The sequence below is a fragment of the Synechococcus sp. MU1648 genome, from assembly GCF_023630615.1.
In the GTDB taxonomy this organism is placed as follows: Bacteria; Cyanobacteriota; Cyanobacteriia; order PCC-6307; family Cyanobiaceae; genus Parasynechococcus.
Genome location: NZ_JAKUHI010000012.1, coordinates 1 through 57,671 on the forward strand (window position 1 = coordinate 1; position 57,671 = coordinate 57,671).

The window sequence follows — 57,671 nt, forward strand, 5'->3', positions numbered from 1 at the left end:
CGTGGATGACGCCGTTGGTGGTGCTGTCTGCAGTGGGTGTGAAGGTGGCGGTGTAAACGGTGCTGGAAACAGCAGTCCAGTTGGAGAGTTCGCCGCCAGTAACAGTGGCGTCGGCTTCAACGAAATCAGTTGATGCTTCTGAGAGGGTGAAGGTGAGAGTGGATGACTCACCAGCGCTTAAGGAGTTATCGGCATCGTCGTCGGTGATGGCGATGGTGGGCCGAGTTGTGTCATCAATGAAGCTCAGGCCAAAATTGGTGATTCGTGCATCTGTGATTGAGCTTGCGCCCACCGAGCCGACAACAAATGCGCTGTTTTCAAATTCCAGCTCGATGTTGCTTAAGTCATCGGATGTCGTGTGATTAGTGGCATTCCCGGTAACCGTGATCGTTGCTGTTGTGTCGGATGCACGTGTAACAACAGTGGTCAGTCCAGCGGGAACATTTGTCGCACTGTGAGTGATGGTGTCGCCACCCGAACCAGCAAAAACAGTTGTTCCTGGATTGTTAAGGGTAATGGTGGCTGTTTCAGTGAACGAGCCAACATTGGCTGATGCTTCAGTTAAATTGCGGGTGCTCCAGGTGAAGTTTGCTGCTGGTGTATCTGTTGTAGTTGTATCTCCAGTCCAGGCTGGACCTTGCTGAAAGTCGAGGTAAAAGTAGACATAAGCCGACCTCGTTGTACCCATTTTGATTTCGAATGTATCAATCGAGTCGTAATAAATTCTTGCTCTACCGGCATCCTGTGTTCCGCTTGTAGTTTGATTCGCTAAGTCCGAGAATCTGACCGCTCCGTCTGATTGAGTCGATACGGTTAACCCGGTTGTGTCTGCGAGTTCATAGCTTTGGAAGTTTTTAAATTCTTGGTATTGAGAGGCGTCTATGTCGTATGTATTTACGACTACATTTTCGAGTGTTACTTTGTTTCCCGTGCCGGTACCAGTGTACGTTCCATTCTCGTAGAAGCTGATTTCAGCATGTACATATTCGTCTCCTGGTGTGGTATTCCAGAAGCGTGGAGATAGGTGCCAATCTTCGGCGTCGACCAGATTGTCTTTGTCCAGCTCGTCTATCGTTAGGTTCGCTGTTTTTGTGATTACTTTTACTCGTGCGTCTACTATTTGGCCGTCAATTGTTATGACGCCTGAGTAAAAAATTTCCCCTCCGCTAGTCAGCCCGCTCCCTTTTGCTGGGCCAATTGTTATATTGTCTGCGTCAAAATCAAGTTGTTGGTAGTTGGCGTCCAGAATTTTCGTGCTTGCCAGAATCCCGCTCCAGTGATCGAGCTTTGCTTCGCCAATCAGTGCCTCAAGGGAAGCTTCTTTTCCTGTAATCGATGAAAGGTTGGGATATTCTCTACTGATTTTGCTTCTGCTTGCGTAAACATCAGCCCCTGTGAGTGCACCCAGTGTTTCGACAAGTTCTGTATTGCGTCCTGCTTCGCAGCTCCATAAATAAATGGCTTCAAGTTTCCAGCTTTGAAGGAGCTGGGCTGACTTCTCTAAATATTGTTTCGTGAGGAATGTATTGCCGAGCTTGACGTCGCTATTATTGCCGTGGGCAATGATGTGCAGCTCGTTTGTTTTGAGCCCCCTTGCTCTTCTGCTTTCGAGTTCTTCGCTGATTCCTTCAAGTGGATTCGTTGGCAGCCATGTAATGGCTTTAAAGCTGTTGTGATTCAGCCATTCGATGTCTCGGGCATTCGGGCATGCCGCGATGATGCTATTTGTTGTCTTTTGCAGGCTGTCTGAATCTATTTTTCTGCGGTAATTATGGTTTTTAGTTTGCCATTTGCTTTCGGATAATAGTTGAACGCATCGTGTGCTTTTGCAGTTGCTGTTGGATTTCACGGCTGTCAAAGCATTGATGCGAGCAGCCATTTACGTCCTTTCTATTGAATGAAGGTATTCTGAGTCTTTGCTGAGTGCTTTTGCCTCCCTCGAAGGGGGGAGGCGCAGTATTTTGCTCGATTTGTACCAACGTTCAGGCTGCTGGTATGGAGGGTGAGGCCCTAGCCCTGCAGCCTCCAGATGATTGGAACCTTGTGGAATACTTGTGGGATATGTGGATAGATCACCTAGATGACATATGGAGTTATTGGCATTGTTTTGTATGTCTTCCTACTGCCTTGGTCTTGCTTGTTTTTTAACGGTACGGCTTGTCTTTGGTTATATGGCTGAGGTCTGAGTTGGTGATGCCTTCTCGTTCGAGGCTGTTGGGTCAAGCAATCGGTTATCCGGTTCTGCAGAAGCGTCGGATTGGCTCAGAGGAGGTCTTGGAGGGATTGGATGATTTGGTGGGCGTAGCTCCAGCTGCTGGAGGAGTTGTCGAAGCTTTGGTTGGAGAAGAGGTCTTGATAGGTGGCGTTGAGGGAGGTGCTGCCGGTGCTGTTCAGGCCGTAGGTGTTGACCTGAATCTTGTTGGGATCTGTGGAGAGATCAGCGAGCTGATCGAGGGCTGCATTGAGGTCTTTTTGCATTTGTTTCCACTGCCATTGGCCTTGGTTGTTTTGGAAGAAATATGGATTGCCCTTGGTGTCGTAGAGGAGGCCAGAGGTGGTGATGTCTTCTTTGCCGAGGGTTTCGGGAAGCGGAATGGCCTGGCCGGTGATGGAATCCGAGGCTGCGTTGGTTCTGGTGTCCCACCAGCTGCGGCGTTCTGGCCTGCCATCGAGAACGAGGGAGATGGATGTGGATTGATCGCGCCGGTTGGGGTCGTTGGCTTTGTTGTTGAGGAGATAGTCGAGCCCTTCCAAGGCGCCGAGCAATTCAGTGCCGGCATAAAGGTTGGATTGGGTGCGTTTGTTGGGCCGATAGAGGTCGTATCGATTGGGCTTGGGGAGTCCAAGCGCTTTCCATTGGGAGTTCTTTTTAACTGAGTTGCCAAACCCTTCTCCTGCCATTTTGAGAGACAGGATGGCTTGCATGGTGTCGATGCCGCTGGTGGGGTTGGTGCGCGAGAGGGTGAAGGTGTTGTGTTGAACGTGGTAGTTGTAAGTGATCAGGTGAATATCGAGATTCTCAGCATTTTTCCCGTCGTTGGGGTTGTCAATGATGGTGTAGTTGTCGAGCTCTTTGATGGCGCGTTTGCTGGATTTTTTGGCCAGTTTTTGGAGTAATTGTGTTGATGTGATGGTGGTATTTGTGTCGCGGCGTTGAAACTGATAGCCAGCGCGTTCGGCGTCTTTGCTGAAGGCGTCAAGGGCGAGTAGGGATTGAAATGTGCGGTGGTCTTTGCCTCCGCTTTGGCGCATGGATGTGGAGGTATCGAGGAGGAGATAGATATCGCTTTTCTCTGACGTCGTCTCTGGAGTTGGAGTTGGAATGGGTTTAGTTGTATTGACCGAGAAGGTGACGGTGTTATTGGCGTCGGATTCGTCTTGGTTGTTGTTGCCAGCAGCATCAGAGAATTTGTCATTGGCTACGTGGATGACGCCGTTGCTGGTGCTGTTGGTGGTGGGAGTGAAGGTTGCGGTGTAGGAAGTCGAGGAGCCTGCGGTCCAGTTGGAGAGAGATCCACCGGATACGGAGACGTCTGATTCGATGAAATCGGAGGAGGCCTCGGAGAGGGTGAAGGTGAGGGTGGATGACTCACCAGTACTCAAGGAGTTATCGACATCGTCATTGGTGATCGCGACCTTGGGCCGAACGGTGTCTGGAGTTGGTGAAGGAGAGGGAGAAGGAGAAGGAGTGGGTGTAGTGGTATCGATCGTGAAGGTGACGGAGTTGTTGGCATCGGAGCCATCGGTGTTGGCGTTATTGGCTGCATCGGTGAAGGCGCTATTTGCAACGGAGATGACACCGTCGGTGGTGCTGTCAGCTGTTGGAGTGAAGGTGGCCGTATAAACGGTGCTGGAGACAGCGGTCCAGTTGGAGAGTGCTCCACCGGAGACGGAGACGTCTGATTCGATGAAGTTAGAGGAGGCTTCTGAGAGGGTGAAGGTGAGTGTGGAAGTATCACCAGCACTTAAGGAATCATCGGCATCATCTTCAGTGATGGTGATTGTTGGTCTGACGGTATCGACCGTAAAGGTGATGGAATTGTTGGCATCGGAACCGTCGTTGTTGGTGTTGCCCGAGGAGCCGGAAAATTTGGATGAGGCAACCGAGATCACACCGTCGGTGGTGCTGTCGGCTGTTGGAGTGAAGGTGGCCGTATAAACGGTGCTGGAGACAGCAGTCCAGTTGGAAAGGGACCCACCGGTAACGGTGGCGTCGGCCTCAACGAAATCGGTGGCAGCTTCGGAGAGGGTGAAGGTGATTGTGGATGTATCGCCTGCGCTTAAGGAGTCATCGGCATCGTCTTCTGTGATGGCGATGGTGGGCCTGACAGTATCAACGGTGAAGGTGATGGAATTGTTTGCATCAGAGCCGTCGGCATTGTTGTTACCGGCGGAATCAGAAAACTTTGAACTTGCAACAGAGATTACGCCGTCGGCGGTGCTGTTTGCTGTGGGTGTGAAGGTGGCGGTGTAGACGGTGCTGGAGACAGCAGTCCAGTTGGAAAAGGATCCACCGGTAACGGTGGCATCTGATTCGATGAAATCGGTGGAGGCTTCTGAGAGGGTGAAGGTGAGGGTCGATGTGTCTCCAGCACCTAAAGTGTCATCGGCATCGTCTTCTGTGATGGCGATGGTAGGAGCCGTAGCATCAGTGATTGTGATTGAAACGGACTGCCACGTATTAACGCCGTACAAATCAATCGAACGCTCACTCGCAGTAGAGCCGGCTTGGCCGAGTGTCGCTTTGATGTCAACCTCGTAAGTCCCGTCAGAGTTGGCATCGGTGTTGTTTCCATATGTGGGAGCTGTATTAAATGAAAGTGCGCCAGTCGATTCATTGATTGAAAAGAGTGATTCATCAGCGCCTCCTGCTAGTGACCAAAAAATCGATCTTGAGCTGTTGCCGGTACTCGAGAATGTATGAACAGCTGAAATGTTTTCAGCCAAGGAGAAAGAAGCACTGCCATCTCCTGCGTTCCCACTTGGCCCGTTGATCAGTATTTTTTGCGCATTCAGAGGATTGGTGCTGCCAATATTCGCAACCATGTCAGTTGGATGGACTTCGCTCTTATCAAATTCAAGAACAAGAAAGTTGGTGTTGCTTGCGCTGAAGAAGTCTGTTGCTTGAGCGTTGTAAAGGACTAAAAAGCTATAGTCTTGATTCGAGCTTGTGCTTTCTCCGGTTTCAAATGAACCAGAGTAATTATTAGAGTTATAGTTTGATTTGTGAGCATTGTAGGTAGCGTGAGACCAGCTACCTTGGATAAAATAGTTTTGCCCGATGGTGAGGCCGGTTAAGGCGTCTCCGCTACTTAAGAGGTTGAACGAATTGTTGGGTAAATAGAGTTTGTAATATGTATGATCGAAGTCATAGATAACGTCTACGCCATTCCCAAATGTTACTGTTTCATCATTAATTAGTGTTGCACTGCTTCCGAGGTTCCCTGCATCTGTCCAAATGATTGAGTCGCCATCATGTTGATATACATCCTCTCTGTCCGGTCCTCCTCCCCAGATAATGTCTGCCCCTGGGCCGCCGTCGAACCTGTCTTTGCCGTCTCCGCCATGAAGGCGATCTTGGCCTTTGCCACCTGTTAGTAAGTCATTTCCTTCGCGCCCACTGAGACTTTCATTGCCTTCGTTGTCTGAGGATTCTTGCCCACTTTGGTTTCCATCGCCGCGCAGGATATCTTTTTCATTGCTGCCAATGATTGTGTCGTTTCCTTCGCCCCCAAATAAGTAATTTGACTCGTTATCAAGGCTGTCGCCTGTCCAACGGCCATAGAGTTTGTCTGCTCCTCCGCCGCCGTAGATGTAATCTGATCCGCCTCCGCCTTTTAGAGTGTCGGCGCCACCTAATCCACGGATTGTTTCATTCGAGCCATCACCGTTGTAATTGTCATCTCCTTCTGTTGGCCCGACGCCTCCGTTTGTGACCCATGTTCCAAATTCTGCTTCTAGGAGCTGTCCATCAACGCTGATCCAGCCATGGTCATTTTCATTAATTAAGTCTGTTTGGGTGCTCGATATTGCACCTTTGGAATAAGAGTTGAGTAAGCGTTCGGCGAAGATAGCGCCTTCATCGCCGGGGCTGTCTTCCTCCTTAAGTTGATTGTCTAAGTGATGCCCAAATTCTTCTGTTAGGAGTCTTATTGCATCAGCTTCACTTGCTGTTTTGATCCATTCCTGGTTGATATAGATCTTTTTTGTCGCTTTCGCATACGCTCCAGCGGCGCCTGGCATGGCGCTGCCCGGCAACAGCTCAATGGGTGGAAGATCCCGCGTGTCGCCCTTCGCCAGTCGTTCAACGACGCGTTTCAGCTGGTCCGTCGCTTGGCCAGGCTTCAGCTGCAGTGCATCAAGGCCTGCAGCGAGGAGGCGACCCTCTGCTGCCCAGGTCTGCAGCTGGAGCAGCCAATTCTGATAAAGCTGCTCGTTCAGCGTCACCCTCTCAGCGAACTCTCATTCCTTGTGCTGAATTATGGGATTCCTCGCAGCACCTGAGGGGCCGAAAAGTACGTGGTTGCGGCTCTTAGAGCTTCAGGGTGCTTTGGTGTGGCTTCGGTTGAGTGTCTCGTGTGGCAGTTCATGAAAGTGTTGCTCGTAGCGATGGGCGAAATGGCTGCGGCTGCTGAAGCCCATTGCCTCCAGAATGTCGCTCACGCCCGTGAGGCCTTGGTTGTGGCGCTGTTTGCGGTTAAGCAGCAACTGCCGCACACGATCCAATCGGACAGAGCGTTGAAGTTCGAGCGGTGTGCGCTTGAAGTGTTCTTTGGATCCTTGGAACAGCGATGTTCGTGATTGAAAAATCTCGCGGCTGATTTCCTCAATCTTCAGTGGTGTTTTGGGATGCTGGGCACACCAGTGCAGCAGGTCGATTGCCGCCTGGTGCCGCGCTTCCCGTTTGGCAATGGGCAGCGTCTGTGCCGCTGGATCTTCAAAGCACTGGATCAGGGCATGAATTAGCTGATCAGAATCCTCTGTCTGTTCTTGATCTTCTTGGCTATGGATCAGTGCCATCAGTTGGCGTTGAAGCTCATCACACAGGGGTGTTCGAACTTCCAGCTGATTGCTCTCTTCCCAGCGTTTCAACATCAGTGGCCCAGCCTGCTGAGCATGGCGATCGAGCCAGGCCGCCTTGCTGATCACCACCGTTGCCAACTGGGCTCCGGCGGGAAGTTTGAGATCGAAATCGATCAAGCCGCGGTTGTATCCCATCAGGCCCGGCCACGGCATGGTGATGCCCTGGGCCTTGTAGCCAACCTCGCCCTCTGATGGATTCAAAGGAAGGGCCAGGGTGCAGGGTTCATGGCGCCGCGAGCCGCTGAGGAACAGGGTTTGATTGGTGTTCAGCAGATTCAATCGAAATCCGTCAAACCCCCAGGCCTGCAGCCGTCCTTTGAGGCGGCCGCAGCTCAGTTGCAGGGCGACAAGATCTGGAGAGAGCGGCTGAAACAGCTCCTGCAGGTCTCCGCAACTCTCGAATATTGCATCGAGGAGCTTCACCGGGTCTGTTGGGCTGATGTCTGTCGCGCGTTTTCGGCTCTGATGTTGTGTTCCATGGCCGGCTGTTTCAAGCGTCCCTGAAGGATCAGGCCGCCAAGTTGCGGAAGCGGGTGAACTGGGGCTCGAACAGCAGCTTCACTGTGCCCACCGGTCCGTTGCGGTGCTTGGTCACGATCACTTCGGTGATGCCTCGGTCTGGGGTTTCCGGGTTGTAATACTCGTCGCGATAGATCATCAGCACCAAGTCGGCGTCCTGCTCGATCGAGCCCGATTCCCGCAGGTCGCTGAGCATCGGTCGCTTGTTTGTGCGTGACTCAACACCCCTGCTCAGCTGGGAGAGGGCAATCACTGGCACGTTCAGTTCCCTGGCCATCTGCTTCAGGCCCCGGGTGATGCGCGACAGCTCCTGCACCCGGTTGTCCGAGCCCGAGCCTTCCATGAGTTGCAGGTAGTCGATCATCACCAGCCCCAGCTCCTTGCCCTGTTCGGCCATCAGCCGACGGCAGAGCGAGCGCATTTCCAAAACCCCGGAGTTGGGCTTGTCGTCGATGAAGATCGGCAGTTGTCCCAGGCTGTTGATGCCCTGGCCCAGCAGGGGCCACTCCTCCTGCTGCAGTCGGCCGGTGCGCAGTCGGCCCGCTTCAATTCCCACCTCCATCGAGAGCAGGCGATAGGTGAGCTGCTCCTTGCTCATCTCCAGGGAGAACAGGCACACCGGCAGGTCGTGCAGCTGGGCAACGTTCTTGGCCAGGTTCAGAGCGATCGAGGTTTTTCCCATGGCTGGCCGGCCGGCAACGATGATTAGGTCGCTGCGTTGCAGGCCCTGGGTCATCGCATCCAGGTCGTAGAAGTTCACCGGGATGCCTGCCACTGAGGTGCCCAGTGAGCGGCTCTCGATCTCCTCAAAGGTCTGGGTGAGGATTTCGGCTGTGGGGGTCAGACCCTTGGAGGGTTTCTCTTGGCTGATGGCGAAGATTTTCTGCTCCGCTTGGTCCAGCACCTGCTCCATCGGCAGGCTCTGATCAAATCCCAGCTGAATCACTTCGTTGCCGGAGCGGATCAGCTGGCGGCGTAGGAACTTGTCCATCACCAGCCGGGCCACCTGCTCGATCGAGGCGGTGGAGGGAACCCGCTCCACCAGCTCCACCAGTCGGTTGTTGCCGCCTACCTTTTCGAGGGCGCCGGTGTCGGCCAGCCAGGCGCTCATGGCGGTGAGATCGGTCGGCTTGCCCTGGCCGTGCAGCATCAGGGCGGTGCGAAAGATCTCCCGGTGGGCGTTCAGATAGAAGGCTTCCGGCTGCAGCACGTCAGCCACACGGCCGATTGCATCAGGATCAAGCAGGATGCCCCCCAACACTGCCTCTTCCGCCTCCAGGTTCTGGGGCGGGACGGAATCGGGTAGGGCCTCGAAGTTCGGCTCGTCGTCGCGACGGCCCTGGCCATAACCACGGCGTCCCCCATCATTCTTCTCTGGCAGGGGGACGCTCACCATGGCGGCAGGGCGTTACGAAAGGAATCACACTCTGGCTCGGATGAGCCGTTTGAGTGTTGTTTGATCAGGGATCAGTAGCTGACCACTTCCAGGTTGATCTCGGCGGTGACTTCGCTGTGAAGCTTCACCGTGACGGTGAACTTGCCGGTGCGATGGATTTCAGGCACCAGGATGTCGCGGCGGTCGATCTCCTTCTTGGTGGCTGCTTCGATGGCTTCGGCCACATCACCGTTGGTCACGGTGCCGAACAGAACGTTGTCTTCCCCGGTCTGCTTCTTGACGGTGAAACGCCCGATGGTGGAAAGGGCGGTCTTGAAGTCGAGGGCTTCCTGCTTCAGAGCTGCCTGACGTTCAGCTTCCTTGGCCCGGCGGTGCTCCACCTGCTTCATCACCGCTGGGGTGAGGGGCACAGCTTTGCCGAAGGGGAGCAGGAAGTTACGGGCATAACCCGGAGCAACTTCCACCAGGTCTCCGTCCTTGCCCAGGCTGAGGAGGTCCTCATTAAGAACGACTTTTACACGCTTAGGCATGGGACCGGAACGATGGATGAAGGCGGGTGCGATCGACCACGTTACGACGTGGCCTGTTGGTAAGAAGTCTCAGAGCCTCAGGAGGCTTCGTTGACGTAACGAGCAGTGCGGACTCGGCTTGCCAGACCAAGACGCTTGAGCAGCCGCACGTGTTGCCAGGTGAAGTCGAATTCAAACCAGCGCAGACCGTGGCGAGCGCTTGCGGGGTGGGCGTGGTGGTTGTTGTGCCAACCCTCACCGAACGAGAGCAAGGCCACCCACCAGCAATTGCGCGAGAGGTCAGGGCAATCGAAGTTGCGGTATCCGAAAGCGTGGGTGGCTGAATTCACCAGCCAGGTCACGTGATAAACGACCACGAGGCGCAGCGGGATGGCCCACAGAACCAAGCCAAGGCCTCCACCATGCACCTGTGCAGCTTCCCCGAACCAGTACAGCCCAAGTCCCAGGGGGATTTGAAGGAGCAGGAACCAGCGGTCGAGCCAGCGATAAAAGGGATCACATTGAAGGTCGCCGGCGTAACGGTCGAGCTCTCTTAAAGCAGGGATGTCGTGCAGCATCCATTCGCTGTGGCTCCACCACAGCCCACGCCCAGCGTCATGGTGATCATTGGGTTGATCGGAGAAGCGATGGTGATGGCGATGCAATCCCACCCACTCGATCGGACCGCTCTGACAGGCGAGGGTGCCCATGAGCACCAGGATGCGCTCCACCCATACCGGAACCACCAAGCTGCGGTGTGCGACCAGACGGTGCAGGCCAAGCGTGACGCCCAGCACAGTCATCCAGTACAAAACTCCGAAAGCCACAACGCCCTGCCAGCTCCAGAACCTTGGGAGCAGGGCCACGGTGGCTAGCACGTGCATCACCAGCATGAAGCTGGTGGTACCCATCTTCAGCTTCCGCTGACGAGCTGGCAGGGGCTCACGCCGTGCCACCACCGCTGCCCGCTGGCGAAGCTCACGGGTGTCAGCTGTTTGCGAGGAAACCAATCGGATTCTCCTGAAATTGACAAGCCGCTCAGACAGGGAAACCGTGGAGCGGATGGTGCCGTTAGTGACAGAAATCTAAAGGAGTTCACGAAGTGCAGAGGCTTGGCACGTTCGTAAGAGTCGCGTCGGTCAGGACCTATGAAGGCAAGAACTCAGCAAGGAAAAGGGTGATTAGTGCAATCGCAAATCATCTGATCGAAGTGGTGGCAAGGGATCAGGCTGAACTTGCCGCAGCGAGGACGGCGTCCGTTCAGCTGCGTTTGCAACGGGTCCTGGATGCGCTATCGGCTGAGCGTGTGGGTACACAGCACTTCACTTCGCTGACCGGCTACGGCCATGGTGACCAAGGGCGTGAGGTGGTGGATCGGGTCTTTGCCCGGGTGCTGGGGGCCGAAGCCGCAGCAGTGCGCCTGCAATTCGTGAGCGGCACCCATGCCATTGCGGCAGCGTTGTTTGGGGTGTTGAGGCCCGGTGATCGTTTGCTGTCCATTACTGGGCGCCCCTACGACACCTTGGAAGAGGTCATCGGTCTCCGCGGTCAGGGTCAAGGCTCCCTTGCAGAGTTCGGGATCGCTTACGACGAAATCGATCTGCAGCCCGACGGGGCAGTGGATGAGGTGGCGTTGAGTCAGGCCTTGGAGCAGTCCTGTCGGATGGTGCTGATCCAGCGCAGTTGTGGTTACAGCTGGCGGCCCTCGGTCACGGTCGATCAGATCGCAAGGCTGTGTGAACGCATCCATGCGCGCCAGCCCGACTGCGTTGTCTTTGTCGACAACTGTTACGGCGAGTTGGTGCAGGAGCAGGAGCCAACCGCTGTTGGTGCGGATCTCATCGCTGGATCCTTGATCAAGAATCTCGGCGGCACCATTGCCCCCACTGGCGGTTACATCGCCGGACGGGCTGATCTTGTCGAGCAGGCCTGCTGCCGGCTCACGGCGCCGGGGATCGGTCGTGAGGGCGGCACTGGATTTGACCTGCAGCGGCTGGTGCTGCAGGGCCTGTTCCTGGCACCGCAGATGGTGTCGGAGGCATTGATCGGCGCGGATCTCGTGGCGGGGGTGTTCGCGCGACTTGGTTTCCCTGTGAATCCCATGCCGGGCGCGGTGCGTAGCGATTTGATTCAGGCGGTTCGGCTGGGAAGTCCGGAAGCCCTCAAAGTCGTGTGTCGAGCCTTCCAGTCGACATCACCAATTGGCGCTTACCTCGATCCGGTGCCTGCATCCATGCCGGGGTATGCCTCCGATCTCGTGATGGCAGGGGGGACGTTCATTGACGGCTCTACCAGTGAATTTTCGGCCGATGCGCCGCTACGGGAACCCTTCAACCTGTACGTGCAGGGCGGCACCCATCGGGCCCACATCCGCCTGGCGTTGTCCCGTGCGTTGTGTGACCTGAATGCGGCAGGACTGATCAATCTCACGCAAACTGGGATCACCTGAAAGTGCGTCGATGGCGTTCGCGTTCCCCGACTCTTTTCGCTTCGCCGACAGCCACGAATACGCCAACGCCGATGGCGAGCTGGTGAGGGTGGGCATTAGCGCCTTCGCCGTTGATCAGCTGGGCGACATCGTGTTTGTCGATCTGCCGGACGTGGGCTCCAACCTGGCGAAGGGCACCAGCTTCGGATCGGTGGAATCGGTGAAGGCCGTCGAAGACATGTACGCGCCCATTGCCGGTGAGGTGGTGCAACGCAATGAAGCGGTGCTGGCCAGTCCGGAGGAACTGCAGAACGATCCCCATGGCGAGGGCTGGCTGCTGGTGCTGCGACCGGCGGATCCCTCTGAGCTCGAGAGCCTGATGACCGCGGAGGCCTACAGCGCCAAGGTCAACGCCGGCTGACCTCAAGGGCGGGATGCGGCTCTTACGATCTCCCCTGTGAGCCGCTGCTTCAGACGTTGATTTCTCCTTTTTCGCAGCGGCATATCGGCCCGAGTGCGGCGGAACAGAGCCGGATGCTAAACGCGCTCGGCTACAGCGATCTGAAGGGTTTCATCACTGATGTCGTGCCCGACGACATCCTTGACCCAGCGCCGCCTTACGAAGCGTTGCCCGAGGGCTGTGGAGAGGCGGAAGCCCTCAGACAGCTGAAGGAGCTGAGCGAGTCCAACTCACTTCGACGCTCCTTGATTGGGTTGGGTTACTACGGCACAGCAACACCGGCTCTGATTCAGCGCCACGTTTTTGAAAATCCGGCCTGGTACACCGCATACACCCCGTATCAGGCGGAAATCGCCCAAGGCCGTCTTGAGGCCCTTCTCAACTTTCAAACCCTGATCAGTGAGCTCACGGGTTTGCCGATCGCTAACGCGTCGCTGCTGGATGAAGCCACCGCAGCAGCGGAGGCCATGAGCCTCAGCTTTGGGGTTTGCCGTCGCCCCGAGGCGACCCGGTTCTTGGTGGACGCCAATGTGCTGCCGCAGACCTGGGCCGTGCTGCAGACCCGCGCGGAACCCCTTGGCATCACCCTTGAGCGGATCGACCCGGCAACGGCGCCGATCGATGCGTCCGTGTTCGGAGTTCTGCTCCAATTGCCCGGGGCTGATGGTTGTCTATGGGATCCAACTGCCGTGATCGAAGCGGCCCATGCGGCTGGCGCTTTGGCCACTGTGGCCATCGATCCGTTGGCCCAGACCCTGATGGCGCCTGTTGGATCCCTGGGGGCTGACATTGCCGTGGGCAGTGCCCAACGCCTGGGGGTGCCGATGGGATTCGGTGGCCCCCATGCCGCCTTTTTCGCCACGGTTGAGGCCTACAAGCGCCAGATCCCGGGTCGTCTGGTGGGGCAGTCCAAGGATGTAGAAGGCCGCTCGGCCCTGCGGCTGGCGCTGCAGACCCGTGAGCAGCACATCCGCCGTGACAAAGCCACCAGCAATATCTGCACTGCTCAGGTGTTGCTCGCCGTGATGGCTTCTTTCTATGCGGTGCACCACGGCCCCGACGGCCTTCAGGCCATCGCCCAGCGCATCGTTGGGCTGCGCAGTCAGTTGGAGCAGGGCCTGAAGGCTCTCGGGTATCCGCTGGCTTTGGCGGACCGCTTCGACACCGTCACCGTGCACTGTGCGGCGGCGCCGGCCGTCCACCGCGCGGCAGCAGCAGCAGGCTTCAATCTGCGGGTGCTGCCAGATGGCGCCGCTCCGGCGGACGCCACCGGATTCGGCATCAGCCTGGATGAGTTGTCGGATGAACGGGAGCTGCAAGTGCTCCTGGGGCTCCTGGCGGAGGCCTGCGGTCAGGAGGTACCAGAGCTTGAGGCTGCGCTGCCCGAGTCCCTGTTCCTGCCGCAGCGCAGCCAACCCTGGCTGACCCAGCCGGTGTTTCATCAGTACCGCAGCGAGACGGAGCTGTTGCGCTACATCCAACGGTTGGTGAGCCGTGATCTTTCCCTGGTGCACGGGATGATCCCCTTGGGCAGTTGCACCATGAAGCTCAATGCCGCCGCTGAGCTGCAGCCGGTGAGTTGGCCTGCCTTTGCGGCATTGCATCCGTTTTCTCCAGTGGATCAGACGGAGGGCTATCGCTGCATGGCCGACGATCTGGAGCGATGGTTGGCGGCTCTGACGGGGTTTGCAGCCGTGTCGTTGCAGCCCAATGCCGGTTCTCAGGGGGAATATGCGGGGCTGCTGGTGATTCGCGCCTGGCACCGCTCCCGCGGGGAGGCCCATCGCGATATCTGTCTGATTCCTACCAGCGCCCATGGCACCAACCCCGCCAGTGCCGTCATGGCCGGACTCAAGGTTGTGGCTGTCGCCTGCGATGACGAGGGCAACATCGATCAGCAGGATCTTGCTGCGAAGGCTGCTGAGCATGCCGATCAGCTGGCGGCGTTGATGGTCACCTACCCCTCCACCCACGGCGTCTTTGAAACCGGCATCCGTGAGATCTGCTCCGTTGTGCATCAGCACGGTGGGCAGGTGTACCTCGATGGGGCCAACCTCAATGCGCAGGTCGGGCTTTGCCGTCCTGGTGCGTTCGGTGCCGATGTGTGCCATCTCAACCTGCACAAGACCTTCTGCATCCCCCACGGGGGCGGTGGCCCAGGCGTTGGACCGATTGGTGTGGCGGCGCATCTGGCGCCCTTCCTGCCGGGTCATCCGTTGCAAGCTGGTACCTCAGCCGCCATCGGACCCGTTTCCGCAGCAGCGCTCGGCAGCGCCAGCATCCTGCCGATCAGTTGGATGTATCTACGGATGATGGGGGCGGATGCCCTGCGGCAGGCCAGTGCCGTGGCGCTGTTGTCAGCCAACTATCTGGCCCATCGGCTTGACCCCTATTACCCCGTGCTGTTTCGGGGCAGCACCGGTCGCGTGGCCCATGAATGCATCCTTGATCTGCGGCCGTTGAAAAGGGAAGCAGGAATCGATGTGGATGACATCGCTAAGCGTTTGATGGATTACGGCTTCCACGCGCCCACCGTCAGCTGGCCGGTGGCTGGAACGGTGATGGTTGAACCCACGGAGAGCGAAAGCCTGGCGGAGTTGGATCGCTTCGCCGATGCCCTGGTGGCGATCCGTGAGGAGATTCGTGCCATCGAAAACGGCGCCATCGACCCTCAGAACAACCCGTTGAAGCGTGCCCCGCACACCCTGGCTGCAGTGACAGCGGATGACTGGGATCGTCCCTACAGCCGTCAGCAGGCCGCATTCCCCATGGAGGGTCAGCAGGAGAACAAGGTCTGGCCAGCTGTGGCTCGGATTGACAACGCCTTCGGTGACCGCAACTTGATCTGCACCTGTCCCTCTGTGGAAGAGGTGGCTCTGGCGGTTTGACCTGGTGCGAGGGCATCAGAACGTGTAAATTTTCACTGAAAGTGGAAAAATTGGTTTGATTCCGTTCATCGCCCTTGCGGGTTCGGTCAAACTGTTCGACAACTGATTCGTCTGTCGGGGGACACCATGGATCGGGACAACATCAAGAAATCTGGCCTCAGGACCGTTGAAGGACCTGCCCTTCCTCAACTTCCGGACGGTCTCGAGTCGGCCTTCAATCGTGGTCATACGTTGTCGATTGAAGGGACGAATGTGATTCGGGTTCCGTTCGGCACCCGTCGCTCCCGTCGTAGTCGCCCTGAGCGGCCCGATCACTGGGCCACCCTCGTCATTCCCCTTCAACCGGTGGGCGATCCCACCCCACCACCGGCAGCGGCCTGAATTCAGGCCACTCCGATTTCTGATGCTTCCTGCGAAAGACGCCAGTCCACAAGGGCTTTGACGTCGGCCAATGAGCAGGTCGGTGTTCGGAACGGCAGAAGCCGCATGGGGCTGCGTTCAGGTCGCACCAACCAGCTTCGATTGGTTTGAGGCATCAGAAGGAAGCCGCGGTAACGCACCGCGGTCTCATGACCGTTCATGAATCCCATCGCTCAAGGGATTGTTTGAAAGTGACTCCGTCATTTCAGGGCGCAAGATCTGGTGTTACGCGCTTGCACCGAATCTCTTCCGGATTGCTGCGTTTCAAGTGGTCAAACGGAGATCAGCTTGCGAGATTGCAACGGTCTGTCAGTCGTGCCCCCACAGGTGGTGGTGCATGCCGAAACCCTTTCCAGCAGCGATGGTGTCGTCGTTGATCACCCGCAAGGTGCCGAAGCCCATCCAGTTCGGATCCTGATGGCGGCCGAGCGAAAAGCTGTGCCACGACTTAAGCCAGTCCAGTTGGGTGAGAAAGCGCTCGGAAGCCGGGCGCATCCGCATTGATGAAGTGTTGACAACAGCGGTCAGGTTGATCGCGTGGAAAGGGGGTATTTGGGTTGAGGGGTTCGCTTCAGAGCTCGAGGGGAGTCATCTGCAGCAGCCGTTGCACCAGGTCGGTGATGGACTCGTCTTGGGGTGGCTTGGCGTAGTTGCTAAGCAGCTGTCGCCCGACAACCTGGGCTCCAAGGTGCGTCAGCTGGATGCGCAAGGAAAGGAGCAGTTCCATGCCGCCACCACCGGAAAAGGTGGCCATGGCAATTGGTCGCCCGTTGAAGAGGGATCGGAAGTCATCTCCTGTCACCGAGAGCCAGGCAATGGCATTGGTGAGCGATGGCGGAATGGAGCCGTTGTATTCCGGTGCGCAGATCACCCAGCGCGGAGTTTGCTGGAGCTTGTTGTGCAGGGTCACAAGATCAGGGCCAGCACCCGCTTCCTTGACTCTCGGTGTGAACAGGGGCACGTCGAGCTGCGTGAGGTCGATCAGTTCGGCGGTGGCGTTCTGAGCTGCTGCGGCCTTCACGAACCGTTCAGCAAGCTTGAGGTTCTCGCCATTGCTTGCTGTCAGAACGATGAGATCGGAGGGCATGGAGAATTCTGAACTTGATTGAATCGTGCAAGTTCTCGCTTGTTCTCACAACAAGGTCCGCCGCGCTTGGACGATGCGCTGACGGACCTGGGAGTAAGGGTCAGGCGGCCTTCAACTCGGCTTCCCGGTAGGGGACGAAGCTGGCTTTGCGGGCACCGCAGATCGGACACTCCCAGTCGTCCGGAATCGCTTCAAAGGGTGTGCCTGCGGCGATGCCGGAATCCGGATCTCCCTCGGCGGGGTCGTAAATCATCGAGCACACCTTGCAGATCCATTTGCCTGGAAGGGGTTGATCGGCTTGGCCTGCCGTTCCTTTTCCTTGCAGTGCTTCCAGGGCGACGCCATAGGTTTCGGCGTGATGTTGTTCGATCGGTGTTAGCAGGCCGAAGTTCTTAGCGGCTGTCCGGAAGGTGCCGGCATGCTCCTTGGATTCGCTGCTTTGCTCGGCAAATTCCGCCTCGGCTCCGCTGTCCCGGTCCTGACGGGCCTGGGCGGCGAACTCCGGATACATCGTTGTGTACTCGTAGGTTTCGCCTTCAATCGCCAGTTCCAGGCAGCGGGTCAGCATCGCTTGCTTCTCGTTGTCGCTGAGCTGGTCGGGGTTGCCCACCACTAATTCGGGATGCAGTAGGCGGAAGTGCGCAAAGGCATGCTCTGTTTCTTGGGCCGCGGTTTCACGAAACAACTTGGCCAGGTCTTTGTGACCCAGTTGTTTGGCCACATCCGCAAAGAACAGGTACTTGCGGTTGGCCATGCTCTCGCCGCCGAATGCGGCTTCGAGATTGGTGTGGGTGGATGGCTTGGAGAGGTCCATCGAGGAGAAGCGATCGTTCCAACAGACTACTCCTAACTCATACCCGCTATGAGTTAGGCGATGGTTCGGGTTGCCGGCTCAGTAGTTGGCGCCGCTCCGGCGTTGGTGCACCGCAGTGCTGCCCTTCGCATCCAGTACCCCACCGTGATCCACTTCGGCGTAGATCAGCCAGTGGTCGCCGCATTCCATCCGCTGGCTTACTTTCCCGTCTAGCCATGCCAGGGCATCCGGTAGCAACGGCTGATCGGCGGGGCTTGTGTCGAGCTCAAGGCCTGCAAAGCGATCAGCACCGGGCTCGAACGGCTGCAGGAATTGCTTCATCGCTGCTGTTTCGCGACCTTCTGCCAAAACGTTCAAGGCGAAGCGATCGCCCTTGTGCAGTAAGGCTTCCACGGCGCGGTCTTTGGCGACTGCCACCGTGATGCCGGGAGGACTGAAGCTCGCCTGACTCACCCAGCTGGCCACCATGGCGCCGCTTAGATCAGCTTTACGTGTGGTGAGCACGCAGAGGGAGCCGATCACGCGGCCCAGGGCTAGTACCGCTGGATCGCTGCGGCTTTCACTCAACCCTCCTGCACTGCGCCGCTGCGCTCGCTTCTGGCTCTGCAGCAGTTGACGGGCGAAACGGGTGCCCGTCTCTTCCAGCTCTTTCACCCGTGCGGCATCTGGACTGAACTTCACCCGGATCGGCTCGAAGCCAAAGCTGAAGCCGCCGTCCCGCAGCTTGGTTTCCAGCAGATCCACCGCCTCGCCGCTCCAGCCGAAGCTGCCGAATACCCCCACGGGCTTGTTGCGATCTCCTTCCGCCAACAGGGTGCCCAAGGCCGAAACAATCGGCGTGGGGGCATGACCCCCCAGGGTCGGTGAGCCGATCAACACGGCATCGGCCTGCTGGATGGTGCTCACCAGTTCATCGGCCGGGGTGAATTCGCAGTTCAAGCTGCTCACCCGGATGCCGGTGCGGCTGACCCCGCGGGCCAGGGCGTCGGCAATGGCCGCGGTGTTGCCGTAGGCGCTGGCGAACAGCAGGGCCACCGTCAGGCTGGCGTTCTGCTGGCCTTCTCCCCAGCGGCGGTAGTCACTGAGCAGGCTGCGCCAACTGGCTTCGATTGCGGGGCCATGGCCCGGAGCGATGGTGCGGATATCCAGCTCTTCGAGCCGTTCCACCAGGGCATCAACCTGACTGGCCATGGGAGCCATCAGGCAGTCATAGAAGTGACGGCGCTCTTCTTCTGTGCTGCTGCGGTTGCTTTCGGCCCAGCTGTCCGTGCAGAGGTGGGCACTGAAGAATTTGTCGCTCATCAGCAAGCCGAGGCTTTCCTCAAACGCCAGCAACCCGCCAGGCCAACGGGGGGTTGGGGCGGGCAGCAGCATCAGGCTGCGCTGATGGCTGAGGGGAAGCGTTTGCTCCTGGCGGATGATCCGCAGGGGCGGCAGGTCGGGCAAAGGTGGTTGTTCGCTTGTTTCTCCGGGCGGGGCCGGTTTGCGTTGGCTCCACAGTTCCTTGATCAACTTGGCGCCCGGGTTGGAGACGATCAGTTCCAGCCCGGCATAGGCCTCCGCTAAACCCCGCAGCAAGGCAACGCGATTGGGATTGACGTGACCCACGACCACCAGCAGCGGCGCATCGTTGCTGGGTAGGGCGTCGGCAAGCACCGGAAGAAAGGCGCCGCTGTAGGCCACACCTGGAGGGTGAACCAACACGGCAGGGGCACCATCACCGGCTTCAAACAACACACTGTTGGCGGTGCTTCCCCGCTCCAGGGCGTACTCCAGTTCAAAGCGGTTTCGTTGAGGGCTCAGACCGCGGAGACCAACGACCCCATCGTCGATCGGCAGTTGGATCGTGCGACGCGTGGTTGCGGTGCTGGTCACGCTCATCTTCGAAGCCAGTTGAATGTAGGCGTGTTGTTAGTGAGAGCAGCAGACCTGTGGCGCAGAGCGTTGTTGTTCTCTCCTCCCAGCTGATCACCACCCTTTCGGCTCTGGCCTATCTGCGCTGGCGAGGAATACGAGGAACCCGGCTGCACGTTGTCTCGCCTTATCGCGACGAGTTCAGCCATTCGACCAAAGCCTTCCAGCCGCTGTTGCGGGATCTCGCTTCCCAGGATGGACATCAGTGCCAGTTCATCCAGATCCCCCCTGATCAGACTCGAGTGCTTCAGCTCAGTGCTGGGGACAGCCTGCTGATTCGGTCTGAGCCCCTGAAGTGCAGCCTGCTGCTGCTGCCACGGTTGGATGATCGTGAAGGGCAGCGGATGCTGCTTTCGTACCAGGCTTCAGAAGTGGTGGAGCTGGGGGAATCGATTGGGGTCGAGACGCGCTTGTATTCAGATCAAGCACAGCGCAAACGCAGCAAGGTGCTGGAGGTCGTGAATTGTTCTGAAGTCTTTGCTTCGGTTCGTCAGGATCCGCTGCTGCCTTTCGACCGTCCTGTTGAGCTGTTGCGGCTCCAGGCCATGCTCGACATTTGCGCGAATTTCCGTTCTGCATTGCTTGACGATGAAGCGATCAGCCGAAAGCATCAACCGGGCGTGATGCTCTGCCTGCCTTACCTGAGAGTGCCCAAATGGCATGTTCGCTGGCGGCTCTTTGGCAGATCGTTTGGTTGGCGCCGGACGCCAGGAATCGCGAACAGTGCGTACTTCATTCGCGCCATCCGTTCCGCCTTGCGACATGTGCGCGCAGATGCACCGTTGTGGGCGCAAGCCCATCCCAAAAATGAAGCTCACTATTCCTTGGTTCAGCAGCTGTTGAATCCGCTGCATCAAGGAAGATCGTTGGAGCTGTTCTCATCAGATGCCCCCCTCGAGGTGCGGCTGTCGAGCGGATGGTCGCGTGAAGGGAGTGGACCCTTGAATGTGTTGGGTTTCGGCACCAACCTCTTGGCTGCAGCCATCTTTCTGGCCCCTCATCACCGAGGCATTGCCCTCTGTCAGCCGGCTGATGAGGGCTGGTGGCGCGACTGCTCAGATCAGTGGATCCATCGTCGTGAATGGCGGAGGAGCCAACACGTTGATGCCTTGCTCACGAATCTTCTTGACGCTCTGGATCAGCTGCAAGCTCAGTAGTGGTTGCCCACCTTGCGGTGATGCACCGCGGTGCTGGCATCGGCATCGGCCACGTTGCCTTGCTCCACGACGGCATAGATGATCCAGTGATCGGGGCCTTCCATTCGCTGCTCCACCCGGCAGCCAAGAAAAGCCAGTGCATCGGCCAGCACCGGGCCTCCATCGGCTGTCCCTTCCAGCACATTCACCCCGGCGAAACGATCGGCACCGGGGGGGAAGCGTTTGAGGAAATGCCGCATCAGCTCCTGGTGGTTGTCCTGCCGGAGAACATTCAGCACGAACCTGTCGCCGACCTGCATGAGTGCTTCGATTGCACGATCTTTGGCGACAGCAATCGTGAGCCCCGGTGGTGTGAAGCTGGCTTGGCTCACCCAGCTGGCCACCATGGCGCTGCGGCGCTGCGATTCGCCGTCCCCCTGGCTTGCGGTGACCACATAGAGGCCACCACTGATGCGACCAAGAGCCTTGTCGAGGTCGCCATCGAGGCTTTTCATCGCCGCGATTGTCTTCTCCTTGGTGAGCAGCTGACCAAGGTCGGTGCCGGACTCTTCACAACGTTGATAGTCGCTGCCCTGGGGCAGTTGTTTGATCCTTAATGGGCTGAATGCTGGTTTCTGCCCCTGGCTGCGCAGTTGATCGGCGACGGCGTCGATCGGTTCATCGTTGCCGCCGAAGGCGTCGTAGACCCCCACCAGTTGCTTGGGATGCAGGGCCGCCAGCAGGGTGCCGATCGAGGCCTGGAGATCAGGTTCCGGTTCCGATGGCCAGGTCGGCACCACAACAGCCTTGGCATCGCCAATGAGTGCGGTGAGTTCCTGGGGATCGGTGGCCCGCAAGTCCACCAGTTGCACCTGGGCATCCGCCTTGCCGATGCCGTGGGCAATGGCTTGGCTGATCCGATCGGAGAAGCCGTACTGGCTCAGATAACAGACGGCTGCATAACTTTCTCCCTTGCTGCGTTGACCACTCCAGTCGCGGTAGTCACTGACCCAGTGGCTGAGGTGATGGCGTAGCAGGGGGCCATGACCCACGGCGATCGTGTTGATCTCCGGCAGGCCATCCATGCGCTTGAGGGCCTGCAGAACGCTGCGGGCATTGGGACCCATCAAGCAGTCGTAGTAGAAGCGGAAATCGGGAGCGATGGCGCCAGGGTCGGCGTCGAAGACATCGTCGGAGCAGTAATGCAGGCCGAAGGCGTCGCAGGTGTAGAGGATGCCTGTGCCGTGATCGAAGGAAAAGATCGTGTCTGGCCAGTGCAGGTTCGGAGCGCTCAGGAATTCGAAGCGGTGCTGAATGCCGCTGGCTGGGTTCGTGCCGAGATCCAGTTCTTCCCCGGATTTCACGGCACGGGATTTGAAGGGTCGGTGCACCTGGTCCTGCAGGAACTGCAGCGCCACCTTCGATCCGACGATTTCAATGTTTGGGTTGAGGTCGATCAGATCCCCAATCAGTCCGGAATGGTCCGGCTCCGTGTGGCTCACGATCAACACATCAATCTCGATTGGATCGATCTGCTCCTTGAGCAGGGGAATCCAGGTATCGCGGAACTTGGCGTGGCTGGTGTCGATCAGGGCGGTGCGTTCGCCCCGCACCAGGAAGGCGTTGTAGGTGGTGCCGTTGCGCAGGCCGAATTCGATGTCGAAGCGGCTGCGATCCCAGTCCAGGGAACGAATCGTGCTGGTGTCGGCTGCAATGGCCTCGCACTGCAGCGACAGCTTCGGAGCAGCGGGAGCAACGACCATGAAACCGACCGTGACGGATGTCGACTTTACGGAGATTCAGCGGGGGAAGGCGGCGGAGACTGGTAGCAACCGCAACCTTGTGATGGCGTCATCGACGCTTCGACGCAGCATTGGTCCCGGGATTCTGTTGGCCGGTGCCTGCATTGGTGGATCCCACTTGATGTCTTCCACCACGGCGGGGGCCCGTTTCGGCTTTGCGCTGGTGGGACTGATCCTGCTCACCAATCTGATCAAATACCCGTTCCTGCGGGTGGGCACCCGCTTTACGGCGGCCACCGGACTGTCGTTGCTGGAAGGCTTCCAACAACGCAATCCGCTCTACCTCCCGCTGTATTTGGTGGTGAGCCTGGTGACAGGCACCTTCACCATCGCTGCAGTGAGTTTTGTTGCGGGGCTGCTGCTCACCAACATCCCCCTGCTGGCGGGATTGGACCCCTATGGACTGTCGATCGCCGTGTTGGCGGTGAGTGGCCTGGTGCTGCTGTTGGGGCACTACCGCGCTTTGGACCGTCTCTCCAAGCTGCTGGTGGTGCTGCTCACCTTGCTCACAGGGATCGCGGCCGCATCACTGTTGATTCGCGGCCCCGTCGGTGATGTGGCAGCGAGTTGGGTCAGCACGGATCCCAGTCCCTGGACCCTTGCCAACCTGGCCTTTTTGATTCCCCTGATGGGCTGGATGCCCGGTCCGGTGGAGATGTGCGTGTGGCCATCCTTGTGGATGTTCTCCCGTGCCCGGGATACCGACCACACCGCAACGCCGAAGGAAGCGGAATTTGATTTCAACCTCGGCTATGGCGTCACGGTGGTGACGGCGATGTTCTTCGTGATCCTTGGCGCCTTCACGATGTACGGCAGCGGTGATGGAATGCTCGCTGGCAGTGGTGTGTCCTTCGCTCAGAAGCTGATCAAGCTCTATACGGCCGCCATGGGCGGTTGGGCGGCTTGGGTGATCATTCCGGCGGCCTTTTTCGCCATGTTCAGCACCACCCTCACCTGTCTTGATGCCTACCCCCGCAGCATTGCGGCGATTCAGGGCTTGCTGCGCCATCACGACAGTGGTGACTCGGCACCGGGGCCCATGCAACGTCGCTTCGATATCTGGGTCATCGTGCATTTTCTGGCGGCTGTGCTGGCGTTGGTGGTGGCCAAGACCGGCGGTATTGGGGTGAAGGATTTCGTGTTCGGGGCGATGACCGGCAGTTTCCTCACGGCGCCCCTGTTCGCCTGGATGGCGATGGACACGATCAACAGTCCGTTGGTTCCGCTCGAGCACCGTTATGGGCGGCTCACCCAGGCGTTTTGCTGGTTTGGTTTGGTGTTTTTCAGCGGATTCAGCCTGTTGTTCATCGGCCGCTTCTTTTTCGGCCTTGGGGGCTAACCCGAATGCGGAGCCATCAAAAAACCCCTGCCATGGGCAGGGGTTGGGCTTCCGTTCTTCGGTGTGGGGATGAGCTGCTTCAGCTCGATGCTGTTTAGTGCGATGGCTGTTCAGTTCTCGATCTTCACCGAAACGCTGGTGTGTTCAACAGCTTTACCGGCGTTGATTTCAAGAATGCCGTCGCGGTAGCTCGCTTTGAGCTGGTCGCGATCAAGGCTGTGGGGGAAGCGGAAGCTGCGGCTCCAGGTGCCGCTGCGGAATTCGCTCAGCAGAGGTTCATTGTTGTCATCGCCGGTTGCGGCTGTGCGTTCTGCGTTGATCACCAGGTTGCGATCGGTGGCCTTGATGTCGATGGAGTCGCGGTCCACACCAGGCAGTTCCAGCCGCACGATGTAGCTGGATTCAGTCTCATGGATTTCGGCGTTGGGGACGCGCTCTGCGGTCGCAAGTTGCTGCTCGAGACGCTCGAACAGATCGAAGGGGGATTGGCGGAGGGTCAGCATGATGGTTGCTCTGAAGAATGAACATCTGCGGACTTGGTTGATTGCCCGCCAACACAATCTGCGCCGCTTGGATGAGAACTAGAAGCGTGAGAACCGCCCGTTTTGATTCGGTCTCTACCACCAGGTTCGGCTGGCACGACAGGGATGGTGTTGAAACCGAATCTCCCTAAAGCCACCACCAGTCGCTGAAGCAGGCCGCCTGGCCGCACACCCGCTCTTCTGCATCCCAGAGCGTCCAGATACGGGCGTTGTTGATCATGAATTGCTGCCCTTTTCGGCTGATCCGAATGCCTTGATAGTTCTGAACTGCCTCCAGACGTTTGGCCTGGCCCAGGGCGTTGCTGCGTTCTGCCCGTTCGGTTTCCGGTGCGGTGAGCCGTGAGGGCAGGCCGATCAGCTCATGCCAGCTGGTCTCCCAGAGCTGCAGCGCTGCGGCATTGGCGTAACTGAGCCTTGGATCGTTTCCGGTGCCGTGGGCCAGCACCGGAAAGCCGCAGGCGAACAGCTCCTGGCACAGCAGGCGCCTGGAGCGGCCCGGTTGGGCGGCGGCGATTAGCGGGCGACAGAAGGCCCGTTGATGGGATTGCAGCAGCACCCCGGCGAGCCCTTGTTTTTCGGAGGTGAGCCAGGCGGCTTCGCAGGCCATGGCTCCAGGCCCCTCCACGTCGCTTCAGCTGCCGGCCGCCATGGCCTGCAGCATCGCCTTCTGGGCACTGGCCTGGCCGTGGGCCTTGAGGTTGCTGAGGAAGGTGCTTCGGGCATCGGCGAAACGCGGGTCTTCCGCCAGTGGCAGCTCTCCGGCGGCATCCAGGCCGGTGTCTCCATCCATCGCCGGGGTGATCACCACCAGGTCGCCATCGAGGCTGCGGTTGTAGCGCCACCACAGGGCGGGATCCTGCACTGCTGGATGGGGCGGCAGGGGGGTGGCATCGTCAGGGATGTTGGTAATGCCCGCTTCCTTGGCCGCCTCCGCCCGCTCAGCCAGGGCCTTGCGCCGGTGTTCCGCCAGGTCCTCCAGTAGCCGAGCTCGGGTGCGGCCCCGCAGTTGGAATAACACGAAGGGGTCTTCACTGAAGCGGTCCCCCATCAGGAAATACACCGCGCTGATGTGTTTGCAGGGGTTGGCTTTATCCGGGCAGCTGCACTCGCTGCGCACCTCCTGCAGCTTGAACGGGAACAGGCGTTTGCCGCTGGCGGCGAAGGCCCGTTCGATGTCTGAGGGCATGATCCCCGCCAGGAGTTGGGCCGACCAGCGGGCTTTTTGGGTCAGGGCTTCCATGACATAGCCCCAATCTTCATCGTTCAGCACATCCAGCCAGAGCTTCACTTTGTAAGGCGCTTCATCGGTGCCTTGGACCCGGGCATGGACCCGGCGGCCTTCGAAGCGGATCGACGTCACATGGCCTTCCCGGGCATAGCCCCAGGCCCTCTCCAACCGCTTCTTGAACCGGTAACCGTTGATCAGCTCCATCCATTGCTCCACCCACCAGGGCTGTTGGCCCAGGCCGTCGTCGCCGATGGCGGTGCTGCCGTTGGTGCTGTTGTTGCTGAGGGTCATGGTCAGGTGTCCTCCAAGGAAACGAGATCACGCAATTGATCGCCACCGAGGCTGCCGAGCCAATCCTCCCCGGAGCCGATCACATCCTCCGCCAGGCGTGATTTCTCCCGGATCATGCGATCGATTTTTTCTTCCACCGAGCCGCTGGTGATGAATTTATGCACCATCACCCGATTGGTCTGGCCGATTCGGTAGGCCCGGTCGGTGGCTTGGTTTTCCACGGCCGGGTTCCACCAGCGATCGATGTGGAACACGTGGCTGGCCCGGGTGAGGTTGAGGCCCACACCACCGGCCTTGAGCGAGAGCAAGAACAGCTGCGGACCGCGGGGATCCTCCTGGAAGCGATCCACCATCGCCTGACGTTCGCTCTTGCGGGTGCCGCCGTGCAGGAAGGGCACCTCCGCCTTCCAGCGCTGTTGCATCCAGGTCTGCAACAGATGCCCCCATTCGGCGAACTGGGTGAACAGCAAAGCCCGGTCGCCCGCTTCGATCACCTCGTCAAGGATCTCCTCTAGCCGCTGCAACTTGGCGGAGCGGCCGAGGAAGCCATCGTCTACAGCCCCTTCGCTCAGGGCAAGGGCGGGATGGTTGCAGATCTGTTTTAGCCGGGTGAGCAGGGCCAGCACTTGGCCGTGGCGCTTCCCGCGCGGAGCACGTGCAATGGCATCAAGCGTGTCTTCCACGGTTTTGCTGTACAGGGATTTTTGCTCTTTGCTCAGCCCCACCCATTCGCTCAGCTCCACCTTTTCGGGAAGGTCCGAGATGATCGTTTTGTCGGTCTTGAGCCGGCGCAGGATGAATGGTCCGACCCGCCCCTTGAGGTCGCGCAGAGACGACATGTCGCCGTAACGCTCGATCGGCATCCGGTAGCGCTGGCGGAAGAAGTCCTCCTCCCCCAGCACCTTGGGGTTGAGGAAGTCCATCAACGCCCACAGTTCGCTGACGCGGTTTTCCACTGGGGTGCCGGTCAGGGCGATGCGGAAGCGGTTGCTTTTGCTTCGGCCGGGGCGGGCCAGATCACGGGCTGCTTGGCTCTGCTTGGCGCCGGGGTTCTTGATCGCCTGGGCTTCATCAATCACGACCCCCTGCCAGTCCTGGGTTTCCAGCAGTTCGCTGTCGCGTTGCAGCAGTCCGTAGCTGGTGAGTAACAAGTCCACCTCCTTCAAGGCTTTCTTCAGTTCGGCCGGTGTGGAGGGACGACGCGGGCCGTAGTGCTCGGTGACCGCCAACTCGGGGGTGAAGGCTTCCGCTTCCCTTCGCCAGTTGGTGAGCACTGAGGTGGGCGCCACCAACAGCACAGGGCGCTTCAATTCCTGCTCCGCTTTGAGGTGCTGCAGAAACGCCAGCAACTGGATTGTTTTGCCCAAGCCCATGTCATCGGCCAAGCAGGCCCCTTGGTCAAACCGATGCAGGAAGGCGAGCCAGCCCAGGCCCCGCTCCTGATAAGGCCGCAATTGGCCGCAGAATCCCTCTGGGGCCGGCAGGGGGTCGGGGGCTTTTTGCTGGTGATATTGCTCCAGCACCGACTGCAGCCGTGGGCCGGCATCGAAGCGGTGCACCGGCATCCGCATCAGCAGCTCCCCTTCCGTTCCCGTCAACCGCAGCGCGTCGTCGAGGCTCAGTTCTGCTTTGGCGCCACAGAAGCGTTCGGCGTTCTTGAGGTCGTTCGGACGCAGTTCGATCCAGGCCCCCTTGTGGCGCACCAGGGGGCTGCGCTTGCCGCTGAGACGCTCCAGTTCTCGCAGGGTGAGCGTCACCCCACCGATCATCAGATCCCACTCCCAATCCAGACACTCACCGAGGGTGAAGCCCCGCGACCGCTCCGGTAGTTCAGCCTTAATCGCCAGTCCCAGTCGGCTGGCTAGTCCACCGGAGAGGCTGGGGGGTAGTTCCACACCCACACCGGCGTCCCTCAGTTGCCGAGCTGCGGTGCGCACCAGCACGAAGGCTTCGGCCGGTGTGAGTTGCATCGTGTCTGGCGTGGCGCTTTCCAGCCCCCGTTCGATCGGTGGGAACACCGTCAGGGCCCGCCCGAGGCCCTCCAGTAGAACTTCGCCGGGCTGGTCCACCTGGATCTCACCCAGTTGGAGCATTTCGGCGCCGGAGGCCCAGGCTGCGGCGGCCGGGAGCTTCAGGCTTGGGTCGGCTTCCGCCTGCAGTCCGAAGCGCAGTTCCCAGAGATCCTCCCCATCCGGTGGGGTGTGCAGTTCCAGGCAGGTCCGGGCCGCGGCGAATCCGCCGGCGATGCCTTCCCGCCAGTGATGGCTTGCGCTGGCCAGTCGTTCGGCCTCCTCATCACCGATCTCGATCACCCCGGTCTCTGATCCCAGGGCCTCCTGCCAGAGCGTCAGCAGGGGATCAAGGCCATCACTGGAGGGCTCGAAGTCCTTGCGCAGCTGGGCGTCCACAAGGTCTTCCAGCAGGGTCGCCACCCGCAGGCGACCGCTGCGGGGCCTGCAGCTGGCGACGGGATTGGCGGCCCGCATCGCCTCTGGCCGCAACCGGGTCGTGCGGTTGCTGCGGCGCCCCAGTGGTTCGCGCCAGGGCAAGGCACAGGTGGCCACTAGGGGAAGGCTGGCTGCCAGATCCTCCAGCCGACGTCGATCTTCTTCTCGGTTAAGCAGCGGCACCCAACGGGCCCGATGGGGGTAGCCCTCCCCTTTGCTCAGTTCCATCTGGGGCATCCAGCGGCCCCGGGCCACCAGACTCAGGGCCCAGCGCTGCAGATGGCTCCACCAGCGCAATTCATCGGCCAGGTCCGGGTTGGTCCCCGACAGCGGCAAGCGGGACAGCCACTCTGTGGCTGCTGAGGGTTCCACGGCAAGCCCCTGCACCTGCCAAGGCCACCATTCCGTTTGTTTGGGGATCGGTTCGCCGGCTTGCATCGGCAGTCCGGTCCAGCCCGGTGGCTCTGGCGCTGGATCCGCTGCTTTGCTTCGGCTTTTGCGCGGCTTGACCGTGCGGCTTGGCAGGGTGAGACAAGCCGTGGCATCGATGCTGCCGCCGGGCAGAAGGTCGCGTTCGCTGAGCCAGGCCTTGAGGTCGTCGTGGCTGAGGGTGAAGGGATGCAGCGCCGGGGTGAGGCCTGGCCCTTCCGGTGTGGCCACCCGCCAGGTGTCAGCCCAAACGAGCAGTGCCGGTTGGCCGGAACTGCTTGAGGTACGGATGGCGGGAAGCCAGGTGGCGTGCAGCAGGCTCATGGCCGCGACGCGGGCAGGAAGCGGAGGATGCCTTGGAGCAGGAGAGCACTGCCGATCAACGGCAGCCAGGCCAGAAAAAGCTCCAGTACTAATGATGCCAGGCCATCGACCTGCCAGTTGTCAAGGGGTAGCGGCATGCCGAGGCTGCGCAGCCCGCAGACCGCCCCCACCAGACCCGCTTGAAGATGCCCGTCATCGGGGTCCACCCGCTGCAGATGGAAGGCCAGTAGTCCGTAGAACAGACCGCAACCGCCAGAACGCACGGCTGCTTCCAAGCCCCAGGGCAGGCTGATCAGCCCTGCGCTGATGCCGGCAATTAGAGCCCAGCCGATCGACTGCAGTCTCAATCGCTGGCGAATCTCAGGATCACTGGGAGGAACGGCCACGGGCGCCGGCGGTTCAAAGGCGATCATGACGGCAGGATCCCCCCTTCCTGTCATGGTCGCCGCCGCATCGTCGTCTTCTGCAGCGTCTGCACCGCGCAGCGGTGAGGAGATCCGTGAGGCTTTCCTGAATTTCTACGCCGAGCGCGGCCACAAGCGGATGGCCAGCGCTTCGTTGATTCCCGACGATCCAACGGTGTTGCTCACCATTGCGGGAATGCTGCCCTTTAAGCCGGTCTTTCTCGGCCAGCAGGAGAGACCGGCTCCCCGGGCTACCAGTTCTCAGAAGTGCATTCGCACCAATGACATCGAGAACGTGGGGCGCACCGCACGGCATCACACCTTTTTCGAGATGCTCGGCAACTTCTCCTTTGGGGATTACTTCAAGCAGCAGGCGATTGAGTGGGCCTGGGAGCTCAGCACTGTTGTCTATGGCATCGACCCCAAAAATCTGGTGGTGAGTGTCTTCCGTGAAGACGATGAAGCCGAGCAGATCTGGCGCGATGTGGTGGGGGTGAACCCCAAGCGGATCATCCGCATGGACGAGGCCGACAACTTCTGGGCTTCGGGGCCGACTGGGCCCTGTGGTCCCTGCTCGGAGATCTATTACGACTTCACGCCTGAGCTGGGTGATGAGGGCATCGATCTGGAGGACGACGACCGCTTCATCGAGTTCTACAACTTGGTGTTCATGCAGTACAACCGCGACGCTGAGGGCACGCTCACGCCGCTGGCCAATCGCAACATCGACACCGGCATGGGTCTGGAGCGGATGGCTCAGATCCTGCAGAAGGTCCCCAACAACTACGAAACCGACCTGATCTTTCCGTTGATCCAGGCGGCCGCGGAGCTGGCAGGGGTCGACTACCACCAGCTCGACGACAAGGGCAAGACGTCGTTGAAAGTGATCGGCGATCACAGCCGTGCTGTGACGCAGCTGATCTGTGATGGCGTCACCGCCAGCAACCTTGGCCGCGGCTACATCCTGCGGCGGCTGTTGCGCCGGGTGGTGCGTCATGGCCGCCTCCTGGGCATCGACAAGCCCTTCTTGGTCACCATGGGGGAAGCGGCGATTGCCTTGCTGAAGGGGGCCCACCCCAGCGTGATTGAGCGGCAGGAGGTGATTCTGGCCGAACTCCAACGGGAGGAGGCTCGTTTCCTCGAGACCTTGGAGCGCGGTGAGAAGCTGCTGGCGGAGGTGCTGGCGTCCAAGCCAACGCAGATCAGCGGTGCCCAGGCCTTTGAGCTTTACGACACCTATGGCTTCCCCCTGGAGCTCACCCAGGAAATTGCTGAGGAGCAGGGCTTAGCCGTTGATCTCGATGGCTTCGAGGCGGCGATGGAGCAGCAGCGTCAGCGGGCCAAGGCCGCTGCGGTGAGCATCGATCTCACGCTTCAGGATGCGATCGATCAGGTGGTGGCTGATCAGGCGGCGACCTGCTTCCAGGGGTATGTGGCTCTCGACCACCCCTCCTGCGTCCAGGCGCTTGTGGTGAACGGCGAACCGGCTACCACCGCGAAGGCTGGTGATGCCGTTCAGGTGGTGCTCGACACCACACCCTTCTATGGAGAAGGCGGTGGCCAGGTGGGCGATCGCGGGGTGCTGGCCGGCACGGACCTGATCGTGCGGATTGATTCCGTGAGCCGTAGCCGTGATGTGTTCGTGCATGCCGGTCGTGTGGAACGCGGTGAGCTCGCCTTGGGTGAGACCGTGACAGCTCAGGTGGATCGCGCCTGCCGGCGCCGGGCTCAGGCGAATCACACCGCCACCCACCTTCTCCAGGCTGCGCTCAAACAGGTGGTGGATCCGGGGATCGGCCAGGCCGGTTCCTTGGTGGATTTCGATCGACTGCGCTTCGACTTCCACTCCCCTAACGCGGTGACGGCGGAGCAGCTGGTGCAGATCGAAGCATTGATCAACGCTTGGATTGCCGAAGCCCACGGGCTTGACGTGCAGGAGATGGCGATTGATCAGGCCAAAGCGGCCGGCGCTGTGGCGATGTTTGGCGAGAAGTACGCCGATGTGGTGCGCGTCGTTGATGTTCCCGGTGTGTCGATGGAGCTCTGCGGCGGCACCCACGTGGCCAACACCGCAGAGATCGGTCTGTTCAAGATCGTGGCGGAAAGCGGCGTCGCTGCCGGCATTCGCCGGATTGAAGCTGTCGCTGGCCCCGCTGTGCTCGCGTATCTAAATGAGCGCGATGCGGTGGTGAAGCAGCTGGGGGATCGCTTCAAGGCGCAGCCTGCCGAGATCGTTGATCGTGTTGCGGCTCTTCAGGATGAGCTCAAGGCCACCGGTAAGGCGCTGGCGGCGTCACAGGCGGAACTGGCGGTGGCCAAGGCCGGTGCTTTGGCCGCCAAGGCCGAGGCCGTGGGCGACTTTCAGCTGCTGGTGGAACGCCTCGACGGGGTCGATGGCGCCGGTTTGCAGGGAGCGGCCCAGAGCCTGGTGGATCAGCTGGGGGATGGCGTGGCGGTGGTGATCGGTGGTCTGCCGGATCCCGCCGATCTGGGCAAGGTGATCCTGGTGGCGGCCTTCGGCAAGCAGGTGATCGGCGCCAAGCTCCAGGCCGGCAAGTTCATCGGTGGCATCGCCAAGCGCTGCGGCGGCGGCGGTGGTGGCCGCCCGAATCTGGCGCAGGCCGGTGGTCGCGATGGTGCCGCCTTGCCTGGTGCTCTTGAGGCAGCTCAAGCTGAACTGGCTGCGGCACTTGGCGCCGTATGACAACAGAGGTCGCTGCTACGAGAGCAGGCTTTGGAAGAGTTCTTTCATGCGCCCCACCACGTCTCGACTGTTGGCTGGGACCGATTGAATGGCGAGTTGGGCCAGTTGAGCTTGCCGATCGCTGATCAATTGGCCAAAGCGCTCAATCAGGCCTGGCTCTTCATCGATGAGTTCGGCGATGGCTTGTCGACTCACCTCGAGCAGGTCGACTTTGCTGATGCTTTGAATTGTTGCACTGCGAGTGGTTCCGGTAAAAACAGTCATTTCCCCAAAGATGTCTCCGCATTGCAGTTGAGCTATTTCGACATTGTTCTGAGGAATTGATGGTTTCTGGATAGAAATATTGCCATTGATTAGCATAAAGAGTGAGTCTCCGTCTTCATTTTCTTTCACGATAATTTCTCCGGGTCCGTATGAGCAGAATGAGCTAATTTCAATCATCTTTTGAATCTGATTGTCGGAAAGGATGGAAAAGAGTTGGTTGTCTCTCAGGAGTTTGTGAATGCTTTTGAGTAAGTTGTCTTTGCTGGAAGATAGTGGCTTTGGTTGCTGCTCATTTTGTGTAATTCGTACATCACGAACGCTGAATGGGAAGCTGAAGCCTTCACGTTGTAGCGCATACCAAAGCTGTTCTTGAAGGTCACCACGGAGTGCACGGCTTTGGCCGAAGTCTTTGTGCCAATTGATCCATTCGTAGTTGATGCAGCTCTCTTCGAATGAGCGGATTCGAATGATGTTGGCTGGTGATCGAAGAACCAGGGGGTGATTGTCAGAGATCTTCTGCATTATTTTCTTGGCTATATCTGGCGGCATGCTGTAATCCAGTCCAATAATCAGCTTGTTGGCATGGGCTCCATTACTTGTGAAATTTTGGATTGTGCTGGAGTTGGAATTCGTATGTGGAAAGATCAGCCTTGACCCATAAAGGCTGTTGATTTCTGTATCTCTCCAGCTGATTGATTGCACTTGGCCAATGCATCCATCAATTTCAACCCAATCGCCTTCCCGGATCACTTGTTCGAGTTGAAGGCTCAAGCCACCGATGAGGTCTTTCAGTGGATCCTGGGCGGCCAAACCAACAACAGCCGTGAGAACTGCTGAGGTTGTCACCAGGCCCACCAGGTCGATGCTGGCTTGCTCCTTCAGATTTAGAGCGATAAGGAACAAACTGCCGATAATAAAAATCAGATCGCGCAGAATTTTTGGGCTGGACGGCAAAATCCGCAGTGTTGGCAGGATTTCGAGAGCGACCCAAACCAGGCAGCGGCTCATGGCAATCGAAGCGAGGATGCCTGTGATGAGGCTGAGATCAAGCCCCGCTGAGATCGGAATGCGGAAGCTTTCGATCGTCTGTTCCGTGGTGTGCGCCAGTAGAGCAATCCAAGGAGTGCGCCAAGGGAACGGTGGCATGCTGAAGCGTTGGCAGATGCGCTTGGCGACCAATCCGGCGAACAGGCCGACAACTGTGAGTAGCCATTGCAATGCCAAGACCATGACCCACTGACCCGTCGAAACTCATTGTGGGGAACTTCCAAGCTCAGGGCCGGAACTTTTTTGATCTTGTTCCAGTTGGGTGACGAATCAATTCACCCTCTGCTCGTTTTTTCAGTTTGGGCTTGTGGTAATTATGGATGTTTGTCCTGCTGTGTTGCGCTGATGACGCCACGCCAGAGGGCGCTGTCAAGGTCAACCATCCGCCGTTCCTTTGTGGCCAGATGAATGGGGACATGGGTGAAGAAATTGTTCCAGTAGCCGATCACAAGATTGGTTTTTCCGCTCATGCCCGCATGCACGGCATGTTCTGCAAGTAGATAGCAAAACACTGCATCTGCTGCGTTTGCTGAAACGCTTCGGATGTGATAGCTGGGATCCAGATACTTGATGCTGATTGCGAGATTATTTTGTTTGAAGTATGCCGTTATCTCCTTCTTAAGTAGTTCTCCAATATCATCCTTGAGGATGTTCCCTGAAGCGTCGACTCTGCTTTCAATGTTGTTGAAAAGGTCTTGCCCGGCCCCTTCTGCGACTACAATCACAGCATGGTTGTTCCGTTGCAGTCTGCGTTGAATCGCTGCACAGATGCCTTCGGGCCCACTGATTTGAAACGGGGTCTCGGGAATAAGACAGACATCCACAATGGAATTGGCCAGTGATGCGGTCGCGCTAATAAAGCCAGAGTCTCGACCCATCAGCTTCACGATTCCAATACCGTTTTCGGCACCTTCTGCTTCGTGGTGGGCGGATGTGATGATTTCCGACGCTACCTGGACAGAGGTTTCGAAGCCGAAGGTTTTTTCAACAAAACCGAGATCGTTGTCGATGGTTTTCGGCACGCCGACAACGCTGATGTTGGCTTGACGTTTGTTGGCTGCTTCCGCGATTGCTTGAGCCCCCTTCAATGTGCCATCGCCGCCGATGCAGAACAGGAGATTGATTTTTCTACGCTGGAGCTCGTCCACCATGATTTCTGGATCCTGATTGCCTCTCGACGATCCAAGAATGGTCCCGCCCTGTTTGTGAATCTGTTCAACAACAGATGAATTCAGCTGGATCGGTTCTTGTTTTGATTGTTGCGTCAAGCCTTTGTAGCCATAGCGAATGCCAATAATCTCTTTGACGCCATAGTCCTGTTCCAAGACGTTGACCAGTCCCTTGATCACATTGTTCAGCCCCGGACATAGCCCACCGCAGGTGATAATTGCTGCGCGGGTTGTATCTAGATTGTGAAAGATTCTTTTCCGGGCTCCGGCCTTCTCAAATGCCGGCAATTGTTTGCATGTTTCGAGTTGTTGATTCAGGTTCTTGATCTGACTGGAAAAAATAATTTTCTCTGAGTCGTCAACAAAAATCTCTTGGCTGCAGGGGTTGGCATAGGTTGCTTCCCCAAGCTGTTGAATTTCGAAATTGAAGTTATCAGGATTTTTCAGAACGTTCTCGTATGCCATGCGTGTAAGACGCTCAGTGCTCGTAATCTGACGACAGATTTTTTACTTTGCAACCAACGTCAAGTCGTTGTTGTCTTGGTTCGCTGGTGGCGTAATCCATGTCCGGCTGCCAGTCTTGAAAAACTGCTGCATGACAGATGTTGAAACAGGCAGTTTTCGTTCAGGCAGGTGCGCTGCTGCTGCTCGGGAGTGCCCTCTGGGCCCTGCCCAGCCGTGCCGCTCAGCCTCGTGTTGTTGAGGTCCCGGCGGGACCTGCCTTCGTCAAGCTGCCCGGCGCTACTGAGATCACTGCACGCTCGGGTCAGTCGTTGAAGACAAATGCGTTGCTACGCACCACAAAGCCAGGTCGCATGCAGGTGATGTTGGGCAACGGGCGTCAGTTCCGCATGGGGGGTGATGCTCTGTTGCGCTTGGGTGCGTCCGACGTCGAATTGTTGAAGGGTTCCATCATCGGCTGGATCAAGCCAGGGACTCCGCATCGCAGTCCCTTCTCGATCAAAACGCGGTTGGCCACGGCTTCGATTCAGGGCACCACCGTTTTTTTGGAGTTCACCGACAAGCAGTTCAAGGTGTTCAGCTGGGAAGGCAGGGTTCGGGTGGAGACGAGCAATGGCCAACGCTTCACCTTGAACAGTGGTCAGCAGCTGCTTTTGGATCTCAAGCGTCAGATGGTTGAGGTCAGCGGTCGCTTGGATGGTTTGGAATCCGCTTTAGGTGAGTTGGGCGGCGGCATCGTGACGCCGCCGACTCCTGGGCGAGATGGCTACAGCAGTCCTCGTTCGCGTCAACAGGATCAGCAGGAGTACGACTGGGAGCCCCCCCAGCCGCTGTCTGCCCAGGATGCTGAACGTCGCCTTCAGAAGAGCCTTCTCATCAACGGTTTCTCAACCCCCTTGGAGACCTTGCCGGACATCGAGCGGGAACTGGGGGTTTCGGCGCCAGCTCCTTGAGACGTTTGATCCGCCGGCATCTTGTTCCGTGTCTGTGGCGGGCATCGCTGCTGTTGCCCCTGGCCATGCTCCCGTTGCTGTCGCGTTTGGACGCCACGGGCCGGCAGCTCCTTTTTCAATGGCGTGGCCCGATTGAGCCCCCCGATGACGTGGTGCTGCTGGGCATCGATGAGGCGTCACTGGATCCACAGCTGTCTGACTTCGGCTCCTGGCCCTGGCCGCGTGCGCTGCAGGCAGACCTGGCCCGTGCGGTTTTCCGTCAGGGTGCCCGTCGTGTCGTCTTCAACATCGTTCATGTTGGGCCCAGCGGTTTTGGTCCAACCGACGACCTTGCCTTCCAACACGCGTTGCAACCATGGCAAGACCGGGTGGTGTTGAGCGCCTCTCTGGTGCGACAGCAGCTGGAGGGTCACGAGCAGGTTCAACTGAGACGTCCCTGGTACACGAGTTATCCCGTGGGACTGTCGGCGTTTTCGATGAACGCCTTCGGTGTTGTGCAGTCTGTTCCGGGACGGCAGAGCCTGAAGGGGATGCTCAATGACTTTTCTGAGCCCCACCCTCGCGCTTTAGCGCCCCTCGCTGCAGGGGTTGCTTCATCACAAGGTGATAACGGCATTGATTTCCTCGGACCCAGCGGACACATACCGGTGATTCCCGCCTGGGCCGTGGGCACGCTTCCGCAAGACACCTGGCGGAACAAGGTCGTCATTATCGGTTCCACGGCCCCTTCGCTGGGTGATCAGCTGGAGACCCCTTTTGGTCAGCAGAGCGGCTCTGAGGTTTTGCTATCGGCCATTGCAGGCTTCCAAAGCGGACGAGGCTTTCGCTGGCCTGATGTCTCCCATTTGGTGGCATTGATGGCCCTCTGGTTGCTGTTGTGTCAATGGCGTATCGCAGCTCCATCGACCGCCCTTGGCACAGCGATCACAACCGCTCTTCTGGAGGCTCTGGTAACCGGGGGCGTTGTTTTGGCTTGGTTCAACGGCCTTTGGTTGCCTGGCGCAGCTTTGATGCTGATGCCGTTGATCGCGGGAAGTCTCCGGGCGGGAGACCAATTCCAGCGGGAAAGCGCTCAACGGAGATTTCTGCACTCGGTGCTGTCGCGCAGGGTGTCACCGAATCTCATGCGCGACATGCTGCGGTCGGGGCAGGAGAGCTGGACGCGTCTTGGTGGCCGTCGCGAGCGTTGTGTGGTGTTGTTCACCGACTTGGTGGGATTCACAGCCCGCAGCAACGTGATGGATGCGGAGGCCCTGTTTGGCTTGTTGAATCGCTATTTCGAGGCAATTGCAGCTCCGGTGCTGCGGGAGCAGGGGTTGTTGGACAAATTCATTGGTGATGCCCTGATGGCGGAATTCGGGGTGCCCGTGCATCGGGGCGATCGTGCCGAGGCTCTGGCAGCTGTGCGGGCTGCCCTGGCGATGCAGGCCAACCTTGAGGTTCTGAATCGAGAACTCGATCAGGAAGGTTTGGCACCGCTACGCCAGGGAATTGGTATTCACTGTGGTGAAGTGATTGCCGGCAATCTGGGGTCGAGCCACCGGCTGGAGTACACCGTGATTGGGGCACCGGTGAATCTGGCCAGCCGGCTTGAATCCCTCACAAGGCAATTTCCGAACTATCCGATTCTGATGAGTGGAGATGTCAGGAATCTCATCGCGGAGGATGTTGTGGTTGATGATCTGGGCTCCCATGTGGTGAAAGGCTGGCCGGATCCCATCGCCGTTTTTGGCTTGATCTCACTGCGCTCCGATTCTTGATCGGGTTGACCAGCGGAGTTGGCTCAGCCGGCTTCAACAACCTTTCTCTGCCCCTGAACATAGGTCTGAAGTACTTGGTTGGGAATCAATTCGCGTTCTGCTTTCCCTGAGATGAGATAGTCGAGAATGGCTTCTCCACTTTGGGGATTGGTGGCAAAGGGGATCTGATACACATCGCAGAGGCGTCCCAGGGCTTCGATGTCAGCATGGTGAGGGTGAGCAGACAGTGGATCCCTGAAAAAGATCACCCCGCAAATATTCTTTGTTGAGATCAGAGTTCCGACGGCCTGATCGCCACCGAGGGGGCCTGATGCCACTTTCTTGCTAAGGCAAAGCCCAGTTTTCTTATAAAGCATGCTGCCCGTCGTGCCGGTTGCAATCAGTGGAAATGTTTCTAATTTGTTGGTGTGTATGCCGCAAAATTCCATCAAACTTTCTTTCATGTTGTTGTGAGCAATCAGGGCTAAGTATTTCCGCTTGTCGCTATAGTTTTCGGCGGCAAATTGCTCGGCTCGTGCGCGCCTGATAGCTTGAAAGTATTCTCGGTACTTCAGGGCCAGCGGCTGGTTTTGGCCCAGGAAGTTTTCGAAGTCGTGAATTGAAAATCGACCAACGGTTGTTGGCTCAATGGTTTGAACGTCAGCAACGCGCGTTGCTTCCTCTGAAAAGAGGCTCTCTCCAATAATGGCTCCTGTTTGTTCAATGGCGAGCTGGCGTTCGCCGTCAAGGATTTGAACAAGTCCATCCAGGATGAACACCATGCTGTCTGAGGGTTCGCCCTTCTTCATCAAGATGGTTTCTGCTTGGATCACCTCGATCGAGACATATTCAGCGAGGCTTTTGATCTCATCGGTGTTGAAGGAATGCTTCAGGTTGCCTTCGCGCTGAAGAATCTCGATCAGTGCGTTGCGATCCATAATCGATAAAACGTTGATCAGACCTTAAGGGTTTTTTGTCAATCAGCTGTGCACTTGGCAAGACGCAGCCGTTGTTCTTAGTCCTGAAGGTATGTGGTTTGTTGAAGGCTGCTTTCGAGGTGATCAAGAAGACGACGTGATTCGTCGATGCGGAGTTGGCCGTTGTTGATGGCCGCCTCCGCCGCCACCCGCAAGCGCTCAAGTAAGGCGCGGGGGTCGTGCTCCATGGCCTCGAGCACATTGGCATTGGTGTCACCCCGTACGACGTGGTCAATGCGATAGCTACCGCCTGGGCTGAGGCGGATGTGGACGGCGTTGGTTGTGCCAAAAAGATTGTGCAGATTGCCCATCACTTCCTGATAGGCGCCGCTGAGAAACAGCCCGATTAGATACGGGCTGTTGTCATTGAGCTCGTGGAGCTCTAGCAGATGTTTGGGTTGTCCATCCCCGATGAAGCGATCCAGGCGTCCATCGGAATCGCAGGTGAGGTCGGCGAGATTGGCCAGTCGTGTCGGCCGTTGATCCAGCTGTTGGATGGGCACAACTGGAAACAGCTGATCGATGGCCCAGGTGTCGGGTGCCGAGCGGAAGATCGACAAGTTGGCGTAATACGTTCCTGCCAAGGCTTTGCTGAGGGCTGAGAGCTCTTCAGGGATGGCTTGATCTTTTGGCAGCCGTTTTGCAATGGCATCGGCGCAGGCCCACGTCAGCTGTTCGGCTGTGGCTCGGTCGGGCAGACCCATGTATCCAAGCCGGAATGCGGCGAGAGCATCCTGCTTGAACTTCAAGGCGTCGTTCCAGGCTTCCTGAAGCCGCACCAGCTGCGCATCCGCTGTCACCGACAGCTGTTGGATGGTGGCGAGGGTGTCCCGGAGGTTGCGAACGGTGAGTGGTTCGTCTCCTGTGGCGTTGGGAATCGAGGCCGGGAGTGCGCTACTTCCCAGGATGTCGAACACCAGCAGGGAGAAATGACTGGCAATGGCGCGGCCGCTTTCGCTTACCAGCGTGGGCACGGCAACATCATTGGGTTCGCAGCATTCCCGCACCGTGGCCACGACATCGTTGGCGTAGTTCTGGAGCGAGTAGTTCGTGGAGGCTGCCGATGCTGTGCGGCTGCCGTCGTAGTCGATGCCGAGTCCGCCGCCGACATCCAGGAATCCCATCGGGGCCCCTAGGCGGGTGAGCTCCACATAGATCTGCCCCGCTTCTTGGAGAGCGTCCTTGAGAACGGCAATGTCGTTGATCTGACTGCCGATGTGGAAGTGCAGCAGGCGGAGATCCTGGAGCAGATCGTGGTCCCGAAGACGTTCCACCGTTGCCAACAACTCGGGAATGGAGAGACCAAATTTGGCCTTGTCGCCGACGGAACTGCCCCAGCGCCCTGTGCTGCGGCTGGAGAGCTTGGCTCGCACACCGATGTAGGGCGCAGCACCCAGATTTTTGCTGGCTTCAATAATTCGGTCGACTTCGTCTGGCTGTTCAATCACAACCACAGGTTGCCGTCCCAGGCGTCGCGCCAGGATTGCCGTTTCGATGTACAGGCGATCTTTGTAGCCGTTGCAGATCAACAAGGCTTCGGGATCGTCCAGCAGCGATAGAGCGATCAGCAGCTCCGCTTTGCTGCCAGCTTCCAGCCCGAAGTTCCAGCGGTGGCCGCAGCTCACCAACTCCTCCACCACGTGGCGTTGTTGGTTGCATTTCACCGGGAAGACACCTTGGTATCGCCCTTGGTAGCTGTATTGCGCGATGGCGCGTTCAAAGGCTGCGTGGAGCCGTTCCAAGCGGTCTTCGAGGATGTCGTCGAAGCGAATCAGCAGCGGCAGGGCAAGATTTCGGCTTTTGAGCTCCGACACCAGATCCACCAGATCCAGGCTTCCGCCGCGATCTCCTTGGGGTTGGACGCTGATGTGCCCGCGCCCGTTGATGGAGAAGTACGGATCCCCCCAGCGGTCGAGCCCGTACAGCGCAGCACTGTCTTCAATCGACCAGCCTTCGCTGTCAGCCACTGGCATTCGTCGTGGGGAATGGACGGAATCTAGGGACATTCCCTGCGCTGCCCAAGGCCTGTGCTTGCCAAGCGGGGTGGCCAGCACTGACGATGGCGGCGCTTTTAATTGACACACACCATGGCCGAACGCACGTTCATCGCCATCAAGCCCGACGGCGTCCAGCGCGGCCTGGTTGGCGAGATCCTCGGCCGCTTCGAGCGCAAGGGGTTCAAGCTGGTGGGCCTGAAGCAGATCACCCCCAGCCGCGCCCTGGCTGAGCAGCACTACGGCGTCCACAAAGAGCGTCCCTTCTTTGCCGGTCTCGTCGACTTCATCACATCCGGTCCTGTGGTGGCCATGGTTTGGGAAGGCGATGGTGTGATCGCCAGCGCCCGCAAACTGATCGGCGCCACCAAGCCCCTCGAGGCTGAGCCCGGCACCATTCGTGGCGACCTGGCCGTCAACATCGGTCGCAACGTGATTCACGGTTCCGATGCGCCCGAAACAGCTGCATTTGAGATTGGTCTTTGGTTCGAAGCCTCTGAGCTGAACGACTGGTCCCCATCCGATCAGGAGTGGCGGGTCGAGGGCTGATCGCTCAGTTTTCGAATCGGTTCCAGTGGAAAGCCTCCAGCAACGCCTTTGCGGCCGCGTTGGGGGCTTTTTGCATCACGGCGCCGGCAGTGAGCTCGGCGGTGATGGCAGCGAGGAGAACACCATTGCGGTGATGACCGCAGGCCAGCCAGAGTCCTGGAAATGGGCCTGACCCAAGCAAGGGGCCTTCGTCTGGCGTGCAGGGTCGGAACCCCCACCAACGCTCCATGGGCGGCCAGTTAGCGGCCATGGGGAGCAGGCTGGTGATGCCTGTTTGGAGTTGTTTTTGGCCATCGGGTGTGAGGCCTTCCGCGAATCCAGCGTCCCGTTCGCTGGTGGCCCCCACAACGATTAGTCCGTCCTCACGTGGAACCAGATAGGTCCCGGGGCCGAAGATCACGCGCTTGAGCGCTTCCCGCGGCCCTTGCAGGGAGAGCATTTGACCCTTAACAGGGAACACCGGGAGCTCGGGCACCAGGTGTTGACTCCAGGCGCCGCTGCAAAGCACCCCTTGTCGGCAGTGCAGCTGTTGCTCGCTTCCTTCGGCACTGCGCAGATGGATCCCGCAGAGGTGTCCCGCGGAATCACGCTCTAGAGCAATCACTTCGGCGCCTTCCATGAATTGAACGCCCAAGGAGACGCAGGCGCGCTCTAGAGCTCGCATCAGTCGACGGCGGTTGTCGATTTGGCCGTCTTGTTCGAAGAGCAACCCTGTCGTCCAATCCGGGCCCAAACCTGGAATCTCTCGATCCAGGCTGGCGCGGTCGAGTGTTTGTCCGAGCTGGGCCGTTGGGTAGGCGTCCCGTTCGCTTGCTGTGCGGAATGGCACCACGATGCCGCTGGTGCGAAGTCCGCAGCTCAAGCCGCTGTCACTTTCGATTTGGGCGACCCAGCGGGGAATCCCCTCCAAGCTGGCCTGCCCCAGGCGTAGTAGATCGCCGCTCAGGCCTTCGGCATGGGGCGCCAGCATGCCCGCAGCAACAAAACCTGCCGCTTCGCTGCGGCGTCGGCTGATCACCAGCACTGTTTGGTTGTGACGGGCGAGTTGATGGGCAATGGCTAAGCCCATCAACCCACCCCCCAGCACGAGCGTTGCTGGCGTCTGTGCAGGGGTCATGGCTGGCTTAACTCTCCAGGCGGGGTGATGCAGCGACCGTCAGCAGATGCTCCAGCTGGCCAGCCGCTTGTTCCATGCTGTCAGGCCCTTGGCGCAGTGTGCTGCAGATGCTCGCCAGTGAAGTGGCATCACCGCGTGATGAGGCATCAATCCCATCCAGCAACAGGTTGATCATCCGGTTGCTGTTGCGGCAGCGTTCACTGCTGAGCAGCAGCATTTCAGCAGCCAGTTCAGCGTCGAAGAGAACCGCACTGTGAAGTGCCTCTCGCGAAAATCGCAGGATTTCTGTGTTGGCCTCCAGCACCCGAACCCGCGCGCCGTGCCGGGTCTCTCCTATTCCAAACAGGGCCATTTCCCCAAGAACTGCGCCCGCCCCCACTTCAGCAATGGTTCGGGACGCGTTCCCGTTCTGATGGATTTCGATGGAGAGATGGCCCTGTTGCACCAGCAAGAGCGAGTCAGCGACATCGCCTTGTTCAATCAGAACGGCATTGTGTTCAGGGAGAAGCAGCTCGGGTTCAAGTTGCTTCAAATGGGTCTGAAGCAGATGCCACAGCCTGAGGTTGATGGGTTCTTGCTCCTGTGCTTCGGGGTCCATTCCGGCCAGGCAACGACACCCATACTGATTGGCCAGGGCCTGATTCCATAGGATCCCGGAAACTGCAACACACCAGGGGCGCATGGCCGACGCAGCAACCCAACCGGCCTGGGAGGCCGTGATCGGTCTCGAGACCCACGTGCAGCTGGGAACGGACAGCAAAATTTTCACCGCGGCGTCGACCACCTTTGGCGATGACCCCAACACCCACATTGATCCGGTGGTGTGCGGTTTGCCCGGCACGCTGCCTGTTCTGAATCAGAAGGTTCTCGAATATGCGGTGAAGGCCGCGATGGCGCTGAATCTCAACATCGCCGAACACAGCAAGTTCGACCGTAAGCAGTACTTCTATCCAGACCTGCCGAAGAACTATCAGATCTCTCAGTACGACCAGCCGATCGCTGAGGAGGGTTGGATTGAGGTGGAGGTTGCTGAAAAGGGAAAAGACACCTACCTCAAGACGATCGGGATCGAGCGTCTGCACATGGAGGAGGACGCCGGCAAGTTGGTGCATGCCGGTAGCGACCGCCTGGCGGGATCCACCCATTCCTTGGTGGATTACAACCGCGCCGGTGTGGCCCTGGCCGAGATCGTCAGCAAGCCGGATCTGCGCACCGGTCGCGAGGCGGCGGAATACGCCTCAGAGATCCGCCGGATCATGCGTTATCTGGGTGTGAGCGACGGCAACATGCAGGAGGGATCCCTGCGTTGCGACGTCAACATCTCGGTGCGCCGTGGGCCGGATGCGCCCTTCGGCACGAAGGTGGAGATCAAGAACATGAACTCGTTCTCGGCCATCCAAAAGGCCTGCGAATACGAGATCAAACGTCAGATCAAGGCCTACGAAACCGGTGAGCCGATCGTTCAGGAGACCCGCCTCTGGGATGAGGGCAAGCAGCTCACCAAGAGCATGCGCAGCAAGGAGGGGGCCAGCGATTACCGCTACTTCCCTGATCCCGACCTGGGCCCCATCGAAGTAAGCGCCAATCAGCGGGAGTCCTGGCGCTCGGAACTTCCGGAGCTGCCGGCAGCCAAGCGGCATCGCTATGCCCAGGACCTGGGTCTGTCCCAGTACGACGCCAGGGTGCTCACCGACGAGCGGCCGATGGCGGATTACTTCGAGGTTGTTGTGAGCGCCGGTGCCGACGCCAAGCTTGCAGCGAACTGGATCACCGGCGACATCGCCGCCCATGTGAACAGCAACCGGCTTAGTTATGCCGAACTGCCCTTCCGCCCGGAGCAGTTGGCTGAGATGGTTCAACTGATCGATGGTGGCAAGATCAGTGGAAAAATCGCCAAAGAGATCCTTCCGGAGCTGCTTGAGAAAGGCGGCTCTCCCAAGGCGATCGTCGATGAGCGTGGCCTCGGGATGATTAGCGATCCGGCTGCGATTGAGGCGATCGTCGACGAGCTGCTCGGTGCTCATCCCGATGAGGTGGAGGCCTTCCGTGGTGGCAAGACCAAGTTGCAGGGCTTTTTCGTTGGACAGTTGATGAAGAAGACTGGTGGTAAGGCCGATCCCAAGCTGGCCAACCAGATTCTCAGCAAGAAACTCAAGGGTTGATGAGCGGAGCAGCAGCCATTCCCGACACCTGGAAGGAGTGGTTGCTGCAGAACCGAGATCGTGGCTGTGATCCTGAGGAGCTAATGCAGCGGGCTCTCGGTCAGGGTTTTGCGCGAGATGCGATTGCGGACGTTCTCCAATCGACATCGCAGGCGCCGACTGCTAAGGGCTCACCCACGGCTGATTGGCTCGCCTGGTTCGAGGCACCCCTGACTCGTCCTGAACATCGGCCGCGTGCCTGGCGCCTGGATACGTCTCTCGCCCAGGTCTATGAGTTGCCTGCACTTCTCAGCCACGAGGAATGCGAGGCGGTGATCGAAGCCATCAATGCGTCACTGCAGCCATCGACGGTGACCCGTGGCACCAGCGATTACCGCACCAGCCGAACCTGCCATCTGCGTCAGAACCATCCGCAGCTTGTTGCGCGTCTTGATCAGCGGTTTGCGGCGCTGTTTGGCGTGGATCCGCGTCTGTCGGAACCCATCCAGGGTCAACGCTATGACCCAGGCCAATACTTCAAGGAACACACGGACTGGTTTGCGCCTGGGACGAAGGAATACGCCACGCACACAGACAGCGGTGGGCAACGCACTTGGACGGTGATGGTCTATCTCAATGCTGTTGAACGTGGCGGAGAAACCCTGTTCCGCCGCCTTGGCCGTTCCTTCACGCCTTTGCCTGGTATGGCGTTGGCCTGGAACAACCTTCAGGCCGATGGAACCCCCAATCCCTTCACGCTGCATGAAGCCCTGCCCGTGGAGGAGGGGAACAAATGGGTGATCACCAAGTGGTTCCGTGCCGACGTTGGGCGGAACGGTTAACCACGATTCGCCTCCCCCATGCTGCTGAGCAGCGCCATGGCTTGGGTTTGCCAAGCACCGGGTTTGCCTTGATTGGAAAGAACGTGATCCGCCAGGGCACGTTTGCGACTCAGGGGCCATTGGGCGGCGATGCGGCCTTGGGCGGCTGCAGGACTTAGGCCGTCGCGCGCGATCAATCTCTTGAGTTGCTGGGATTCATCGCAGTCCACAAGCCAGATTTCGCTGCAGAGTGATTCCAAACCCGCTTCGAACAACAGCGGAATCATCAACACGATCGCTGGCGTCTCGGCATGGCGTGTGAGTTCTTGATCGAAGCGGTCCCGCACGATCGGGTGAATCAGTTGCTCGAGCCAGTGCCGCTCAGCGGAGTCTTGGAACACGATCCGACCCAGTGCCGCTCGGTCGATGGTCGCTGCCTCCTTTGCTTGAACTGCTGAGCCATACCGCTGCAGCACGGTATTGGTGGCGTTTCGACCGGGCTCGAGGGCCTCTCGGGCGAATTGATCCGCATCCAACACCGGGAGGCCTTGTTGCGCCAACCAACGGCCCACGCTGCTTTTGCCGCTGGCAATCCCGCCTGTGAGCCCGATGCGTCGTTGCGAGAACCGCTCGCCAGGCGCCATGGTGTCGGAGCAGGATGCATTCAGTGTCTCGCGGCGGATTAGCGGTGGCGATGGCTTCTTCTTGGCAACCAATCCAGGGTGGTGTCACGGCATCGGAGGGGTTCCAAGCGGCAGGCATCGTTGCGGGTCTCAAGCCCTCGGGCAAGCCAGATCTGGCCCTGTTGTTGGCACCGGAGGCGGCCGTTTGTGCTGGCACCTTCACCACCTCAGTGGTGCGGGCGGCCTGTGTTGATCTTTGCCGTGATCGCCTCTCCAGCAATGGCGGCCAGGTCCGTGCGGTGTTGATCAATTCTGGTCAGGCCAATGCCTGCACCGGTGATCGCGGTCTGGTCGACAGCCAGCGCGCCACCCAAGTGCTCGCTGATCAGCTCGGCTTGGATGCGGAGTCGGTGTTGATCTGCTCCACCGGCGTGATCGGTGTGCCGATCCCGATGACGACATTGTTGGCCGGGTTGGCTCCTTTGGTGGAGACCTTGGATGATGAGGGTGGTGATGCCGCTGCCAACGCCATCCTCACCACAGATCTGGTGGATAAGCAGGTGGCGCTTGAACTGGAGCTGGAGGGTCGCCGGGTGCGCATTGGAGGGATGGCCAAAGGCTCGGGAATGATTCATCCCGACATGGCCACGATGCTTGGCTTCTTCAGTTGCGATGCCGGCGTCGACGCCGCCGTCTGGCAGGGGATGGTGCAGCGGGCGGTGCAGCGTTCCTTCAATGCCATCACCGTGGACGGAGACACCAGCACCAACGACACCGTGCTGGCCTTCGCGGCAGGCCCGCCGCTGCCGAAAGAGCACCATGCAGTTCTGGAACAGGGCCTCACCCAGGCGATGCAGCACCTCGCCAAGGCCATTGCCCGGGATGGCGAAGGAGCGACCTGTTTGATCGCAGTACAGGTCGAGGGAGCTGTGGATGAGGCCTCGGCGTTGCAGGTGGCGCGCACGGTGTGTGGCTCTTCCTTGGTGAAAACCGCTGTCCATGGCCGGGATCCGAATTGGGGGCGGATCGTGGCTGCTGCAGGTCGCTCCGGCGTGTCCTTTGATCCAGATGCGGTCGCCCTGTGGATTGGTGCGCATCAGTTGATGGCGGCAGGTCAACCCTTGGCCTTTGATCGTGGTGCAGCCAGCGAAGTGTTGCGGCAGGATCACGTCACGATTCGCCTCTCCCTGGGGAATGGCACCGGCTGCGGTCAGGCCTGGGGTTGTGACCTTTCGGATCAATACGTGCGCATCAACGCCGACTACACCACTTAATCTTAAACCCATTGCAGTGCAAGGGATTTGAAAGGCGCGTGAACAGTGTTCACATCATGTCCACAGGTCACTCACAACGTAAATTGGAATATTCTTGATTCATCAAGCGAGGGAAAAGTTCTATTACTGCCACTTGTTGGTGATCAATAAATTTACCTATTGGCACCTCATGGCGTAAATAAATAAGCACAATTATTTTGAGGCCAAGGAATAAAATTGATGAATTTAAATGGTGATTAATATTGGATAAACTGCTCTCTATTAATAAATTGCCGCCTCGCCCTCTTGTAAGGCATTTGGAATCTATTCTGTTTTGCGAACATCTTGTTTTGCCAAAGTGGACAGTCGTAGACTAAGAACCAAGAGGTCTGGCGAGGAAAACTAAATCATGGCAATTACGTATTATATGCACCCCATGAAATGCGGTGGATCCAGCGTCAGGCGAGTCTTAAAAGAACTTCAAATCGATTACTATGAAACCGAAGAACTCTCTCTAAACGAAAACACGTTATCACTTTTAGATAATAGCAAAAGCAATAATGTTTTAGTCTTTGGTCACATCCAAGACCTGCCACTACCCAGCAAGACGGATTCAAATTCAGCATCTATTCGGTCAAAAATTATTGAAATCTTGTATGATGAATGTCAAATAGTAATGCCCACAAGGCATCCTGCAAATCTGGTTCAATCATGGATGCATTATTGCAAAACTAGGGCAGTCAAAGTTTTGAGCAACGCGCAGCAAGATCACGGAAAAGGAACGAAAAGAAAGAACAATGATCTTGCAATGCTATTGAGGATAACCAGCTTAAAGCAAGACGGATTGTTCTTAAAATCAGGGAAAATTATATCAACTGGGAAAGAGATACGATTGAGAGACGAGGATGAAGAAGAAAACATTATCAGATTCACAAAGCATTTGCTTTTAAAAGAAAAATTTTACCCACCTTTACTTGGATTGCAGTACCAGCTATACCAACCAATTTATCGGCAAATTAAAGAGTCAATATACCGTGCAGAAAAGTATATTCTTCCAGAATATCCACGAATAATATATTACGACTCCTCCTCTCCTTCAATGCTCTTCGGCGAAAGGATAGGTCAAATAATTCATCCTAATTTTTTGTCTAATCTCAAAGCAACAAGAGTTAATTTTTCCCAAGATCCGCCAATTAGACTCGCATCGACGATGCCGAAGATTCTTAATTTTTTAGAGCACATACATTATGGCGAAAATCAGATCTTCAAAAAATCTACCTATTGAGACGTGAATTGGTCACCTTGACGTATGTCGATCCGTAGTAGCGATTATCATCGGGACATTTAACTTCATAACTCTCACCAGTACTTAGGAAGAAGTTTCTCTCAATCTCCTTCTCTGGGTTGGTGACCCTTGGATCGTTCTGGACCAGGGCATCCAGGGTCTGCTCATAGATGTCCATGGTTCGCGGGTAGGAGCGGTGCAGGGATCGTTCCCTGAATCGCTTTGACATTCCTGTGATCAGCATCTGTCCGTCCTCCCTTACTTCTTGCGGTTGAAGGCAACCTGGATTGCTTCTTCAATGACTGCTTCTGGTTTCCTCTTGGTCTTCTTGGAAACTTCAACGAGCATCTCGTAGTGCACTTTTGATATTTGGATTGATTTCATGCGATTGAATACCTTTCTCCTACTTGCTCTTCGACTTTTCTTGCTTCGCGTCTGATGCAGCGACGTAAGAACTGAGACTTGGTGGTCATCTCTAAATGTGCCAACCGGTCCAGTTCTTCAATCAGATGCAGTTCGTGCGCGGGGAATGAGATCAGAACGGATTTGCCATGAACATTGCTTCCGCTTCTGCTTCCATAATTTGACGTAATTCGTGTTTGCATTTCGCTTGACATTCCTTTATAAGACTATTTAACCAAGGCATCTTTCCTGACGAAAGATTCATGTCGTAATGTTCGATCTGATCACGCAAATATGATTTGCGATCTAGCACCTGCTTTGTTGTCATTGTAGAGATCCATGATTGGTGTGAAATCAACATCACTAGATGGATCAATGACCTCATATGCAGGATGAAAAAGGTCCACCTGCTTAGTCATGTATTTGACCAAACCCCAGACTCCACCTTTGCTTTCCTTGATTTCGGTTACATCAGTTCCCACGTATCCGTTAGGAATTGATTGATTGAGATCGCGACAAACTTTTGCAATAAATTTGTTTTGTATCTCAACTGGTGGAACCTGCCCCATCTTCATTCCAAATGCTGCTTCCTCATTCAGATTGAGCATGAAGTTCATCATGCTGTTAGTGGGATCCTTCCAACGTTCATCTGGTATGCGTTCCAGTATTAGATGCCTGTGATAACCAAGATAATGAGGAGAGTCTTCGTCAGTATGCTTCTCGATTACGATAATAACGTGAAGATCTGATTTGAAAAATTGTCTAAGTTTTTCCTTAGATGGTGATTATCCTTAATGACTCTATTGTAATCCTTCTGTTTGAAGTAGTAGTCAGCAGTAAGAAAATAATAGTACTCAATACCAGATAGTTCTATCTGTTTCATGAGTATTCTTCTTACGTTCCATTGCCTTTCAATCATGTCATTAAGGAGATAATCTTATTGGATCCCTATACTCAAAGAACTACCCCAGCAAGTAGGGCAGCGATAAGTACAACTTCTACATGTCGGTGTCACCTAGTGAAGCACTTATAGAAATTATATTTGTTATATCTATATAGAGATTTTAGAAACTGATGAGGACTTTGTTCGATAGAACGCGGTCTTAGATCAATGTTCTGAGAACGTTTTTGAGGACATTCTTATATGAAGATTCTATATGAATCTCCCAAAATTGTCAACAATCACTCTTTTAGTGTTGTTGATCCTGGAATTCTTCAAACCAGTCCACATCTAGTGTCTGCCAATCACCAGAGATCAATTCCAGCAATTCGGTTTGTAGAGCATATTTGTCTTTACCTTCAAGCACCTCAAATCGCTCTGATGCATTGCTGATGATCAGAGCGATTGCTTGGCAGATATGGAACTCTTGCTCCTTGTTCAGGCGATCTCCTGCTCTTTCACGATTCTGGTGATGGTTGCAAGTGCCAGTCCTGTCTGTTCCTTGATTGATCGGTAGGACTCGCCCTCTTCCCTCAGGCGCAGCACCAGTGCCTCCTTCTTGGCAGAGGTCTTAGGTCTGCCACCAAGGTCTCCACCCGTCTTCCTGCGGTGCTCAACTGACTCCCTGCTGCGCTCCTGGATAAGTGACCTTTCAACCTCTGAGAGACCTGTAAGGAGTCCCACCACCAGTGGTGCCATCTTCCCCAGCGCCTGAGTGTCTATGAGTCCATCCAGCGTTTTCAGATGAATGCCTTGCTGTTGCAGGTTGTTCAGTCGGTTGATGACCTCCACCTGGGACCTGCCTAAGCGGTCCAACTTGGCGACACAGAGCAAGTCGCCTTTACGGAGAACAGAGAGGCAGGCACGGAGTTGATGCCTCTTATCAAGCGTCGTGGTGCTGCTGACTTTCTCGAAGAACACCTCTTCGCATCCATCCGCTTTGAGGTCCTCCACCTGTGAGTCGGTGGATTGATGAGTGGTGGAGCAGCGGGCGTATCCGATTTTCCGTCCCATCGTTCGGAAAGAATCTGACTTTCCAGAACATTAGCAGAAATTTGCCCGAACAGGCTTTCCGAACGCCTGTCGGGTTCCTTTTTGGCGTTTGGACTTGCTTCTGGACTTGTTGGAGCAACCCTTGGGTTTCCGAACGCCGGATTCTTCCGTTTTGCCCCTTGACTAAACCCGGGCATACGTGATTAGAACTGATGTACTGTTCACGGAGGGTTCATGGCAGAGGGTTGGTTGATCGACGCCAACGACCATTGGGTGTGGCGTTTCCACCGGGATGACTCCGCCTGGGTCAGAGATCCGAAGGTCTTCATGGATCGTGGTCGGTCAATGCCAGACGGACCACCACTGCTTAAAGAGCGTCGTTATCTCAGGAAGGGCGATGCAGAGCAGATGTGGAAGTCACTCCAAAACCAGGGATGGAGGAAGACGTCTCCCTTATGGGGCGTGACTGCCGAACCCTGAACGGTCGTCACCACCCCTTCTGACGGTTCTCCTACTACTCACAGGAGAGCACCAGGAGGAAGGTGATGGGGCGACGAGGGAAGAGACACCTGACCTCTGGGGATGAGATCCCAGGGGTCTTTTTATGCCTCGTCCTTTACGTATGGATCTCTCATCCAGTCAGTGCTCAGTGCTGCTTTGGGTGACCGCTTCCTTCCCGTGGAGAGTGCCCCGGTTGCTCGCTTCGCGTCGTAATGGAAGTAATGCTCCTGGACGTATTGGATCGACGTGTCGCAGTTATTGCAGACGGTCGCGATCGGAACGCCGCGTTCAAGAGCGAAGGTGATCCAGGTGTGGCGGAACGAGTACCAGGTCAGGGTTTTGCCGGTTGCGACATCGATCTTCCGGCAGTTGTTGCTGTCGTCTTCGGACCAGGTGGCAAGACCGGACTCCACCAGCATCTCCTTCAATCCATCGCCCCAGATCCGGGCGCTCAGGGGTGCCCCGGTCTTTTGGTTGGTGAACAGCAGATCGCTTTGCTTCTTGGGGCGCGTTATCTGACGTAAGCGTTCCAGGTGTCGCACCACTGGTGCTGACAGTTCGTACCAGCGACCGGTCTTGGTGTTCTCGGGTGGCACTTCGATGAGGCACCAGATCTTCTGGTCTTCTTTGGAGAGGGTCTTGTTGTCCGAGATATGAGACCAGCGCATCTTCCTGAGTGATCCGATGCGGATTCCTGACTCCATGGAGATCCTCATTGCCAGGTAGAGCATCAAGCGATGGTCCTGCTGCTCCTGCGCTCTGTTCGACTTCCTGGTGCCTTTCCCTTTATTCACGCCATATAGGGAGTTCCTCGTGATCGGTCTGGTGCTGTCAGACCCTTTGTTTGGACCTCGGGTGATCTTGTGAAATCCCAGTGCCTGTCTGTCTTTTGAGAAACGGGTGAGACCCTCTGTCCAATAGAGACGCGTTGTCTTTTCCAGTTGCACCCACTCTTCGGCAGAGAACGCTGAGCGTCGGAACGATTGGTCTTTGGGCACCTTGGCGTTCGGTATGTCCGGAAGTTGGTCCCTCGTTATGAACCCCTGCGCCAATGCCACTTCGCGGAACATCCGGCGGATCGTGGAGAACTCACCGTTCAGGGTTGTGGGTCTTGGCAGCACTCGTCCTGCCTTGTCCATTGCATTGGTCGTCTCCTGTCTCCACTGCTGGTAGGTCTCCAAGTAGGAGCGGCGAAACAAGTGGACTTGCTTTGTGCTCCCGCATCCACCCTTCCGGGTGCAGAAGTCCAGGAAGTGCCTGGTCTGGTTCCTGATCAGTCGGAAACGCCCATCAGTGATGCCCTCATGAGGTGTCCCGCTGATCCGCCTCTTCTCCCTGGCGATGAAGCGATCCACCATCTCTCCAATTGTCAGGACGTTGACCGCCTCTCCACGGTCTGACTTGGTACGGAGTTCGATGTATCGCTCTTGCGCCAGTTCCAGCGCTTCATCCAGTCCTGCTGGCGTCGGATCAGGGAACCTCCCATTCGAGTGCTTCAAGACGAAGCGGTGTCTGGTTTTGGTTTCGGGGTTGTGGAAGTAGAGGGACCAGCGACCACCCCGTTGACCGTTCCGAAACACGTACGCGTTATTCCGCTTCCCTCCTTGCAGATCCACCCGATCCAGCACTTTTGATTGGGTGGTCGCCTTGGGCATTTGTTGGCAGTTTGTTCACGCCCTTCACCGCCACGACTGGGATGTGAGGGTTGTTCACAGATTGTTCACACCCAGTATAAGCGCCCAAAACTCAGTTCACAACTGAGTTTCTGAGATAAGTGAGTATCAACGCCGATTACACTATGTAAGCTAAGAACCCTGTGATCACCCCCATTCGGAGGAATTGATTTCTAGGGGTAACATCCTTCAGTTACGTAATTAATTCCTGCTCTAGTCCACCGAAATCAACAGGAATCACGGGTGATATCGATGCAGCGCTTTCAGATAGAGAACCAATGATTCATCAGACGTGTTCATTGGGATGCAAATGCTCCCGAGGAAGTTCTTTGTTGCCAGAAAAAGCCGAGCAGGCTAATGCTTCTTGCGCAAAATTCCTTGCTAATTGGCGCGATTAACCCTTTGAGTGCAACACTATGGGGCAATAATATGTTACGTGCCCTTCTGGATTTGCGTGGCATATTCTTGGTGCTTGGCAAAGGCAAGTCGAATAACCGGATTCAATCCTTTTAATTCAAGAAAGCTAGTCGTCAAAGTGTTAATTGCTGCCCCGGAAGTATTGTTGGCTCAGTGCACATATTTACAGCCCTCAAAGGAGTAATGCACAAGGTGCATGGCATAAGCTATTTTCTGGCTTCTCGCAGATACTTAAATAGGTCTTCCTCGGTAGAAAGATTATAAATATTGCCATAAGATTCCATTGTTTTGATATAGTTGATTGACCCAAGATTTTCGGTGAGAGAATGAAGCAATTCGCGGTTATCAAATCTCTTAAAAGGAGGCTTATGCTCAGGATTGAACAACGACCTTTTCCATATTACTGTCTGAGGATTGCCAGATTTAACTATTGTGGAATAATCATAAGAACGCAAATAATGATTTATTAAGTAGAGAACCTTGTAAGTATCGCCATGCCATTTTTGAGAGACTTCAACATTATCTTGAACACTCCAACGCCTTGCTTCATAGCATAATTCTTGCGATCTAAGAGAGCTGTACATGTCACTTGGAAGAGTGTCGTCTATCAGAATCAATGACTCCGGCCTGCAAAAGCAGAGAGAGTTGCAGAGGTCCGCAAAAGTTTGTTCATATGTGTGAAGCCCGTCCAAATAGACAATATCAAACTTAATGTCTTGACGGAAGCCGTTGAAAAATTTGTCGCTTTTTGTGCTATAAAACAACACTTTTGAGCTTGAGTATTGTTGAGTATCAAACTTAAATCTTGGGTCAACAGCGACCTTAGTCCCATCAAATGACAAGCTATTGAATACCTGCCCTTTCCATACTCCGATCTCAAGATAGTTCTTTGCATCAATAATAGCGCTTAATTCATTAATCCTTCTAATCGTATCGATGGTCATTTTGAGATTTTAAGAAAATAATAACCAGTTAAGTATTGGATTAGATGAAGTTGCGGATTTCATTAAGGTTTATATGAACTGACGCTATGAGCAGTTAAGTATTCAAAAAAAATCAAACTGCTCAATTAATAAATCAGCCTGTCCCTTCAGTAAAATGAAGTCAAGTCGGTGGTTGCGTTGCTAAGCGTCTTCAGCAAATGAAAAGACTTTTCGCCACTGCAATCGCCTTATCAATGCTTTGTGCGCTGCCAGCAGCCGCTGAAACTGTGCTTAGCCATCGTGATTTGTCTCATAACTAATCTACTGAACATAGCAACAGTTTAATATGGCTTATTCTTAAAATAGAAATGAATGATTTAGAATAATGCAATGAAAATGGCGCCTTGTATATGGCCAATCAGGCAATCTAATCTTTTTATCGAGAGAGTAGAGATTCATTTGTGGTGAAGATAAGTAAATGAAGCACCTAATTGCTGTTGCTTCTCTAATGGCTTTTCTATTCCTGCTCAGGCGGAGACAATTTATCTACTAATTAAATCAGATGTGAAGGGTGCTGGTTTAGCAGTTCACTCAATCCAAATGTCCTCACAAGAGCGGTGTGCAGAGGAAGCTGCTTCATTAGTGATTAGATGTTAGGGTTACATCTATCAGGATTTGAGATCTGCGTGGACAGCGTGAAAGAATTGCAAGAGCAGCTGAGAAAGGTTGCCTATGATTTTATTCCAAAAATCAAAGAGCCCCTACGGCATATACACACACGCAAATACAAATTCAGTTGTATAGATAAAAAAGGAGATGACAAACAAGAAAATTCCAGCCTCTTCTCTCTGGTTCTCGTTGAAACCAGAAAATCGCAGAGTCGAGCGCTGAAAATAGCAGTCAAAGCTCTCCTGAGGAAGGTCAATGCGCCATTAACTTTGATATGCGGGAGCAAGAATGCAGTAGACGTTTATAATATAATGCAATCGTTAGAATGCGGAACTTACAAAATTCTGCTGATAGAAGAAATTATTCAATGCGCAAATGACTATAACGAGTTACTGATGAGTATTGATTTTTGGAATAACATTTACCGTACGGAAAAGGTCATTGTTTTCCAGGCTGACTCAGCGGTATGCGAAAAGAGTGATTTTATAATTAACGATTTTCAGAATTTTGATTATATTGGTGGCCAATGGAAAATTTGTCGCCCTTGCGGTCTTGATATCTACGGTGGATCTGGGGGTTTTAGTCTCAGAGACAGGAAATTTTCTATGCAAGCACTGCAATTATTTGGAGACGTGCCTTGGCAATTCGGTGAGGACGGTTTTTATGGTTTTTTTATAGACGTCCTTGGAGGAAATGTAGCCAGAGAAGAAGAGATTAATCAATTCTGCTCAGAGAAACAATGGAAAGAGGGCTGCTTTGCTGTTCACAAGCTGAGGGTTGATCTTGACGATCAAGAACTTATTCAATCATTGGCAATTCATTGTCCCCAATGGTTAAAAATAAAGAATATTGATCATCGCATTTTTAATGTTGATTAGCTTCGACTGCGCGATTTGAAGCCTCCGTTCTGAATCCCTGTCACAATCCGAGTCTTCGTCAGACCACCTGTGGACAAGACCAGCACTCCTGACGCTCCCGATGTGACCCAGCCCCGTTTCTGGGTGGGCCCCCTTGTGGCTGGTTGTTGTTTTGCCCTCGGCTACGGCATCACCGATCGGGTGCTGACGCTGCAGACCAATGCTGAAGATCTCGCCCCTCAGGCCTTCGCTCCGCTTGCGTTTCCAGGGGATTCCTTGCAGGAGATCCGAGCCCGGTTCAGCGATGGCGATGCAGATCTGCAAGTGGATGTCACAGCCCTAGAGGCCGCCGATGCTGCGAGCCGACCGGCCAAGCCAGCGGTCAAGACAACGATCAAACCCGATCTCGCTCTGCAGACGCCCCAACCCCCGGTGTGGACGGCCCCTGTTTGGTCTGATCCCCAAACCATCGCCCCAGATCCCGAGCTCGATCTGCAGCAGGCAGTCCCCGAAGCAGGTGGACCCGCGCCATCCACAGTCCAGGAGCAGGAGCTGGACTTGGGTCTGGTGGATGACGGCACCAACGATTCGCTGGTCTTCCCTGAGCCCACAGATGCCGCCCCTGCTGTTGTCCTCCCTGCCGATGATTCATCGGTGTTGATGGCTGAGCCGGGTTCAGCTGTAGTGCCCCCGGGCGCGGAAGCTTTTTTTGAAACCATTGAGCCCGTGATCCCTCCTCAGCCCTGATCTCCTGTTGGATCTGCCACAGTTGAGCCTGTCTGCTTTCGGTTCATGGGTTCCTCGGAGGCCTTGATTCGCGCCACCGTGAATCGCATCAGCGCGCGCCTGGGCCACGGCTTTGCGGACGCTGCAGCGGAGCTGGCGGTGTTGGCGCAAGACGCCCCGCAGCGGCTGCGTCAGGAATGGGATCTATTTCAGGACGAGGTGCTTGCAGAGGCGGAACGGATTGAGCGGGGTGATCAGGCAGTGGTAAGCACGGATGGGGAGCCCTCCGCGGAACAACCGGAGACCCCTCAAGCGGTCATTGATCGCCTCCGGGCCACGGTGGCTGATCTCAGTCAAGCGGTCGAGGCACGCCCCTGATGCTCGGACTGCTGCGAGCGCTTCGGATCTGGCGCTCTGTCCTGACCCTGCTGCTGTTGCTTTGGTGGGATGGTCAGTCCTGGACTTATCGCGGTGGTGTGACGGCGGAGCGTCGTGCTCGTCGTCAGCAAGGCCGAGCTCGCTGGTTGACGTCTGAGCTGCTGTCTCTGGGTTCAGCTTTCATCAAGCTGGGGCAGCTGCTGTCTGCAAGGCCAGACATCCTCCCTGCGGGCTGGGTGGCTGAACTTGAGGCGCTGCAGGACAGCGTTCCGGCATTCAGTTTTGATCAGGTGCAGACCGTTCTCGAACGAGAGCTTGGTCAGCGCTGTGCAGAGGTCATCGACCTTGACCCGGAGCCCCTTGGTGCTGCCTCTTTGGCCCAGGTGCACCGCGCCAGCCTGCGGAGTGGCCGGCAGGTGGTGCTCAAGGTGCAGCGGCCTGGCCTGGACCGTCTGTTTCGCCTTGATCTTGAGGTGATGCAGCAGGTGGCGGCTGTGCTGCAGCGCCACCCCAGTTGGGGCCGTGGTCGAGATTGGCCGGCGATGGCACGCGAATGTCGACGTGTTCTGCTGCGTGAGCTGGATTTCCGGGTTGAGGCCCAGTATGCGGCGCGTTTTCGTCAACAATTTCTGGA

General features: G+C 56.9%; 46 protein-coding genes and 1 pseudogene (1 of these 47 running past the window's edge). 19 read left to right on the forward strand and 28 right to left on the reverse strand.

Features of this window, described 5'->3' with window-relative positions; genetic code table 11:
- The 6 genes from NCN06_RS10965 to NCN06_RS10990 form a co-directional block, all read right to left on the reverse strand.
- Positions 1-1,879: Ig-like domain-containing protein (locus NCN06_RS10965; protein WP_250398930.1), on the reverse strand; the 1,879-nt coding region annotated here is incomplete at its 3' end.
- Between the two features lie 383 nt (positions 1,880-2,262).
- A complete protein-coding gene (locus tag NCN06_RS10970) occupies positions 2,263-6,447 on the reverse strand; it encodes an Ig-like domain-containing protein (protein WP_250398931.1) in 4,185 nt (1,394 codons plus the stop codon).
- Between the two features lie 93 nt (positions 6,448-6,540).
- Positions 6,541-7,506 carry a helix-turn-helix domain-containing protein gene (locus NCN06_RS10975; protein ID WP_226397467.1) on the reverse strand — a complete coding sequence of 322 codons (966 nt, stop codon included), beginning with the start codon at positions 7,504-7,506 and terminating at the stop codon, positions 6,541-6,543.
- A gap of 85 nt (positions 7,507-7,591) precedes the next feature.
- On the reverse strand, positions 7,592-8,998 hold the full coding sequence (gene dnaB, locus NCN06_RS10980; RefSeq protein ID WP_226397466.1) for a replicative DNA helicase: 1,407 nt from the start codon (positions 8,996-8,998) through the stop codon (positions 7,592-7,594).
- Positions 8,999-9,069: 71 nt separating this feature from the next.
- Positions 9,070-9,528: a 50S ribosomal protein L9 gene (rplI, locus tag NCN06_RS10985; RefSeq protein ID WP_186570874.1), complete on the reverse strand. Its 459-nt coding sequence runs from the start codon at positions 9,526-9,528 to the stop codon at positions 9,070-9,072.
- A gap of 77 nt (positions 9,529-9,605) precedes the next feature.
- Positions 9,606-10,517, reverse strand: coding sequence for an acyl-CoA desaturase (locus NCN06_RS10990; protein ID WP_166016295.1), 912 nt, complete (start codon positions 10,515-10,517; stop codon positions 9,606-9,608).
- A gap of 167 nt (positions 10,518-10,684) precedes the next feature.
- On the opposite strand from NCN06_RS10990, the gene NCN06_RS10995 reads away from it, so the two are divergent.
- The 4 genes from NCN06_RS10995 to NCN06_RS11010 all read left to right on the forward strand — a co-directional run bounded on the left by NCN06_RS10995 (position 10,685) and on the right by NCN06_RS11010 (position 15,664).
- Positions 10,685-11,956 carry a methionine gamma-lyase family protein gene (locus NCN06_RS10995; RefSeq protein WP_226397465.1) on the forward strand — a complete coding sequence of 424 codons (1,272 nt, stop codon included), beginning with the start codon at positions 10,685-10,687 and terminating at the stop codon, positions 11,954-11,956.
- Between the two features lie 10 nt (positions 11,957-11,966).
- Positions 11,967-12,356 (forward strand): glycine cleavage system protein GcvH, encoded by a 390-nt coding sequence (gcvH, locus tag NCN06_RS11000; RefSeq protein WP_226397464.1) that lies wholly within the window; start codon positions 11,967-11,969, stop codon positions 12,354-12,356.
- Between the two features lie 113 nt (positions 12,357-12,469).
- Positions 12,470-15,283 (forward strand): aminomethyl-transferring glycine dehydrogenase, encoded by a 2,814-nt coding sequence (gene gcvP / locus NCN06_RS11005; RefSeq protein ID WP_250398932.1) that lies wholly within the window; start codon positions 12,470-12,472, stop codon positions 15,281-15,283.
- Positions 15,284-15,409: 126 nt separating this feature from the next.
- On the forward strand, positions 15,410-15,664 hold the full coding sequence (locus tag NCN06_RS11010; protein WP_115024581.1) for a hypothetical protein: 255 nt from the start codon (positions 15,410-15,412) through the stop codon (positions 15,662-15,664).
- 2 nt (positions 15,665-15,666) lie between these two features.
- Here the strand turns inward: NCN06_RS11010 and NCN06_RS11015 are convergent, their stop codons facing one another.
- The 5 genes and pseudogenes from NCN06_RS11015 to NCN06_RS11040 all read right to left on the reverse strand — a co-directional run bounded on the left by NCN06_RS11015 (position 15,667) and on the right by NCN06_RS11040 (position 19,485).
- Positions 15,667-15,873 (reverse strand): hypothetical protein, encoded by a 207-nt coding sequence (locus tag NCN06_RS11015; RefSeq protein ID WP_186570867.1) that lies wholly within the window; start codon positions 15,871-15,873, stop codon positions 15,667-15,669.
- Between the two features lie 157 nt (positions 15,874-16,030).
- Positions 16,031-16,204: pseudogene (locus NCN06_RS11020) on the reverse strand (cupin domain-containing protein); the annotation flags it as partial.
- Positions 16,205-16,274: 70 nt separating this feature from the next.
- The gene (locus NCN06_RS11025) at positions 16,275-16,790 is read right to left on the reverse strand and encodes an NADPH-dependent FMN reductase (RefSeq protein WP_226397462.1); all 516 of its coding nucleotides are present in this window, start codon (positions 16,788-16,790) and stop codon (positions 16,275-16,277) included.
- A gap of 100 nt (positions 16,791-16,890) precedes the next feature.
- On the reverse strand, positions 16,891-17,604 hold the full coding sequence (locus NCN06_RS12805) for a rubrerythrin family protein (RefSeq protein ID WP_226397461.1): 714 nt from the start codon (positions 17,602-17,604) through the stop codon (positions 16,891-16,893).
- 78 nt (positions 17,605-17,682) lie between these two features.
- A complete protein-coding gene (locus NCN06_RS11040) occupies positions 17,683-19,485 on the reverse strand; it encodes a diflavin flavoprotein (RefSeq protein ID WP_226397460.1) in 1,803 nt (600 codons plus the stop codon).
- 50 nt (positions 19,486-19,535) lie between these two features.
- Between NCN06_RS11040 and NCN06_RS11045 the strand changes: the two genes are divergently transcribed.
- On the forward strand, positions 19,536-20,675 hold the full coding sequence (locus NCN06_RS11045; RefSeq protein ID WP_226397459.1) for a hypothetical protein: 1,140 nt from the start codon (positions 19,536-19,538) through the stop codon (positions 20,673-20,675).
- Here NCN06_RS11045 and NCN06_RS11050 read toward each other — a convergent pair.
- Entirely contained in the window at positions 20,669-22,417 is a 1,749-nt protein-coding gene (locus NCN06_RS11050) for a diflavin flavoprotein (RefSeq protein ID WP_226397458.1), read from the reverse strand. The two genes, NCN06_RS11045 and NCN06_RS11050, sit on opposite strands and share 7 nt — an antisense overlap.
- 82 nt (positions 22,418-22,499) lie before the next feature.
- On the opposite strand from NCN06_RS11050, the gene NCN06_RS11055 reads away from it, so the two are divergent.
- Complete coding sequence (locus NCN06_RS11055; RefSeq protein WP_226409620.1) at positions 22,500-23,795, forward strand: NRAMP family divalent metal transporter; 1,296 nt, start codon at positions 22,500-22,502, stop codon at positions 23,793-23,795.
- Between the two features lie 110 nt (positions 23,796-23,905).
- Here the strand turns inward: NCN06_RS11055 and NCN06_RS11060 are convergent, their stop codons facing one another.
- From NCN06_RS11060 to NCN06_RS11080, 5 genes are all read right to left on the reverse strand, one after another.
- Positions 23,906-24,298 carry an Hsp20/alpha crystallin family protein gene (locus NCN06_RS11060; RefSeq protein WP_226397457.1) on the reverse strand — a complete coding sequence of 131 codons (393 nt, stop codon included), beginning with the start codon at positions 24,296-24,298 and terminating at the stop codon, positions 23,906-23,908.
- Positions 24,299-24,464: 166 nt separating this feature from the next.
- Complete coding sequence (locus NCN06_RS11065; RefSeq protein WP_226397568.1) at positions 24,465-24,944, reverse strand: MEKHLA domain-containing protein; 480 nt, start codon at positions 24,942-24,944, stop codon at positions 24,465-24,467.
- Positions 24,945-24,968: 24 nt separating this feature from the next.
- Positions 24,969-25,856: an SWIM zinc finger family protein gene (locus NCN06_RS11070; RefSeq protein WP_226397456.1), complete on the reverse strand. Its 888-nt coding sequence runs from the start codon at positions 25,854-25,856 to the stop codon at positions 24,969-24,971.
- Positions 25,857-25,858: 2 nt separating this feature from the next.
- Positions 25,859-29,056: a DEAD/DEAH box helicase gene (locus tag NCN06_RS11075; protein ID WP_226397455.1), complete on the reverse strand. Its 3,198-nt coding sequence runs from the start codon at positions 29,054-29,056 to the stop codon at positions 25,859-25,861.
- A complete protein-coding gene (locus tag NCN06_RS11080) occupies positions 29,053-29,469 on the reverse strand; it encodes a hypothetical protein (protein WP_115025006.1) in 417 nt (138 codons plus the stop codon). Before NCN06_RS11080 ends, NCN06_RS11075 begins: the two co-directional genes overlap by 4 nt.
- 25 nt (positions 29,470-29,494) lie before the next feature.
- Between NCN06_RS11080 and alaS the strand changes: the two genes are divergently transcribed.
- Entirely contained in the window at positions 29,495-32,164 is a 2,670-nt protein-coding gene (gene alaS, locus NCN06_RS11085; protein ID WP_226397567.1) for an alanine--tRNA ligase, read from the forward strand.
- 15 nt (positions 32,165-32,179) lie between these two features.
- Here the strand turns inward: alaS and NCN06_RS11090 are convergent, their stop codons facing one another.
- Positions 32,180-33,658, reverse strand: coding sequence for a mechanosensitive ion channel family protein (locus NCN06_RS11090; RefSeq protein ID WP_250398933.1), 1,479 nt, complete (start codon positions 33,656-33,658; stop codon positions 32,180-32,182).
- Positions 33,659-33,789: 131 nt separating this feature from the next.
- On the reverse strand, positions 33,790-35,109 hold the full coding sequence (locus NCN06_RS11095) for an ATP-dependent 6-phosphofructokinase (RefSeq protein WP_226397453.1): 1,320 nt from the start codon (positions 35,107-35,109) through the stop codon (positions 33,790-33,792).
- Between the two features lie 140 nt (positions 35,110-35,249).
- Between NCN06_RS11095 and NCN06_RS11100 the strand changes: the two genes are divergently transcribed.
- Together NCN06_RS11100 and NCN06_RS11105 are read left to right on the forward strand one after the other, a co-directional pair.
- Complete coding sequence (locus NCN06_RS11100; RefSeq protein ID WP_170952171.1) at positions 35,250-36,059, forward strand: FecR domain-containing protein; 810 nt, start codon at positions 35,250-35,252, stop codon at positions 36,057-36,059.
- Positions 36,056-37,819 carry an adenylate/guanylate cyclase domain-containing protein gene (locus NCN06_RS11105; RefSeq protein WP_226397452.1) on the forward strand — a complete coding sequence of 588 codons (1,764 nt, stop codon included), beginning with the start codon at positions 36,056-36,058 and terminating at the stop codon, positions 37,817-37,819. The genes NCN06_RS11100 and NCN06_RS11105 overlap by 4 nt, the downstream gene beginning before the upstream one ends.
- 23 nt (positions 37,820-37,842) lie before the next feature.
- Here NCN06_RS11105 and NCN06_RS11110 read toward each other — a convergent pair whose 3' ends face one another.
- Complete coding sequence (locus tag NCN06_RS11110; RefSeq protein ID WP_226397451.1) at positions 37,843-38,736, reverse strand: methylglyoxal synthase; 894 nt, start codon at positions 38,734-38,736, stop codon at positions 37,843-37,845.
- 77 nt (positions 38,737-38,813) lie between these two features.
- Positions 38,814-40,748 (reverse strand): biosynthetic arginine decarboxylase, encoded by a 1,935-nt coding sequence (gene speA, locus NCN06_RS11115; protein ID WP_226397450.1) that lies wholly within the window; start codon positions 40,746-40,748, stop codon positions 38,814-38,816.
- A gap of 114 nt (positions 40,749-40,862) precedes the next feature.
- Here speA and ndk point away from each other — a divergent pair, with 114 nt between their 5' ends.
- Positions 40,863-41,318, forward strand: a complete 456-nt coding sequence (ndk, locus tag NCN06_RS11120) for a nucleoside-diphosphate kinase (RefSeq protein WP_115024564.1) — start codon at positions 40,863-40,865, stop codon at positions 41,316-41,318.
- Positions 41,319-41,322: 4 nt separating this feature from the next.
- On the opposite strand, the gene NCN06_RS11125 is transcribed toward ndk, so the two are convergent.
- The gene (locus NCN06_RS11125) at positions 41,323-42,435 is read right to left on the reverse strand and encodes an FAD-dependent oxidoreductase (protein WP_226397449.1); all 1,113 of its coding nucleotides are present in this window, start codon (positions 42,433-42,435) and stop codon (positions 41,323-41,325) included.
- A gap of 7 nt (positions 42,436-42,442) precedes the next feature.
- Entirely contained in the window at positions 42,443-43,033 is a 591-nt protein-coding gene (locus NCN06_RS11130; protein WP_226397448.1) for a cyclic nucleotide-binding domain-containing protein, read from the reverse strand.
- 82 nt (positions 43,034-43,115) lie between these two features.
- Here NCN06_RS11130 and gatB point away from each other — a divergent pair, with 82 nt between their 5' ends.
- Together gatB and NCN06_RS11140 are read left to right on the forward strand one after the other, a co-directional pair.
- Positions 43,116-44,597 carry an Asp-tRNA(Asn)/Glu-tRNA(Gln) amidotransferase subunit GatB gene (gene gatB / locus NCN06_RS11135; protein WP_226397447.1) on the forward strand — a complete coding sequence of 494 codons (1,482 nt, stop codon included), beginning with the start codon at positions 43,116-43,118 and terminating at the stop codon, positions 44,595-44,597.
- On the forward strand, positions 44,597-45,418 hold the full coding sequence (locus tag NCN06_RS11140; RefSeq protein WP_226397446.1) for a prolyl hydroxylase family protein: 822 nt from the start codon (positions 44,597-44,599) through the stop codon (positions 45,416-45,418). The genes gatB and NCN06_RS11140 overlap by 1 nt, the downstream gene beginning before the upstream one ends.
- Here NCN06_RS11140 and coaE read toward each other — a convergent pair.
- Positions 45,415-46,041, reverse strand: coding sequence for a dephospho-CoA kinase (gene coaE / locus NCN06_RS11145; RefSeq protein ID WP_226397445.1), 627 nt, complete (start codon positions 46,039-46,041; stop codon positions 45,415-45,417). The two genes, NCN06_RS11140 and coaE, sit on opposite strands and share 4 nt — an antisense overlap.
- Positions 46,042-46,091: 50 nt before the next feature.
- On the opposite strand from coaE, the gene argJ reads away from it, so the two are divergent.
- Positions 46,092-47,294 (forward strand): bifunctional glutamate N-acetyltransferase/amino-acid acetyltransferase ArgJ, encoded by a 1,203-nt coding sequence (argJ, locus tag NCN06_RS11150; protein ID WP_226397566.1) that lies wholly within the window; start codon positions 46,092-46,094, stop codon positions 47,292-47,294.
- A gap of 388 nt (positions 47,295-47,682) precedes the next feature.
- Positions 47,683-48,558 (forward strand): hypothetical protein, encoded by an 876-nt coding sequence (locus tag NCN06_RS11155; protein WP_250398934.1) that lies wholly within the window; start codon positions 47,683-47,685, stop codon positions 48,556-48,558.
- 686 nt (positions 48,559-49,244) lie between these two features.
- Here the strand turns inward: NCN06_RS11155 and NCN06_RS11160 are convergent.
- Positions 49,245-49,568, reverse strand: a complete 324-nt coding sequence (locus NCN06_RS11160) for a hypothetical protein (protein WP_250398935.1) — start codon at positions 49,566-49,568, stop codon at positions 49,245-49,247.
- A gap of 770 nt (positions 49,569-50,338) precedes the next feature.
- A complete protein-coding gene (locus NCN06_RS11165; protein WP_250398936.1) occupies positions 50,339-50,914 on the reverse strand; it encodes a recombinase family protein in 576 nt (191 codons plus the stop codon).
- A 213-nt stretch (positions 50,915-51,127) separates the two neighbouring features.
- Here NCN06_RS11165 and NCN06_RS11170 point away from each other — a divergent pair, with 213 nt between their 5' ends.
- A complete protein-coding gene (locus tag NCN06_RS11170; protein WP_250398937.1) occupies positions 51,128-51,373 on the forward strand; it encodes a DUF1651 domain-containing protein in 246 nt (81 codons plus the stop codon).
- A gap of 122 nt (positions 51,374-51,495) precedes the next feature.
- Here the strand turns inward: NCN06_RS11170 and NCN06_RS11175 are convergent, their stop codons facing one another.
- Positions 51,496-53,049, reverse strand: coding sequence for a tyrosine-type recombinase/integrase (locus NCN06_RS11175; RefSeq protein ID WP_250398938.1), 1,554 nt, complete (start codon positions 53,047-53,049; stop codon positions 51,496-51,498).
- 641 nt (positions 53,050-53,690) lie between these two features.
- On the reverse strand, positions 53,691-54,428 hold the full coding sequence (locus NCN06_RS11180; RefSeq protein WP_226397444.1) for a class I SAM-dependent methyltransferase: 738 nt from the start codon (positions 54,426-54,428) through the stop codon (positions 53,691-53,693).
- A 665-nt stretch (positions 54,429-55,093) separates the two neighbouring features.
- Between NCN06_RS11180 and NCN06_RS11185 the strand changes: the two genes are divergently transcribed.
- The 4 genes from NCN06_RS11185 to NCN06_RS11200 form a co-directional block, all read left to right on the forward strand.
- On the forward strand, positions 55,094-55,954 hold the full coding sequence (locus tag NCN06_RS11185; protein ID WP_226397443.1) for a DUF5672 family protein: 861 nt from the start codon (positions 55,094-55,096) through the stop codon (positions 55,952-55,954).
- A gap of 69 nt (positions 55,955-56,023) precedes the next feature.
- Complete coding sequence (locus NCN06_RS11190) at positions 56,024-56,680, forward strand: hypothetical protein (protein WP_226397442.1); 657 nt, start codon at positions 56,024-56,026, stop codon at positions 56,678-56,680.
- 45 nt (positions 56,681-56,725) lie between these two features.
- Positions 56,726-57,037, forward strand: a complete 312-nt coding sequence (locus NCN06_RS11195) for a hypothetical protein (protein ID WP_226397441.1) — start codon at positions 56,726-56,728, stop codon at positions 57,035-57,037.
- Positions 57,037-57,671, forward strand: partial view of an ABC1 kinase family protein gene (locus tag NCN06_RS11200; protein ID WP_115024555.1) — the start only. Its footprint extends 1,018 nt past the window's final position; only the first 635 of its 1,653 coding nucleotides appear in the window; the start codon lies at positions 57,037-57,039; the stop codon falls past the right edge of the window. The genes NCN06_RS11195 and NCN06_RS11200 overlap by 1 nt, the downstream gene beginning before the upstream one ends.

Coding starts and splice junctions, on each gene's coding strand:
- dnaB (WP_226397466.1), bottom strand. CDS start 8,998: ATGGTGAGCGTCCCCCTGCCAGAGAAGAATGATGGGGGACGCCGTGGT.
- rplI (WP_186570874.1), bottom strand. CDS start 9,528: ATGCCTAAGCGTGTAAAAGTCGTTCTTAATGAGGACCTCCTCAGCCTG.
- gcvH (WP_226397464.1), top strand. CDS start 11,967: ATGGCGTTCGCGTTCCCCGACTCTTTTCGCTTCGCCGACAGCCACGAA.
- gcvP (WP_250398932.1), top strand. CDS start 12,470: ATGCTAAACGCGCTCGGCTACAGCGATCTGAAGGGTTTCATCACTGAT.
- NCN06_RS11010 (WP_115024581.1), top strand. CDS start 15,410: ATGGATCGGGACAACATCAAGAAATCTGGCCTCAGGACCGTTGAAGGA.
- NCN06_RS11015 (WP_186570867.1), bottom strand. CDS start 15,873: ATGGGATTCATGAACGGTCATGAGACCGCGGTGCGTTACCGCGGCTTC.
- NCN06_RS11025 (WP_226397462.1), bottom strand. CDS start 16,790: ATGCCCTCCGATCTCATCGTTCTGACAGCAAGCAATGGCGAGAACCTC.
- NCN06_RS12805 (WP_226397461.1), bottom strand. CDS start 17,604: ATGGACCTCTCCAAGCCATCCACCCACACCAATCTCGAAGCCGCATTC.
- NCN06_RS11040 (WP_226397460.1), bottom strand. CDS start 19,485: ATGAGCGTGACCAGCACCGCAACCACGCGTCGCACGATCCAACTGCCG.
- NCN06_RS11050 (WP_226397458.1), bottom strand. CDS start 22,417: ATGGTCGTTGCTCCCGCTGCTCCGAAGCTGTCGCTGCAGTGCGAGGCC.
- NCN06_RS11055 (WP_226409620.1), top strand. CDS start 22,500: ATGGCGTCATCGACGCTTCGACGCAGCATTGGTCCCGGGATTCTGTTG.
- NCN06_RS11060 (WP_226397457.1), bottom strand. CDS start 24,298: ATGCTGACCCTCCGCCAATCCCCCTTCGATCTGTTCGAGCGTCTCGAG.
- NCN06_RS11065 (WP_226397568.1), bottom strand. CDS start 24,944: ATGGCCTGCGAAGCCGCCTGGCTCACCTCCGAAAAACAAGGGCTCGCC.
- NCN06_RS11070 (WP_226397456.1), bottom strand. CDS start 25,856: ATGACCCTCAGCAACAACAGCACCAACGGCAGCACCGCCATCGGCGAC.
- NCN06_RS11075 (WP_226397455.1), bottom strand. CDS start 29,056: ATGAGCCTGCTGCACGCCACCTGGCTTCCCGCCATCCGTACCTCAAGC.
- NCN06_RS11080 (WP_115025006.1), bottom strand. CDS start 29,469: ATGATCGCCTTTGAACCGCCGGCGCCCGTGGCCGTTCCTCCCAGTGAT.
- alaS (WP_226397567.1), top strand. CDS start 29,495: ATGGTCGCCGCCGCATCGTCGTCTTCTGCAGCGTCTGCACCGCGCAGC.
- NCN06_RS11090 (WP_250398933.1), bottom strand. CDS start 33,658: ATGGTCTTGGCATTGCAATGGCTACTCACAGTTGTCGGCCTGTTCGCC.
- NCN06_RS11095 (WP_226397453.1), bottom strand. CDS start 35,109: ATGGCATACGAGAACGTTCTGAAAAATCCTGATAACTTCAATTTCGAA.
- NCN06_RS11110 (WP_226397451.1), bottom strand. CDS start 38,736: ATGGATCGCAACGCACTGATCGAGATTCTTCAGCGCGAAGGCAACCTG.
- speA (WP_226397450.1), bottom strand. CDS start 40,748: ATGCCAGTGGCTGACAGCGAAGGCTGGTCGATTGAAGACAGTGCTGCG.
- ndk (WP_115024564.1), top strand. CDS start 40,863: ATGGCCGAACGCACGTTCATCGCCATCAAGCCCGACGGCGTCCAGCGC.
- NCN06_RS11125 (WP_226397449.1), bottom strand. CDS start 42,435: ATGACCCCTGCACAGACGCCAGCAACGCTCGTGCTGGGGGGTGGGTTG.
- NCN06_RS11130 (WP_226397448.1), bottom strand. CDS start 43,033: ATGGACCCCGAAGCACAGGAGCAAGAACCCATCAACCTCAGGCTGTGG.
- gatB (WP_226397447.1), top strand. CDS start 43,116: ATGGCCGACGCAGCAACCCAACCGGCCTGGGAGGCCGTGATCGGTCTC.
- NCN06_RS11140 (WP_226397446.1), top strand. CDS start 44,597: ATGAGCGGAGCAGCAGCCATTCCCGACACCTGGAAGGAGTGGTTGCTG.
- coaE (WP_226397445.1), bottom strand. CDS start 46,041: ATGGCGCCTGGCGAGCGGTTCTCGCAACGACGCATCGGGCTCACAGGC.
- argJ (WP_226397566.1), top strand. CDS start 46,092: ATGGCTTCTTCTTGGCAACCAATCCAGGGTGGTGTCACGGCATCGGAG.
- NCN06_RS11155 (WP_250398934.1), top strand. CDS start 47,683: ATGGCAATTACGTATTATATGCACCCCATGAAATGCGGTGGATCCAGC.
- NCN06_RS11160 (WP_250398935.1), bottom strand. CDS start 49,568: ATGCTCAATCTGAATGAGGAAGCAGCATTTGGAATGAAGATGGGGCAG.
- NCN06_RS11165 (WP_250398936.1), bottom strand. CDS start 50,914: ATGGGACGGAAAATCGGATACGCCCGCTGCTCCACCACTCATCAATCC.
- NCN06_RS11170 (WP_250398937.1), top strand. CDS start 51,128: ATGGCAGAGGGTTGGTTGATCGACGCCAACGACCATTGGGTGTGGCGT.
- NCN06_RS11175 (WP_250398938.1), bottom strand. CDS start 53,049: ATGCCCAAGGCGACCACCCAATCAAAAGTGCTGGATCGGGTGGATCTG.
- NCN06_RS11180 (WP_226397444.1), bottom strand. CDS start 54,428: ATGACCATCGATACGATTAGAAGGATTAATGAATTAAGCGCTATTATT.
- NCN06_RS11195 (WP_226397441.1), top strand. CDS start 56,726: ATGGGTTCCTCGGAGGCCTTGATTCGCGCCACCGTGAATCGCATCAGC.